The 57,671-nt window shown below is 35.8% G+C and carries 57 protein-coding genes (1 of these 57 running past the window's edge); 41 read left to right on the forward strand and 16 right to left on the reverse strand.

Annotated features, from left to right (window positions below; translation table 11 throughout):
• The 3 genes from PKC55_RS12075 to PKC55_RS12085 form a co-directional block, all read left to right on the forward strand.
• Positions 1–1,202 (forward strand): phage integrase SAM-like domain-containing protein (locus PKC55_RS12075; protein WP_324373188.1); only part of this gene is annotated, 1,202 nt, incomplete at its 5' end.
• A gap of 220 nt (positions 1,203–1,422) precedes the next feature.
• Positions 1,423–2,247, forward strand: coding sequence for a helix-turn-helix domain-containing protein (locus PKC55_RS12080; protein ID WP_324373190.1), 825 nt, complete (start codon positions 1,423–1,425; stop codon positions 2,245–2,247).
• Positions 2,248–2,317: 70 nt separating this feature from the next.
• Entirely contained in the window at positions 2,318–2,665 is a 348-nt protein-coding gene (locus PKC55_RS12085) for a YciI family protein (RefSeq protein ID WP_291130180.1), read from the forward strand.
• Between the two features lie 108 nt (positions 2,666–2,773).
• Here PKC55_RS12085 and PKC55_RS12090 read toward each other — a convergent pair whose 3' ends face one another.
• Positions 2,774–3,145: a winged helix-turn-helix transcriptional regulator gene (locus PKC55_RS12090; RefSeq protein WP_291130183.1), complete on the reverse strand. Its 372-nt coding sequence runs from the start codon at positions 3,143–3,145 to the stop codon at positions 2,774–2,776.
• 101 nt (positions 3,146–3,246) lie between these two features.
• On the opposite strand from PKC55_RS12090, the gene PKC55_RS12095 reads away from it, so the two are divergent.
• The 16 genes from PKC55_RS12095 to guaA all read left to right on the forward strand — a co-directional run bounded on the left by PKC55_RS12095 (position 3,247) and on the right by guaA (position 22,015).
• Complete coding sequence (locus PKC55_RS12095; protein WP_291130185.1) at positions 3,247–4,059, forward strand: alpha/beta hydrolase; 813 nt, start codon at positions 3,247–3,249, stop codon at positions 4,057–4,059.
• An 8-nt stretch (positions 4,060–4,067) separates the two neighbouring features.
• On the forward strand, positions 4,068–4,598 hold the full coding sequence (locus PKC55_RS12100) for an NAD(P)H-dependent oxidoreductase (protein WP_291130188.1): 531 nt from the start codon (positions 4,068–4,070) through the stop codon (positions 4,596–4,598).
• A gap of 87 nt (positions 4,599–4,685) precedes the next feature.
• On the forward strand, positions 4,686–4,913 hold the full coding sequence (locus PKC55_RS12105; protein ID WP_291130191.1) for a hypothetical protein: 228 nt from the start codon (positions 4,686–4,688) through the stop codon (positions 4,911–4,913).
• 58 nt (positions 4,914–4,971) lie between these two features.
• Positions 4,972–5,340, forward strand: a complete 369-nt coding sequence (locus PKC55_RS12110; protein WP_291130192.1) for a hypothetical protein — start codon at positions 4,972–4,974, stop codon at positions 5,338–5,340.
• A 132-nt stretch (positions 5,341–5,472) separates the two neighbouring features.
• A complete protein-coding gene (locus tag PKC55_RS12115; RefSeq protein ID WP_291130193.1) occupies positions 5,473–5,808 on the forward strand; it encodes a helix-turn-helix domain-containing protein in 336 nt (111 codons plus the stop codon).
• A gap of 304 nt (positions 5,809–6,112) precedes the next feature.
• Positions 6,113–6,700, forward strand: a complete 588-nt coding sequence (locus PKC55_RS12120; protein WP_291127417.1) for a BfmA/BtgA family mobilization protein — start codon at positions 6,113–6,115, stop codon at positions 6,698–6,700.
• An 11-nt stretch (positions 6,701–6,711) separates the two neighbouring features.
• Positions 6,712–7,614, forward strand: a complete 903-nt coding sequence (locus PKC55_RS12125; RefSeq protein WP_291127414.1) for a DUF5712 family protein — start codon at positions 6,712–6,714, stop codon at positions 7,612–7,614.
• Positions 7,615–7,784: 170 nt separating this feature from the next.
• A complete protein-coding gene (locus PKC55_RS12130) occupies positions 7,785–7,991 on the forward strand; it encodes a helix-turn-helix transcriptional regulator (protein WP_291127411.1) in 207 nt (68 codons plus the stop codon).
• 8 nt (positions 7,992–7,999) lie between these two features.
• The gene (locus PKC55_RS12135) at positions 8,000–9,271 is read left to right on the forward strand and encodes a DNA methyltransferase (protein ID WP_291127408.1); all 1,272 of its coding nucleotides are present in this window, start codon (positions 8,000–8,002) and stop codon (positions 9,269–9,271) included.
• Between the two features lies 1 nt (position 9,272).
• The gene (locus PKC55_RS12140; RefSeq protein WP_291127405.1) at positions 9,273–11,495 is read left to right on the forward strand and encodes an ATP-binding protein; all 2,223 of its coding nucleotides are present in this window, start codon (positions 9,273–9,275) and stop codon (positions 11,493–11,495) included.
• A gap of 1 nt (position 11,496) precedes the next feature.
• The gene (locus tag PKC55_RS12145) at positions 11,497–12,726 is read left to right on the forward strand and encodes a hypothetical protein (RefSeq protein WP_291127402.1); all 1,230 of its coding nucleotides are present in this window, start codon (positions 11,497–11,499) and stop codon (positions 12,724–12,726) included.
• Positions 12,727–13,622: 896 nt separating this feature from the next.
• A complete protein-coding gene (locus PKC55_RS12150; RefSeq protein WP_291127399.1) occupies positions 13,623–15,506 on the forward strand; it encodes a fibronectin type III domain-containing protein in 1,884 nt (627 codons plus the stop codon).
• Positions 15,507–15,519: 13 nt separating this feature from the next.
• Positions 15,520–17,358, forward strand: coding sequence for a hypothetical protein (locus PKC55_RS12155; RefSeq protein WP_291127396.1), 1,839 nt, complete (start codon positions 15,520–15,522; stop codon positions 17,356–17,358).
• Between the two features lies 1 nt (position 17,359).
• Positions 17,360–19,261 carry a hypothetical protein gene (locus tag PKC55_RS12160; RefSeq protein WP_291127393.1) on the forward strand — a complete coding sequence of 634 codons (1,902 nt, stop codon included), beginning with the start codon at positions 17,360–17,362 and terminating at the stop codon, positions 19,259–19,261.
• On the forward strand, positions 19,258–19,956 hold the full coding sequence (locus PKC55_RS12165; RefSeq protein WP_291127390.1) for a hypothetical protein: 699 nt from the start codon (positions 19,258–19,260) through the stop codon (positions 19,954–19,956). The genes PKC55_RS12160 and PKC55_RS12165 overlap by 4 nt, the downstream gene beginning before the upstream one ends.
• Positions 19,957–20,494: 538 nt before the next feature.
• Complete coding sequence (guaA, locus tag PKC55_RS12170; RefSeq protein ID WP_283685455.1) at positions 20,495–22,015, forward strand: glutamine-hydrolyzing GMP synthase; 1,521 nt, start codon at positions 20,495–20,497, stop codon at positions 22,013–22,015.
• Between the two features lie 68 nt (positions 22,016–22,083).
• On the opposite strand, the gene trxA is transcribed toward guaA, so the two are convergent.
• Together trxA and PKC55_RS12180 are read right to left on the reverse strand one after the other, a co-directional pair.
• Complete coding sequence (gene trxA / locus PKC55_RS12175; protein WP_291127381.1) at positions 22,084–22,551, reverse strand: thioredoxin; 468 nt, start codon at positions 22,549–22,551, stop codon at positions 22,084–22,086.
• A 10-nt stretch (positions 22,552–22,561) separates the two neighbouring features.
• On the reverse strand, positions 22,562–22,726 hold the full coding sequence (locus PKC55_RS12180; RefSeq protein WP_291127377.1) for a hypothetical protein: 165 nt from the start codon (positions 22,724–22,726) through the stop codon (positions 22,562–22,564).
• Between the two features lie 291 nt (positions 22,727–23,017).
• Between PKC55_RS12180 and mutS the strand changes: the two genes are divergently transcribed.
• From mutS to PKC55_RS12195, 3 genes are all read left to right on the forward strand, one after another.
• A complete protein-coding gene (gene mutS / locus PKC55_RS12185; protein WP_291127374.1) occupies positions 23,018–25,600 on the forward strand; it encodes a DNA mismatch repair protein MutS in 2,583 nt (860 codons plus the stop codon).
• Positions 25,601–25,806: 206 nt separating this feature from the next.
• Positions 25,807–26,748, forward strand: coding sequence for a UDP-glucuronic acid decarboxylase family protein (locus PKC55_RS12190; RefSeq protein ID WP_291127371.1), 942 nt, complete (start codon positions 25,807–25,809; stop codon positions 26,746–26,748).
• A 12-nt stretch (positions 26,749–26,760) separates the two neighbouring features.
• On the forward strand, positions 26,761–27,420 hold the full coding sequence (locus PKC55_RS12195) for a porin family protein (protein ID WP_291127368.1): 660 nt from the start codon (positions 26,761–26,763) through the stop codon (positions 27,418–27,420).
• Positions 27,421–27,516: 96 nt separating this feature from the next.
• On the opposite strand, the gene PKC55_RS12200 is transcribed toward PKC55_RS12195, so the two are convergent.
• The 5 genes from PKC55_RS12200 to PKC55_RS12220 all read right to left on the reverse strand — a co-directional run bounded on the left by PKC55_RS12200 (position 27,517) and on the right by PKC55_RS12220 (position 33,105).
• Positions 27,517–28,635: a glycosyltransferase gene (locus PKC55_RS12200; protein ID WP_291127365.1), complete on the reverse strand. Its 1,119-nt coding sequence runs from the start codon at positions 28,633–28,635 to the stop codon at positions 27,517–27,519.
• Positions 28,632–29,669, reverse strand: coding sequence for a glycosyltransferase family 9 protein (locus PKC55_RS12205; protein WP_291127363.1), 1,038 nt, complete (start codon positions 29,667–29,669; stop codon positions 28,632–28,634). Before PKC55_RS12205 ends, PKC55_RS12200 begins: the two co-directional genes overlap by 4 nt.
• A 21-nt stretch (positions 29,670–29,690) precedes the next feature.
• Positions 29,691–30,302, reverse strand: coding sequence for a DUF4254 domain-containing protein (locus PKC55_RS12210; RefSeq protein WP_291127361.1), 612 nt, complete (start codon positions 30,300–30,302; stop codon positions 29,691–29,693).
• Between the two features lie 33 nt (positions 30,303–30,335).
• Positions 30,336–31,880, reverse strand: a complete 1,545-nt coding sequence (locus tag PKC55_RS12215) for a YifB family Mg chelatase-like AAA ATPase (RefSeq protein WP_291127360.1) — start codon at positions 31,878–31,880, stop codon at positions 30,336–30,338.
• Positions 31,881–31,968: 88 nt separating this feature from the next.
• Positions 31,969–33,105: a redoxin domain-containing protein gene (locus PKC55_RS12220; protein ID WP_324373198.1), complete on the reverse strand. Its 1,137-nt coding sequence runs from the start codon at positions 33,103–33,105 to the stop codon at positions 31,969–31,971.
• Positions 33,106–33,433: 328 nt separating this feature from the next.
• On the opposite strand from PKC55_RS12220, the gene PKC55_RS12225 reads away from it, so the two are divergent.
• The 6 genes from PKC55_RS12225 to PKC55_RS12250 all read left to right on the forward strand — a co-directional run bounded on the left by PKC55_RS12225 (position 33,434) and on the right by PKC55_RS12250 (position 38,503).
• Complete coding sequence (locus PKC55_RS12225) at positions 33,434–35,596, forward strand: S9 family peptidase (protein WP_414647303.1); 2,163 nt, start codon at positions 33,434–33,436, stop codon at positions 35,594–35,596.
• 11 nt (positions 35,597–35,607) lie between these two features.
• On the forward strand, positions 35,608–36,057 hold the full coding sequence (locus tag PKC55_RS12230) for a GNAT family N-acetyltransferase (RefSeq protein WP_324373201.1): 450 nt from the start codon (positions 35,608–35,610) through the stop codon (positions 36,055–36,057).
• 193 nt (positions 36,058–36,250) lie between these two features.
• On the forward strand, positions 36,251–36,613 hold the full coding sequence (gene queD / locus PKC55_RS12235) for a 6-carboxytetrahydropterin synthase QueD (protein ID WP_291124336.1): 363 nt from the start codon (positions 36,251–36,253) through the stop codon (positions 36,611–36,613).
• Positions 36,594–37,175, forward strand: a complete 582-nt coding sequence (locus PKC55_RS12240) for a 7-carboxy-7-deazaguanine synthase QueE (RefSeq protein ID WP_135105478.1) — start codon at positions 36,594–36,596, stop codon at positions 37,173–37,175. Before queD ends, PKC55_RS12240 begins: the two co-directional genes overlap by 20 nt.
• Entirely contained in the window at positions 37,175–38,089 is a 915-nt protein-coding gene (locus PKC55_RS12245) for a ribonuclease Z (RefSeq protein WP_283685443.1), read from the forward strand. Before PKC55_RS12240 ends, PKC55_RS12245 begins: the two co-directional genes overlap by 1 nt.
• A 78-nt stretch (positions 38,090–38,167) precedes the next feature.
• Positions 38,168–38,503: a T9SS type A sorting domain-containing protein gene (locus PKC55_RS12250; RefSeq protein WP_135105480.1), complete on the forward strand. Its 336-nt coding sequence runs from the start codon at positions 38,168–38,170 to the stop codon at positions 38,501–38,503.
• A gap of 60 nt (positions 38,504–38,563) precedes the next feature.
• Here the strand turns inward: PKC55_RS12250 and PKC55_RS12255 are convergent, their stop codons facing one another.
• Both PKC55_RS12255 and PKC55_RS12260 read right to left on the reverse strand, forming a co-directional pair.
• A complete protein-coding gene (locus PKC55_RS12255) occupies positions 38,564–39,238 on the reverse strand; it encodes a ComEA family DNA-binding protein (RefSeq protein WP_291124338.1) in 675 nt (224 codons plus the stop codon).
• Between the two features lie 3 nt (positions 39,239–39,241).
• Positions 39,242–39,841, reverse strand: coding sequence for a MarC family protein (locus PKC55_RS12260; protein WP_252638010.1), 600 nt, complete (start codon positions 39,839–39,841; stop codon positions 39,242–39,244).
• Between the two features lie 147 nt (positions 39,842–39,988).
• Here PKC55_RS12260 and PKC55_RS12265 point away from each other — a divergent pair, with 147 nt between their 5' ends.
• From PKC55_RS12265 to ubiE, 5 genes are all read left to right on the forward strand, one after another.
• Positions 39,989–41,977: an NAD(+) synthase gene (locus tag PKC55_RS12265; RefSeq protein WP_324373208.1), complete on the forward strand. Its 1,989-nt coding sequence runs from the start codon at positions 39,989–39,991 to the stop codon at positions 41,975–41,977.
• 227 nt (positions 41,978–42,204) lie between these two features.
• On the forward strand, positions 42,205–42,888 hold the full coding sequence (locus PKC55_RS12270; protein WP_291130828.1) for a porin family protein: 684 nt from the start codon (positions 42,205–42,207) through the stop codon (positions 42,886–42,888).
• 282 nt (positions 42,889–43,170) lie between these two features.
• Positions 43,171–44,121 carry a phosphoribosylaminoimidazolesuccinocarboxamide synthase gene (locus PKC55_RS12275; RefSeq protein WP_291130825.1) on the forward strand — a complete coding sequence of 317 codons (951 nt, stop codon included), beginning with the start codon at positions 43,171–43,173 and terminating at the stop codon, positions 44,119–44,121.
• Between the two features lie 6 nt (positions 44,122–44,127).
• Positions 44,128–44,694: an ATPase gene (locus PKC55_RS12280; RefSeq protein ID WP_006841758.1), complete on the forward strand. Its 567-nt coding sequence runs from the start codon at positions 44,128–44,130 to the stop codon at positions 44,692–44,694.
• Positions 44,695–44,736: 42 nt separating this feature from the next.
• Positions 44,737–45,474 (forward strand): bifunctional demethylmenaquinone methyltransferase/2-methoxy-6-polyprenyl-1,4-benzoquinol methylase UbiE, encoded by a 738-nt coding sequence (gene ubiE / locus PKC55_RS12285; RefSeq protein WP_006841759.1) that lies wholly within the window; start codon positions 44,737–44,739, stop codon positions 45,472–45,474.
• 8 nt (positions 45,475–45,482) lie between these two features.
• On the opposite strand, the gene PKC55_RS12290 is transcribed toward ubiE, so the two are convergent.
• Positions 45,483–46,019 carry an HD domain-containing protein gene (locus tag PKC55_RS12290; RefSeq protein ID WP_291130823.1) on the reverse strand — a complete coding sequence of 179 codons (537 nt, stop codon included), beginning with the start codon at positions 46,017–46,019 and terminating at the stop codon, positions 45,483–45,485.
• 213 nt (positions 46,020–46,232) lie between these two features.
• On the opposite strand from PKC55_RS12290, the gene PKC55_RS12295 reads away from it, so the two are divergent.
• Positions 46,233–47,381: a hypothetical protein gene (locus PKC55_RS12295; protein ID WP_291130821.1), complete on the forward strand. Its 1,149-nt coding sequence runs from the start codon at positions 46,233–46,235 to the stop codon at positions 47,379–47,381.
• 27 nt (positions 47,382–47,408) lie between these two features.
• Here the strand turns inward: PKC55_RS12295 and PKC55_RS12300 are convergent, their stop codons facing one another.
• Positions 47,409–48,302 carry a 3-keto-disaccharide hydrolase gene (locus PKC55_RS12300; protein WP_291130818.1) on the reverse strand — a complete coding sequence of 298 codons (894 nt, stop codon included), beginning with the start codon at positions 48,300–48,302 and terminating at the stop codon, positions 47,409–47,411.
• 357 nt (positions 48,303–48,659) lie between these two features.
• On the opposite strand from PKC55_RS12300, the gene PKC55_RS12305 reads away from it, so the two are divergent.
• On the forward strand, positions 48,660–49,613 hold the full coding sequence (locus PKC55_RS12305) for an NAD(P)H-dependent flavin oxidoreductase (RefSeq protein WP_291130815.1): 954 nt from the start codon (positions 48,660–48,662) through the stop codon (positions 49,611–49,613).
• 173 nt (positions 49,614–49,786) lie between these two features.
• The gene (locus PKC55_RS12310; RefSeq protein WP_291130812.1) at positions 49,787–51,172 is read left to right on the forward strand and encodes an MltF family protein; all 1,386 of its coding nucleotides are present in this window, start codon (positions 49,787–49,789) and stop codon (positions 51,170–51,172) included.
• A gap of 22 nt (positions 51,173–51,194) precedes the next feature.
• On the opposite strand, the gene folP is transcribed toward PKC55_RS12310, so the two are convergent.
• From folP to PKC55_RS12325, 3 genes are all read right to left on the reverse strand, one after another.
• Positions 51,195–52,034: a dihydropteroate synthase gene (folP, locus tag PKC55_RS12315; RefSeq protein ID WP_291130809.1), complete on the reverse strand. Its 840-nt coding sequence runs from the start codon at positions 52,032–52,034 to the stop codon at positions 51,195–51,197.
• Between the two features lie 146 nt (positions 52,035–52,180).
• Positions 52,181–53,005: an MBL fold metallo-hydrolase gene (locus PKC55_RS12320; RefSeq protein WP_283685430.1), complete on the reverse strand. Its 825-nt coding sequence runs from the start codon at positions 53,003–53,005 to the stop codon at positions 52,181–52,183.
• 117 nt (positions 53,006–53,122) lie between these two features.
• Entirely contained in the window at positions 53,123–53,452 is a 330-nt protein-coding gene (locus PKC55_RS12325; RefSeq protein ID WP_135105494.1) for a zinc ribbon domain-containing protein YjdM, read from the reverse strand.
• A 355-nt stretch (positions 53,453–53,807) separates the two neighbouring features.
• On the opposite strand from PKC55_RS12325, the gene PKC55_RS12330 reads away from it, so the two are divergent.
• From PKC55_RS12330 to bla, 5 genes are read left to right on the forward strand one after another with little or no spacing between them, the layout of a single operon-like run.
• Positions 53,808–54,383: a DUF5063 domain-containing protein gene (locus PKC55_RS12330; RefSeq protein WP_291130804.1), complete on the forward strand. Its 576-nt coding sequence runs from the start codon at positions 53,808–53,810 to the stop codon at positions 54,381–54,383.
• Positions 54,377–54,970 (forward strand): 3'-5' exonuclease, encoded by a 594-nt coding sequence (locus PKC55_RS12335; protein ID WP_135105496.1) that lies wholly within the window; start codon positions 54,377–54,379, stop codon positions 54,968–54,970. The genes PKC55_RS12330 and PKC55_RS12335 overlap by 7 nt, the downstream gene beginning before the upstream one ends.
• A 35-nt stretch (positions 54,971–55,005) precedes the next feature.
• The gene (locus PKC55_RS12340) at positions 55,006–55,926 is read left to right on the forward strand and encodes a DnaJ C-terminal domain-containing protein (protein ID WP_291130800.1); all 921 of its coding nucleotides are present in this window, start codon (positions 55,006–55,008) and stop codon (positions 55,924–55,926) included.
• Between the two features lie 17 nt (positions 55,927–55,943).
• Entirely contained in the window at positions 55,944–56,231 is a 288-nt protein-coding gene (locus PKC55_RS12345; RefSeq protein WP_291027903.1) for a chaperone modulator CbpM, read from the forward strand.
• 5 nt (positions 56,232–56,236) lie between these two features.
• Entirely contained in the window at positions 56,237–57,118 is an 882-nt protein-coding gene (gene bla / locus PKC55_RS12350) for a class A beta-lactamase, subclass A2 (RefSeq protein ID WP_291130797.1), read from the forward strand.
• A gap of 13 nt (positions 57,119–57,131) precedes the next feature.
• On the opposite strand, the gene PKC55_RS12355 is transcribed toward bla, so the two are convergent.
• Positions 57,132–57,671, reverse strand: the 3' portion of a protein-coding gene (locus PKC55_RS12355; protein ID WP_291130836.1) for a glycoside hydrolase family 32 protein. Its footprint extends 1,098 nt past the window's final position; only the last 540 of its 1,638 coding nucleotides appear in the window; its start codon lies off the right edge, out of view; it ends in the stop codon at positions 57,132–57,134.

The raw sequence follows: 57,671 nt of genomic DNA on the forward strand, positions 1-57,671 counted from the left end.
TCCATGTTTTATTCTTTCTCAAAAAGAATAAAATCAAAGCAAACGGAGAAGCCCCTATTGCAATGAGAATCACTGTAGATAAGCGATTCCGTGAAATGTTTGTCCGAAGAAGTGCATTAGTAGAGAATTGGGATCAGACCAAAGGAAAGCTAAAAACCAAAGACAAGCTATCAACTGAGATCAATATGTATATTGATACGGTCAGGGCTAAAATCCAGAATATCCACAGGCAACTCGAAGCCGACAATCTCGAAATATCCGCAAAAGAAATTTGTAACCGCTTTTGTGGTGTTGAAGAAAAGCACAAAACCTTACTTGACGTTTTCGAGGAGCATAATAAAGAGATCAAACAACTGCAAGGTAAAGGGTATGCTCAAAAGACAATTATTCGCTTTGAGGGTACAGTAAGATATTTGAAAGAGTTCTTAAAGAAAGAGTATAAGAAGTCCGATATTAATCTAAAGGATATTGATCTGCCCTTCATTCAAAAATTTGATACCTTTCTAAAGACTGAGAAGAATTGCGCACAAAATACAGCTATTACTCGATTGAAACAGGTAAAGAAGATTATGCGTATCGCTTATGCTAATGATTGGATTCAGAAAGACCCTTTTATGACTTACCGATTCAAGTTTGAGGAAACCAATATCGAGTTCCTGACACAAGAGGAATTGAACTCTATTATTCAGAAGGATTTTTCTATTGAAAGACTTAGCACGGTCAAAGATATTTTTCTCTTCCAATGTTTCACGGGCTTGGCATTTTCGGATATTGAGCAACTAAAGTCTGAACATTTGGTAAAGGATAATAACGGCTCATTGTGGATTCGCAAGAATAGACAGAAAACAAATAACATGTGTAACATTCCTTTGATAACAGCAGCAAAGATGCTTATAGATAAATATGCAAACCATCCTGACTGTATTGAAAAGAATGTATTGTTTCCTGTACCTACTAATCAACGTATGAATTCTTATTTGAAGGAAATTGCTGATTCGTGCGGAATTACAAAGAAGCTTAGCACGCACGTAGCCCGACATACAGCGGCAACAATTGTATTTTTAGCCAATAAAGTATCATTGGAAAATGTAGCTAAGATACTCGGGCATTCGAATGTCCGCACGACCCAGCATTATGCAAAAGTGTTGGATAGTTCTATTATGAGAGATATTCAAGAGGTAGAAAAGAAATTTTCATTGTAGTTTCTTTTCTTTCATCTGAACACGAATGTATTATAAGAGAATAATTTAATCAAGGTCAAGCTCTCCGAGTTTGAATAAATAATCTTCCTTTCTACGAAAGAGTATTATTTATCAAAACCTTGCTTTTATTATTCTCTTTTTAATTAGAGTGTTTATCAGTTGAAATGAAAAAATAATATTCAATTAATAGAGACATGTCATTTTTAATTACATTTGAGATATGATAAAAGAATACTCCATGGCGGAAGTTTTACCTGATGATGCCTCATCAAAATCATTTTTCATAAGGCATTTTGAATCAGAAGAAGATGTAGGAATAGAATGGCCTCATAGTCACTCTTTCTTTTCTTTTGTTTGGTTTACTCATGGAAGCGGATTCTACGTTATTGACTCGGAAGAATATATAATAAAACCGCAAAGGGTATTCTACGTTGCTCCAAAACAAATCCATAATTGGAGTTTCTATGATGATGCTCAGGGATATATTATTTTTATCGATCAACTAGCTGGATTGGATATAAATTTGAGCTATAGTTTTCCCTATATTGATATTGATGACATTGATGTATCCCCTCATTTGTCTATCCTTGAAAACGTTAATAAGGAACTGTTATATAAGGATGATGCCTCAGAGGAAAATGTAAAAGCAGGACTCTTATATTATTCCCGCTTATTATCCCGAATAGCACAAAAGAAACAGATAAAAACACATCAAAATAATGCATTAATAGAGCAACTGAAAGGTTTGATCTTATCTGACTATTCGAAATTATATACAATAGCCTATTACGCAGATAGACTAAATGTTCGAGAAGAAAAATTAAATGAAACATGTAAAAAGATACTAGGAATCTCAGCCAAGCAATATTTACTTAATCTTAAGATAACAGAAGCTAAACGCTTATTGATATACTCCGATCACAATATAAATGAAATTACTTTTCAGATCGGATTCGAAGATTCTTCATATTTCGCGCGAATTTTCAAGAAAAAGACAGGTTTTTCACCTAGCTTTTTTATAAAAAAGTACCGAAAACAACCCTAAAAGTCCTGATACATTTCATATTGACACCTTTATATTTGTATTAGTTTTTAATATTAATAAAATATATGATATGAAAGATTTTCTATTGATATTCAGGTTAGATAAAGATTCTGAGATAAAACCATCTCCCGAACAAGTGAAGGAAAGAACCGAGTGGTTCAGCAATCTAATGAAACAGAATAAAGTATCAGATAAAGGGAATACCTTATCTCCCGCAGGTGCAAAGACAATCCATTCTGATGAAAGTGTTACAGACTGTCCTTACTCAGAAGGAAAGGAGATCGTAACAGGATATGTGGTCATAAACACCGAAACGATTGACGAGGCTGTAGAAATAGCTAAAGCTAATCCTATTTTCAAAATTGGAGGCAGTGTGGAAGTTCGAGAAATTGCCAAATTCATAAAAGGAAACGATTAATCTTGAGATAAAAGATTATAGGGGTGTCATGTCTATGATACCCCTCCTCTTTGATTAAGGGGAGAGAAGATCAACAAAGGTTTAAAACAAGCAAAGACCCTAAATTTATTATCTTTCTCTATTTCTAATATATTCTTTATGTCTATCACCCCACTGTCCAAGCAGTTCCAAAATTGGAATAAGTTCTTTTCCAATAGATGTGAGTTCATATTCGACTCGGGGAGGTACTTCTGCATAGACAGTTCGTATAACAAGTCCATTTTCTTCCATTTTGCGTAGTTGTAAAGTCAGCATTCGTTCTGTAATATTAGGAATACTCTTTTTTAATTCACCAAAACGCATTTTACCATAAGCTAATTGACAGCAGATTATAAGAGTCCATTGACCTCCAATCAAACTTGCAGCATAGATTTGATTACATTCCTCTGATAGAATAGTTTTATTCTCAAAATTAGTTGATGTTTCCTTTATTTTACCCATTACTTACAAAAATGTTAGTACCATACAATTAGTCGTAAATATACAAATAATGATGTATAGTATATACTTTTGTTATAGTATAAATAAAATATGTATCTGTTATGAAAAGAAGAGCCGTGTTTGGCCTAATATTAAGCCTGTATTTATCAGTGTTTTCACAAGATAAATTGACAATAAAATCGATTTATTACAAAAATGAAGTTCCTACATTAATCTTTAAGCCGAATGGTTATGATGCACAACAAAAATATCCCTTAGTGTATTTACTTCATGGTTATTCGGCAGATTACACGCAATGGAGTATGACTATTGATTGCCAGAGTATTGCTAATAAATATAATATGATTCTTGTATGTCCCGAAGGCTTTACCTCATATTATATAGACAGCCCTTACAATACGGATCTGGGATATGAAAGCTTTTTCTTCAATGACCTTGTACCAAAGATTCATGAGCAGTTCAATGTTGATGAAAAGAATGTCTTCATTACAGGACTAAGTATGGGTGGATATGGAGCATTGCGATATTTTATTCTTCATCCACAATATTTTAATACAGCAGGTTCAACAAGTGGTGCAATAGATATAGATTATTCGCTTTTCAAAAAAGTTAGCTTAGACTTCTGGAATAGTACCAGAATGACGGATGATTTGGAAAAGATAATTGGCAATAGAACTGATTGGGCAGACTATAGTATTATAGCCCTCATGGAAAAATACGACTTCAGAAAACCTTTCATCTTTGATTGTGGAACAGAAGATATACTCTATCAGAGTTCTGCCAAATTAAAAGATTATATCAAGAAAGAAGATATTCCGGCAACATTCATTAGTCAGCCCGGCAATCATAACACTGATTATTGGCATTCCTCTATTGAGTATCATTTCGTTTATTTTCAACAACATTTAAAATAAGATATAAAATGAAAACATTGATAATTATTATTCATCCGAATTTGAAGCAATCAATTATAAATAAAAGATGGATTGAAGAACTCGAAAAATATCCGCAAGATTATGTCTTACATGACATACATCAATTATATAGAGATGAAAAAATAGATGTTGAAGCAGAGCAACAATTGATAGAGCAACACGATAAAATAATATTTCAATTTCCTTTCTATTGGTTTAATTGTCCACCTTTTTTCAAAAAATGGCTAGACGAAGTTTTGACTCATGGATGGGCATATGGGAGAAATAGTGAATATAAGATGGCAGGAAAGAGAGTTGCCTTAGCTATAACTGCTGGAATTGATAAAGTAGATTATAAAACTGATGGACGGTATAAATACTCTTTAGATGTATTAACTGCTCCTTTTGAGATTACGTTCAACTATATACGGGCAGATTATAAACCCCTTTTTGCTTTTTATGGTGCTGAACACCATGCGACGAAAGAAAGAATAGAGAAAAGTGCTCAGGAATATGTCTCTTTTATAGAGAGTATCTAATAACAAAAATGAAGGATTAAAATTATTCTGCATAAGAGGATTTCCAACATAAGAATCCAATTTATTAACAAACTAAAATTTATGCGAATGAATAATCTTTTACAATCAGAATTGTGTATTTTATTAAATGCAACTTCATTAGAGCTAACTGATAAATATCAAAATGCCTATGTCAAATTTGTAGAACAATTAAAATCTGTAAATCAACCCGATAAAACTTATACTACAATTTATCGGATGTTGAGTCTGACTCGTATAGAGCTCCAATCATTGCAAATTCAGCCTTTATACGAGCAGGGGGAAAAATGCCCTTAAAAATCAATATTTACAAAAAACGATTTTACTCCTTGATGCTGAAATAGAGCTTTTAAAATTGGAAGTTAGGCAACCGCAGAGATCACTATTCAATATACTTCAATCTGAAAAACCAAGAATCTATTTTATCCCTAAGTCAAAAGGCTTAGGGATTATTGGTTTAGCAGAAATAGCTCTCTATCTTAAATTATCTGGAGAATTTATAAACGAGCAGGGAAAGACTGCTTCTTTAAAGTCCATAAAGGAAGCCTTAGAAACTATCTTCAATTTTGAGTTTAAAGATTTTGACAGGAAGATTCATGAGGTATTCAAACGCAAACCTTTCAACCTAACCAAAGCTCTAGACTATCTACGAAATTTACTGATTCATGAGAAAAGGAGCAGAGAAGAACAAAAGATTAAAAATAATGCGTTTATAGATCGCTGATTCTGTATATGTTGCGATTATTCTTTAGGGGAGTATATCGGAACTTCCCTATTTTATTTGCTTCGTTCTGCTGTTCTTTGCCTTACCAATCGATTGGAATTAATCAATTATTAATTTCAAAAACAAAGAATTATGTATTTAGATAATGAAGACTTCCTATCATGGATGGAGAAACTCAACAAAAAGCTCACAACTATAGGCAGTGATTTGAAAGCAGTAATAGCAACAGGAGAAGCATTTACCAATGATGATAAATTACTTGACAATCAAGATTTAGCTTTTCTTCTCAAAGTGAGTTATCGAACTCTTCAACGTTATCGGGATAGTGGTCAACTCCGCTATTTTCTAGTCAGGCGAAAAACCTTTTATCGTATGGCTGATGTAAAAGAGTTTATCCAATCCTATGCTTCAAAAAATGAAGTTGTGATGTTCAACAAAGGCATAGAAGATGGTAAAACCTTGAAATGATTCTGCATTTACTTATCTGAGCAGAATAGTGCAAAAGGGTAAGGGTTGTGTTTAGTGCATCACCCTCCCTAAAGGCTCCGCATTTAGCAGAAACACCCTCGCTCAACCGCTTCGGATTGTTTAGCTAAATTGAGCAAGAGGGAACTGGACTATCGTCCTGTTCTCCTCTTGCCCTTCGGGGCAAAGCCTTCGGCTTTAGTGCTTTATTAAAAAGCACTATTATAACACTTGTTATAACTGGAATTGATAGACGATTCTGTTTAAGCAAGTTAGATATATGGATAACTATAAAATAGTTATAACAATGGAAAAACAGAATAGAAAAACCATATTTACTACTATAGCAATAGATAGGGAAACAGATAGAATTATAGAAAAACTCTGTAAACGCTATTCACTGAAAAAAGGAGAAATTACAAAATTGGCTTTTCAGTATTTAGATAAAGCAAATATCGATCCGAGTGAAGCTCCCGAATCGACAAAAGCAGAACTAAGGAAGATCAACAAACGGCAGGATGATATTATTCGTTTTATCCGACACTATGAAGAAGAACAACTTAACCCCATGATACGCACAAGTAATTTGATTGCCACAAGATTTGACAGTATTGTCAAGTCAATGGAAGATATTATTCTCTCTCATCTCAAAGCGAATCAGGAAGGACAGAGTAATCTGCTAAAGATATTGAGTGAGAAGTTTACAGGGCATGCAGATGCGATTAACAATCAGGCGAAGCAGCTATCTGCAATCTATAAGACACAACAGAAGGATAATAAGAAACTACTGCAATTAATCACTCTGTATTCAGAACTAGCCACAGTCGGACTGATGGATGGAAAACGGAAAGAGAATCTGAAGGCAGAGATTGCCAACCTTATTAATGATCAATAATTCAGTAAAAAATGAATATAGATTTTCCACCGCCATCGAAAGGAGTATATAACAATGCAGGCAGTTGTAGACGGCTAGGTAATTACCTCGAGCATGAAGATTTGGAGCGAATAGAGAAAGGTGTTTATACCGAAGGCTTTTTCAATCTCACAGAAGAAAATTTATATAAATCACAAGTCATAAAAGATATAGATAAGAATATAGGACAACTAATGAAGACAGATGCTAAGTTCTATGTTATCCATATAAGTCCATCAGCAACAGAGCTACAAGTAATGGGAAGTACAGAGCAAGAACAATCAGAAGCTATGAGAAGCTATATTCGAGAAGTGTTTATTCCTGAATATGTCAAAAACTTCAATAAAGGATTGTCAGCAGAAGATATCAAATTCTATGGAAAGATACATTTTGATAGGGATAGATCGGAAAACAACGAAAATAATATGCATTGTCATATTGTTGTCAGCAGAAAAGACCAAAGTAATAAGATCAAACTCTCGCCATTGACTAACCATCGCAACACTAAGAAAGGAACGATTAAGGGTGGTTTCGACCGCTCCAACCTATTCCAAAAAGTGGAACAAGGATTTGATAAGCTATTCGGCTACAGCAGGCAACTATCCGAAACTTTCGAATATCACAACACCATGAAGAACGGAAATATAACCGATCAAATCAAGATGCAGGACAGGCAAATGGTGAGTGAAAGAAAAAATACAAATGGTCAAATGGGTTTAGGTGCAGATATGAATATTAGCCCATCGGTAGATATAACCCAATCGAACGATAACCCTCATTTAGGATTGTCTCCGGTGTTGGGTATTTTCTCCCCCGGAGTACATGAGGAAGATGTGCAGGAATTAAAAAAACAGAAGGAAATAAAGAAAAAAAAGAATAAGGGACTGAGGTGGTAGCTTATCAATCTAATGGGTCAAAGTTATTTACGGGGACTATTCTTATGATAACTAAACGTTATTGATGGCAGAGGAATAGAATCAAATATTTATCTAATTAAAATTATTTTATCTATAATATGATATTTATTGATTTATAGTCGATATATTTGCAACAAACGCTAATTTCTATGAATAAAAAAGCAATTAATAGATTGAAGATTGTTTTAGCAGAACAAGAAAAGACGAATAAATGGCTTGCCGAAATGTTAAGCAAAAATGAAACTACTATCTCCAGATGGTGCACGAATGAGCGTCAGCCATCAATAGAAACATTTATTGAAATAGCAAAGTTATTTAATATTGATGTTAAAGAGCTCATAAATTCAACAAAATAAATAATAGGATGGAACAACTCTCACAAAATATAATCTTTGATAATATACCTGTTAATCCTGATTGGTGTTTTAAGAATGCACGTTCTACAGAACAATGGACACATGGATACCATAGATATCCTGCTAAATTTCTACCTAATTTAGTGAAAAAGTTGATAGAAGAATATACCCTAAAAGAGGATTTAGTTGCAGATATGTTTGCAGGATGTGGAACTACCCTTGTCGAAGCAAAAATACATGGACGAAAATCCGTTGGTGTTGATATTAATCCTGTAGCAGAGTTAATAACAAAAGCTAAAATAAATCCAATAAATCCAGAAAGATTACTAAAAAGGTATAATGCAATAATAAAGGAATTAGATCAATATAGGCCGACAGACTATATACATCTATCTATTCATGAAAAAATAGATTATTGGTTTTTTCCTGAAAACAAAGCAAAAATAGCATTTTTATATAAAAAAATTCTTCAAATAAAGAACAGAAAAGAACAGGAGTTTTTTTTAGTTTCTCTCTCTCATATTTTAAAGAATTGTTCAAAATGGCTACAATCAAGTACTAAGCCTCAGATTGACCCTAAGAAGAAACCCTCCGACCCATTCGATGCATTTCAATTACACTCAAAGCAAATGCTGAAAAAAAATTCAGACTTTTATTCACAATTGCTAGATAATAACTTTTTAAACATTCGATGTGATATTAGATTAGAAGATGCTAGAAAAACATCAATACACTCTAATTCGGTTGCAGCTATTATAACATCACCGCCATATGTAACTTCGTATGAATATGCAGATATTCACCAATTAACAGGTTATTGGTATGAATATATAGAGAACTTAGCGAATTTTAGAAGAGATTTTATTGGTACATTCTATTCTTTAAATCAGAATATAGAATGCAAATCGCATTTAGGGCAGCTGATTGTCAATCAGTTATTAGAGAAAGATCCTCGGACAGCAAAAGAGGTGGCAAATTACTTTAAAGACATGTATGATGTTGGACGAGAAATGCAGAGAATACTAAAGAAAGGAGGACATGCATGTCTTGTAATAGGTAATACAACATTCAAAAACGTAAAAATAAAGTCTGCTGAGGTAATTTCTGATTTACTTATTTCGTTAGGATTTGAAATTATTGAAGTAATTAAAAGAAGTATTCCTAATAAATTAATACCTACAATAAGAGATGAAGTTACTGGAAAATTTTCCAAACTAGAAAATGAAAATAGTAAGCTTGTTTATCCCGAGGAGTACATATTAATAGCAAAGAAAGTATAGTATGGCAGTTATAAAAAAAGACAGTCAACCATTTCAGCCATATGCTCGTCTGATGAATATTCTCGGAGATCAACTTATTACAGATAAAAAAGTGGCTGTAATTGAAGTTGTGAAGAATAGTTATGATGCAGATGCAGACAATGTTAAGGTTCGCTTTTTTAATATGAAAAATTATGGCAAAAAGTATATAGATGAGAATGAGTTGCCATATATTGAAATAGAAGATGACGGAGATGGAATGACTCTAGAAACCATCCAAAAAATATGGCTTAGACCTGCTACTCCTAATAAATTAGATAAGAAAAAAAGGAAAGAGAATCACACAGAAAAAGGTCGAATTATTCAAGGAGAGAAAGGTGTTGGTCGATTTGCTATACACAAGTTGGGTGAAAGAATAGACCTATACACTAAAACATCTGGAGGAGAGGAGGTTCGGCTAGAAATGGATTTTACTGAGTATAATCCAGAAGATATCGATTTATTCAATCAACCTACTTCTAACTATAAATTACTAAATGATGTTCACAATACATGGTATGTGAATGATCCTGCTATAGAAATTAAAAAAGAAAAGGGCACTCTAATTAGAATTCAGAATCTTAGAGAAAGGTGGACTTCAAAAGACTTTGAGGATTTGTATAAATCAATTTTGCGTCTTATCCCCCCCGTAGATGAGAATGCAATAAAATTGGGGGTCAATTTTGTACAAGATTTCACGATAGAATTATTTTTGGATAATGAATTATATACTTCTAGTGAAGCTACGACTTTTAAAGATGTCGTAGAAAGAGCTCAATATTCAATGATCGGTGAAGTTTCTAACGACGGCACATTATATTTTGAGTATAATTCGGTATCTCCCAAAAGAAATTTCCAAAGAAGTATTAATCTTTTAAATAAAGAAGATTTATCGCAATTTCAATATCCAACTAAAACAATAGAAGATTGGTTTATTAAATTCGGAAGATTACCGAATTGTGGTAGTTTCAAATTTACATTCTACGCATTTAATCTTAAAAAAAGAGATAAGACTATTATTACAACTGAAATAGATCAATTCATTAAGCAGAATTTTGTTTATTTATTAAGAGATGGCGTTCGTGTGTATCCTTATGGAGAAAAGGGTTACGACTGGCTAGAGCTGGATAAATTAAGATCAACAGTTAAAGCTGGTGATTTTATTAGCTATAACGATTTGATCGGCTTTGTCTATATAACTCAAGAAAATAATACCAGATTAAAAGATTCAACCAATAGGCAAGGTATTATGGATGTTGATGGTGCTTTTGAAGATTTTAAGCGATTGTTAACAGAAACCACTCAAATACTAAATACAGAAAAGAAAATTGATGAAAACAAACTAGAAATAAGTAAAAATCAGACTTACAAAGACTCTAATAATTTAGTATTAAATTCATTCAATTCACTTAAATCTAGCCTTAAAAATGTAGATAATAGAGATGTATTAGAAAAAGCAAATAAGTTTCTTGCTGCTGTTCATAATCATACTGATATAATGAGAGAGCGTATGGAAACTGTTGAAGATCTAGCGGGTCTTGGAATGGCTGTAGAAAGATCTTCACACGATTCTCTAACATTGTTAGCTAAAATGAGAGTTAATGTTAAGGACTTTAAAAAAAAGATAGAAAAAAAAGATTGTACAAATAACGATATTTTAGCATTGCTTGATGAATTGGATGAGAATTTGAATTTTGTTTATGATGAAATGCAAGTAATTCAGCCTCTATTTAAAAATCAACGTAAAGCAATAAAAGATATTAGTATTCATGAGATAGCTAATAAGGTAGTAAGGTATTTTAGAAGAGATATAGAAGGAAAGATTAATGTTTCAATACAAAATGATGGTGATATCATAGTAAAAACTAATACAGGACTAATCCTACAGATACTAATCAATTTGCTAGATAATGCAATTTATTGGGTGAATAAGAATGAAACCTCTCCAAAGGAGATAACTATCAAAATAAACTCGAGAAACGATACTCTTATTATAGCTGATAATGGACCAGGTATACGTGAAGATACCGTACCTCTTATATATAATGAATTTTTTTCACTAAAATCAGATGGACGTGGGTTGGGACTTTATATCGTTAAAGAAATTCTTCTCAGAATTAATGGGGAAATTTCAATTATTCAAGATGAAGATCGTAAACTTCTTTCTGGGGCAAACTTTATCATTAAATTTAACCAAGAACAATAATATGGAGGGTATTATCTTATTTGCAGATGACAATGTATTTGATTCTGATAGACTTGAGAACAAGCTATTTCGTAAATTTAATTCAGATGGTAGTTTTTCCATATTACCAATAAATAATCTCGCGGTCTTAGAAAGAACAGTTTCTTCTATATCCACCTATAAAGCTCTAATTTTAGATTGGAATTTTAAAAGAATTATTGAAGATGGGTTTGATGATTTAGATGGTGTGAAAGTGGAAGATGAGACTCCATTAGATTTTTTGAGAAAGAATAAATTATATTCTTTAATCTACATATATTCTCAAGATCTAATGCCTCAGAATATAAAGGATGAATTGAATGCTTTATATCCCAATAAAATATTTTTTGAGACAAAGAATGCAACTAATGAAACAGAGGTTGAATATAGCAAGATTGTGACAGGCATTACTAAGTTTCAAGAAGATAATACACACTTAGAAGTGCCCTTCATTTGGAGTCAAGCTATAAATCAATCAGCTCAAGTTATTTTTACGGAATTGGAAAAAGCAGATCCGAACTGGGTTAGAGAAATATATCATACAGCAGAAGGGGATGGAGCTGAACCTAATATCGAAGTAATAAATGTATTTCATAATTTACTAAATGAATCGATTATTCAAAATGAGATTTTATCAAAAAGCTTAACGGAATATGGGGAGTCACCTAATACGGGAAATGTAAGTAGTGAACTCTCCATCGCAAAGCTATACAATAGAATTTATTATACAAAGATATCCTCAACAGCATCCCTTATGACAGGAGATATTTTTAGATTTGATGAAGATGAATATGGTATTTTATTTACACCGGAATGTGATGTGAATGGCAAGAAAGACGACTCATTAGAGTTTATAATCTTTTCTAAATCAGAAAGTATCAAAAATCAACAAGGCTATATAAAAGACCATAGAAAAAACATTGAAAAAGATTCAAATAATCAGGGGAAACTCAATGTTTTCAACAATGGAGTACAGAGTAGACATATACTACCATCTTTCCCTTTTAATGAAGATGAGTTTAATCTATTGGCCTATATTGATTTTAACAAGTGCCTCAAAATAAAATCAAAAGAAGAGTTTTTAGAGAAGCGATCAAGTTTTAAATTAAATTCGCCATACATATATCAACTTAGACAGCGATATTTAGCGCAGCTTGGTAGAGTAGGTGTACCAGCGATCCCTCTTAGTTTACGGCTTTATAATTTGAAATAAGAGACTTTGATATCTTGATTTCAGTTGTTGTGAAAATGTAACAGGGCGTAATTATTAAATGTTTTTCATCGTATAAATTTGATGTCATATTAGAATATATAGATTACTATCTAAGAACGTCAATAACGTCTTCTATATTTTCGAAAAAGAAAACTATATTCTATCTTTGTAAATACCGCCACAAGAAGTTGTGAAGTAAGCTGAAAAATAGTGAAATACAATCGTAGCCTGACTCAAGGACTACTTTTTAGACATCATGCAAACTGGCTTGTATAGCCGAGTTAAAGATATAGGGCCCGTCCCAGCGGGATCACTAACTAAAAAAGCCTTTCAGAAATGAAAGGCTTTTTTATTTTTGCTCTATTTCTTCTATTATTACTAAGAATTGTATTTACAAATTCATTGATTTTTGTGGTGTGATATTTACAAGGTCAAAAAAGTGAGAGTTTAATATTTTATATATACATTTTAGCCAATCTGAATAACAAAAAGCTTTTTTTCTTACCCCTCTGAATTGGCTTCTAAAAGCTTTAATGGGATCTATGAGGCAGTTTGATGATGAGTTTAGTAACTCCTATTATTACTAAGATTATAAATAAAGATTAATTTAAGAGGGGGTAGCCTAATCCAATATTAATTACAATTTCTCAAAAATAATTACTAACAGTCATACTTTTAGATAGTTATTCGATATAAATAATATTCTATTTACTGATTTAAGGGTGTCTTCTCCTTTGAGAATATTCGCTAAAGAAATACACAGGAAAATTGAGAAAAGATGAATAATTTAGAAGTAGAGCGATGTGGTGAAAAATTAAAAAATAAAAACTTAAATTATATTAATATATTGAAATAAATACTACATTTATGCCCGAATAAAATAACTAACTATTCCTATGAAAAACAATAACACTATATTTTATTTATTGACCTTTCTTGTAGTTTTCTTATATTCTTGCGAATATGATAAAGATATAGTTTATATAAAAGAATTAACACCTCCTAAAGATTCAGTAGAGCTAGATATTGAATTATCACATGTTCTTCCCAATAATACAATCTATATATATGAGTATACCAAGCTGACATACACGATAGATTCCAAAGGTAAAGATATACTTGATTTTAAGATATCTTTTGATGGTTCTGCAGAGATTCATGAAAATAGTATTTACCTGTATCCTTTAGCAGATAACTCGGTAAGAAAATTAACATTTGACGTACAACTTAAAACACATACAGGAAGTATGGCTGATATTTTGGGATATGAAAAATATGTGGGAAGGTATGAATACAATATAAAATTTGTGAAACTTGAAGAGAATTTTAAGACTAATCTACGTGGCAGTAAATCAGAAGAAGGATATTTACAGTTGAATTGGGATACGCCTGTATTTGACAATGCAGATCTTGTAAAATATGAACTAATTTATACGGACGACATTACAAAACAACAAGTAAAACATGAAATAACAGACCCCAAGCAGACTAGTTTTATTGACAAAAATTATATCTGGGGCTATAAGACCTATGAATTACTGACCTATTATAAAAACAAGGATGTGAATTACGAGTCTCTAAAGTCTGATTACTTTAGTCCGGAATATTATGGATTTAAAAGTAACCCTAAATTCACCTATGAATACCTAGACAGTGAATTCATGAATGTATCGTGGGCAGATACAGGGTACAAGTGCAAATATTTGATTATCGATGCAGATGGAACGAAAACAGAATGTGAACAGAAGCAACGGAAAGTCAAGATGCAGCGTTTCCGGTTTCCTTCTGATGGAAATCGCTTCAAGCTTTACATACTACCCTTTGATATGCCATATAGTGAATATGATAAAGGTATATTTATTGATTGCGATTCTTATTGGTATAATATAGGAGAATATTCAGCGATTCCTCATGCTTGGAATATTGCAAAAAATGAATATTATAATCTCAACAATGGAGAGTTAAATGTGTTTTCAATTTCTAATTCCACAAAGAAGAATAATCTTTTCCTTCGTGAGTTGGACGGTGCTGATTTCTTTAATATTTCTGTGTCAGACAAAACCTCGCAAGTTGCAATTTATAAATGGACTCTCCCGATGCCAATAAGCACTTCAGATCTATTTATATATGAGAATAATAACTTCACGAATCCGTTGCGGATAGAAAATGTAACTCGAAACGCTACTCCATTATTTTTATGTGATAACTATACTCTTTTTTATAGTGATCTATTTTGGCTGGGGGATACTAACTACGAAAGATCTTGTATAGTATTGAACAGTAAAACAGGAAATGAAATCTTTAGACAAGTATTACAAAATAGAGAATCTCAGTTTACCGTATCTCCTGACGGAAAATATTTATGCGATTATTATAAAGCACATCTCATTATCTATGAAATAGAGAACAACAAAGCTGTACAAATATACTCTTATACAAATACCGAATATAGATACTTAACTTGTCAGTTTAACTATTCTAACCCGAAAGAGTTGATCTTAGGAGGAGATATCGAAACTGCAATTTTTGATGTTGAGTCACTTACCAATAAAAATTCAATAAAAGGTAAATTTTTATATCAAGATCCTATTACCGGCAACATCGCTTGTATGGACGAGCATTATAATCAAAATTTTCTTTTAAATATATACGATAAAACATTATCTCAAAAATTAATTAGAGTTCCATTTAACTATTATACATCTGGTAATAATTCATTCTTCAATAACAGGTTATTTTTCAATGATGTGCTGGCATATCGTTTAGATTTACCCTTATAGAAATTCTTAAAATATGAATAAATATAGCACTTTCTTAACTCTATTTGTGATTGTACTCTTTTTTGGCTGTGAATATGACAAGGATGAGATTTATCAGGAGGATATTACTCCGCCAGAAGAGATATCAATAGATATAAATTTGGATGGTTTAGAAAATGGAGAAACTCTATATATTTACCGAAAGACGAAGATCTCATACAATGCTGATTTCAAAGGTAAGGCTTTTCTTAAGTATGAAGTCAAATTAGGAGATAAAAACTTATATTTACCAGAAGATGGAATCCTTTATTTCGATCCATTCGATTACAGAGGAGTAGATGAATTAAGTTTAACTATAGATGTAGAGTTAAAGACAGGGACAAATAGTATAGCAGAGAATCTAGGTTTAGAAAAATATCTAGGGTCATTTAAGTACAAAATCAGATTTATTCATAATGCTGATTTATCCTTAAAGTTTGAAAACAGTATTACTCAAGATGGAAATCTGAAAATCAGTTGGAAACCTCTCGATTTGAAACAACTGAGAGTAAACAAATACGAAGTCTATAGCTACAATGGGTATGAACAAAAGTTGTTAACTACTATAACTGACACGGAGAATCCTTTTTTTGTTGACAAATCGCACGTATTAGGCAAACAGGATTATTTGATCTTTACATATTTTGAGGATGATAGAATAGAAAAACTATGGGACTATCATACAGTTCAGATCGAATATCCCTCAGAAAGCTTAGATTCTGAACCAATAGGGCTTGATAAAATGAAAGTGTGGTGGGATAAACATATTTATAATTGTTACTATGCATTGGAGCTAGAAGATGGAACCATAATTGATTGCAAAGGAAACACAGAAGTAGAAATAAGCCACACTTATAAATTTCCTATATACAAAGACATAAAATTACATATCTATCCGGTTGACCACACCGGAAATCTTTCTTCAACACCCTATTCTAGCCAAGTGTTACAATCTAACAGAGTTAAGGATGTTTATGTCTCAGGAGGAATAGCGTATGACATAAAACATAAAGAATTGTATATAAGAGATCAATATAAGCTTTTGGCACTTGATCTGTCAACAATGGATGCGATTCCAAATAGAGTTATTGATAGACCTTATGATTGGGATTGGTGGAGCCAATATATGTATTATTCCGAATTTCATGAAAAATTGTTTTATATTGCAAGTGACTACAAGATTAATATATATGACAGAAATCTTAAGATTCAATCTTATATAAACTGGGAGAAGACAGCATTGAGTAAATTTACAGTTTTGCATGCCAGAAAAGATGGAATATTAGTTTTTGGATATGTTGATCCTAATGGACATTGGACTAATGTATACAATCTTACAAACAACCGATTAATCTATCGTGAAGGTCCGGATGTCCTTCGTAACTATGCGAAAAGATCTATGTCAAAAGATGGCACTTATCTTTGTGTATCAGAAGATAACTACATTCAAATATTCGGTTTTAATAATATAGAAATGTTCAATATAAATTCAATATCTACTTATCCTATAAACTTTCAAGAATGTATTTTTAGTAAAATTGACGATGAGGAGCTTTATGTAATAGAAAAAGAACAATTTTATAGGATGAATGCTTTGACTAAAAACAGAACATCCTATATTGTCGGAAGATTTATAACTGAAGATCCCTTTACCGGGAATATAGCATATATAAAAGATTATAATACATTTGTTATTCTTAATCATGAAATGAATAAAGAAATATACTCGACCCCCGTAAGTAGGACATGGGATTTAGGGTTGTTTAACAATATACTTACTACAGATAAGAGTGGAAAATTCTATTACCTTGATCTAAATCCGTACATCAAATAATATGAAGAATATTAATATAATATCAATATTATTATTGATCTTTTCCGTTTTCACCGGGTGTGAATACGATAAAAATGATATATATATTGTTGATATCCAAAAACCGGTAGAGAAAAGAATAACATTCAATCTTGCAGATCTGCCTTCAGGAACAACGATTTATATTTATCAGAAAACAAATTTAATGTATGACCTGAATCTACCCGAAGGGGATATATTAAAACGAAAATTAACTTTAGGAGGTAGAGAACTTCTATCTACTGATGGTTATATTGTATTAGATCCGAAGGATTATAATAGTAGAACTGTGGAAAAGCTTACTCTTGATGTCGAAGTAAATTCCGGTTCAGAAAGTATTGCAGGAAAACTCGGTTTAGAAAATTATATTGGGACATTTGAATATGAAATTGTTTTTATTCCTGATGCCGTACTAGGTTTACAGAATATTGCTCATCACAAAAATAAAGATGATTATTTCGAACTAACATGGAGTAAGCCTCAATTGGAGCAGTATACGGTAGAGAAATACAGAATAACATATTATCATGACCGTACTGAATATATAGAAGAAATACTAAATCCGGATCAAACTGTTTTTGTTGATACACGGGCGGTATTTGGTTACTTACATTACAGGATAGAAACCTTTTTCAAAGAAAGTTATCGACAACCTTGGGTCGATAATTATACTACCTCTATTGAGTTTCCCAAATATTCCGTTAAGTTTGAATACACGGGCATAAATTCGGGGAGAATATCCTGGCCAAAGAATGAGTATAAGTCTAAATATGCATTTGCCAGAGGATATTATGGTGATATAATTTACGAAGGGACAAATAACTACTTTGAAATTGAAGATTTAGCTGATTTTTCAACAAAACATGGTGTTGGAATTTTTCCTATAAGTTACGCCGGAGAATGGGTGGAGCTTTATGTTCTGCCTATGAGTGCTAATACTGTTAATCGAAATATGCCCATACATTATGATGAACTACATAGCCAGAGCTTAATTACAAGGAGCAGCGATTATGAAAATTATATTGCGTTCATAGATACAACCAAAGATATTTTATTTATAAAAAATCAAGATGAATTATGGTCTTATAATAGTAATACTCTTGAGGCGATTGACAATCGATATTTACCAAATACAATGACTACAAACTGGAATGTCCATGGTTTTTGTTCTGAAAAATCGTCTACAATATTTATTCCGAATTATGATTGTATTGACTTGATCAGTTACGACCTAAAAAATCATGAAAAGATACAATTCGAGTCTACAGAAGCACTGAATTATCAGTATGCTTATCTTGGAACTAATGATATTGTATTTATATATTCGAAAGAATCTCCAAAGCTTTATGCATACGATTTAAATTCAAGAAAATTAATTTCTTCTTTATCTTTAGATAATATGTGGGGTAATGTTGTTGTCTCTCGAGACGGAAAATATGTGTGCTTATACAATGATATTAGAGCTCTAGTTTATAAGTTTTCGGACAATGTCTTTTCTCTACTCTATACAGAAGAGTTTCCTAGTTACGGATTGGGGAGTTACGATTCTAAAAGTATTTGTTTTAATGAAAAAATATCTAATCAGCTGATCGTAACATATTCTCCTGGGACATACAGTAATGAGATGTATACTGTAGATATAGAAAACAACTCGAAATCCGAGAAGAAAAGATATTCTTATAGATGCTCTGACCCTTATACTGGGAATATTGTAGCTACGTATGGTGCAACTTGTACTGTTTTTGACACAACATTAACCAAAGAGCGTTTATCTTTAAAGAATTCAGAAACAGACTACCTTATTAATAACTTATTCCTGAAATCAGGATGGGGCAATCAAAAAAATCTTTATTATCTAGACATAACTAATTATTTGAAAAAATGAAAAAATATATTTTCTTAATTATTACTATACTATGTAGTATATATGCTCAAGCACAGTTTACTGTAAGCTACTCTTTAGGTTACGCCACTCATGATTTGGATGGAATGAAAAGTTTACTGAAGGGTATACAACAAACACCTCCCGCATCTACTATCGGAGCAAAAAATGTCGATAATTTTTCCACGAATCAACTTATCCATATTGTAGATATAGGTTACAGACTTGATATGCATGAATTCGGACTAAAAGGAGGTGGATATAGTTCAACTGGAGGAAAATTGTCATTGAAGGATTATTCAGGCGAGTATTCCAATCGTTTTATAGTAAATGGCGTTCGCTTTGGAATATATTATAAAAATTATTTCTATACTTATAGAAATAAGAATGATAAGGCTGTTTTTTCTTTTTTTGGAGAGATTTCTCCAGGACTTTATTTCTCTGAAATTAAAAATAATGGCTTTTTTGTCGTTCAAGATAAAGAGTTAGACTCATTCGATGATAAATATTCCAAGACAAGTTTTGCATTTCTCTTCCAAGCCGGAGCGAAATATTACATAACTAAAAATATTAATTTACATGTTGCCTTAGGTTATGATTTTGTAGGTAAAGCAAAAGTTGAGGATTTTAAACCTAAGGAAGCAATGGTCAATTGGAGTGGAATAAGGTTTACAGGTGGTGTTGGCTTCTCTTTTTAATATAGATTACCATCCGAGAATGTAATACGAAGAATTGAGACTATGCTTGTTGATGCTTGATTATAATCGACTAATTTATGGATTGCCTCGCTCTAAATAGCCCTACAGATTTATAGACAAAAATACATTCTCTATCCTTGTACAGTCATCACAAGAAGTTGTGAAGGAATCAGAAAACAATAAAATTGAATTGTATCCTAAGTTACGGACGGATCACTTCTTAGACATAAATAAACCCTAAAAGTTTGTCTAACTATTAGGGTTTATTTTACTTTGATTTTAGAAAGTCACTCTTATTTTATTTCTATTATATACTATGCCAATTTATTAGCCCTTTTCAAATATCTCATTTGTCATTTAAAGGATAACCAACATACATATTTTCTCATCAGAAACTATAGCATCCTTCCCAAACATCAAAAGGTAATATGACACAGAAGTTTCAAGATCGTAAAAAAATAAAATAGCTCTTTAGTAAGAGCAAAAAATGATGTATCTTTGTGCGCATTAAATAAACATCCCTTACTTATCTATATTTATGCACGAAAAAATCATTATTCTTGATTTCGGGTCACAAACCACCCAACTTATTGGTCGCAGAGTAAGAGAACTCAATACATACTGCGAGATAGTGCCTTACAATAAATTTCCATTCGGAGACGAAACTGTAAAAGGAGTTATTCTTTCGGGAAGTCCATTTTCGGTAAACGACTCTGATGCGTTTAAACCTGAACTTAGTGAAATAAGAAAAAACTATCCTGTTCTGGGTATTTGTTACGGAGCACAATATTTGGCTTATACATCGGGCGGAAAAGTAGAGAAAAGCGACTCTCGCGAATACGGGAGAGCTCATCTTGCGAAAATAGACTCTTCGGAGCCTCTGTTTGATGGAATACAAGCAGGCACGCAGGTTTGGATGTCGCATGGAGATACTATAACATCTCTTCCTCACGATTTTAAAACTATAGCCAGTACAAGTGATGTAGAGGCTGCTGCATACAAAATAGATGGAGAACCGACATGGGCTGTACAATTTCATCCCGAAGTTTTTCATACAACAGATGGTACACGTTTGTTGAGTAATTTCTTGAATATATGTAAGATGAAGCGCGACTGGTCGCCTGCTTCTTTTATAGATACGACTGTCGCAGAACTCAAAGAGCAATTAGGAGACGACAAAGTGATACTTGCACTCTCGGGAGGAGTAGACTCGTCAGTAACGGCAGTCCTTTTGAATAAGGCAATCGGTAAAAACCTTACGTGTGTGTTTGTTGATCATGGCTTGCTTCGTAAGAATGAATTCGAAAATGTTTTGAAAGATTATGAGCATCTTGGTCTTAATGTGATAGGTGTTAATGCTAAAGATCGTTTCTATAAAGCTCTTGCAGGTGTTACTGATCCAGAGCAAAAGCGTAAGATAATAGGTAAAGGCTTTATTGATGTTTTTGATGAAGAAGCACATAAACTCACTGATATAAAATGGTTGGGACAGGGTACTATTTATCCTGATATTATAGAATCTTTGTCGATAACAGGAACGGTAATCAAATCGCATCATAATGTTGGTGGTTTACCTGAAAAGATGCACTTGAAGTTGGTAGAACCTCTTCGCCTGTTATTTAAAGATGAAGTACGTCGTGTCGGTCTTGAGCTGGGTATGAAGGAAAATCTTATCAAACGTCATCCATTCCCGGGTCCGGGTCTTGGAATTCGTATCCTCGGCGATATTACTCCTGAGAAGGTTGAGATTGCTCAGAATGCTGATGATATCTATATCTCTATGCTACGCGAATGGGGGTTGTACGATAAAGTATGGCAGGCAGGAGCAATATTGTTGCCAATCCGTTCGGTAGGAGTAATGGGCGATGAACGTACCTATGAGAATACAGTCGCTTTACGCGCCGTAACATCTACAGATGCTATGACTGCCGACTGGGCACACTTGCCTTATGAGTTTTTAGCTAAAGTCTCTAATGAGATTATCAATAAGGTGAAAGGTGTAAATCGTGTCGTTTATGATATATCTTCAAAACCACCGGCAACTATTGAGTGGGAATAAGATATTGACAAAATATAAAAAAGGACTTCAATTTGAAGTCCTTTTTTTATGTCATATACGAGAGTCTTTTATTCCTTTTCTAACAAAACTTTGTCTATAGCTTCTTTTAGGGCATTTTTAGGGAGGGCACCTTGTGCCATCTGTGGCGTTCCGTTCATCGGGATGAATAGTAGGCTTGGTATACTTCTGATTCCAAATAGAGCAGATAACTCAAGCTCTGCTTCGGTATCTATTTTGTAAATATATATTTCCCCATCATATTCTTTTGCTAATTCCTCCAAAACAGGAGCTACAGCCTTACATGGTCCACACCAGTCTGCGTAAAAGTCAATTAACGCGGGTTTGTCTCCCAAGTATTTCCATTCGTTCGGATTGGCTTCATAATTAGCCACTTTCTTTAAGAAATCTATTTTGTTTAAATGTATTGTTTTCACTTTGTTTTCTATTTTAGCAGGTTCTTCTGTCTTGCTACTGTTGGTTTGAGCATAAGTTGTAAGCGAGATTCCTGCGATCAATACTAGTAATAATAATCTCATTCTATTTATATTATTTTTCTTTGTTTATTTCTTTCGATCCGGCATATTGCTGATTCTCATCTATCTTGCAATATCCTGTTATGCAGCAGGAAGTATTCACTGCCACGATAAAGATACCTAAAATAAATTGCAAAGAATGAGTAGCTACCCACTTCTTTATATACCGTTTCATCATTTTTTCTTTTTCTAAAAACAGCTACAAATATAATATGTATTTTCCTTTAGAATATATTTCTATGGTTAAATAAAATGAATAATGATATGCAGAATCTGATAGCGATTAAATTGTAAGAGGATTTAAAAAAGATAAAAAACAAATAAGTTTTAACTCCGTTTTTCGAAGCCAAAATAAAGATTCATCACACTTTCATTTATTTTTTTCTATCTTTGTTTTCTTATAATTGATTCATAAAAACATCTAAACTATATAAATACTGTGTCAAAAAAGGTAGCTGAAACCCCACTGATGAAACAATATTTTGAGATCAAGAGCAAGCATCCTGATGCTATATTATTGTTCAGAGTAGGAGACTTTTACGAAACATTTTCGGATGACGCTATCGATGCTGCCGAGATATTGGGAATCACGCTTACGCGTAGAGGAAACGGTACTGCTCAGTTTGTAGAATTGGCAGGATTTCCACATCATGCATTGGATACATATTTGCCAAAGTTGGTACGTGCCGGAAGGCGTGTAGCTATTTGTGACCAACTGGAAGACCCTAAGCAAACGAAGACCCTTGTAAAGAGAGGCATTACCGAGCTTGTTACCCCCGGGGTCTCTATCAATGATAATATACTAAATCATAAAGAGAATAATTTCCTTTGTGCCATTCACTTTGCAAAGAATACTTGTGGAGTTTCTTTTTTGGATATTTCTACCGGAGAATTTCTCGTTGCAGAGGGCACAAAAGAATATATAGATAAACTACTTACAAACTTTTCTCCTAAAGAGGTGCTCTTAGAGAGAAGTAAGGAAAAAATGTTTGAAGAGTCGTTTGGCTCTCGTTTTTTTATTTTCGAGCTCGACGATTGGGTGTTTACCGAAGATACAGCAAAAGGTCGCCTTTTGAAGCATTTCGAAACTCGCAATCTGAAAGGGTTCGGTGTAGAGCATCTGACAAACGGAGTTATTGCTGCAGGGACAATTCTTCATTATCTGGATGTTACTCAACATACTCAGATAGGGCATATAACATCTCTCTCTCGTATAGAAGAGGATAAATATGTGCGTTTGGATAAGTTTACAGTGCGTAGCCTTGAAATTATCTCAACGATGAATGAAGGAGGCAAAAGCCTGTTAGATATCTTGGATAAGACAGTCTCTCCAATGGGTGCACGCATGCTTCGCCGTTGGCTTGTATTCCCGCTCAAAGATGTAAAACCTATCAATAGCCGCTTGTCGGTTGTGGAATACTTCTTTAAGGATATTGAGCTGAAAACTTTGCTCGAAGAACAACTTGCGTTGATCGGAGACTTGGAACGAATTATATCTAAGGTTGCCGTGAACAGAGTTTCTCCGCGCGAAATCGTTCAACTCAAGGTGGCATTGAAAGCGATAGAACCGATAAGAAATGCGTTTTTGGCTTCGGACGAACCAAGCCTAAGGGAAATAGGAGAAAGGCTAAATCCTTGTCCGGTGATACATGATCGTATCGAAAAAGAAGTGCAACCTGATCCCCCTTCTCTGATTAATAAAGGAAATATAATAAGAAAAGGAGTAAACCCGGAACTGGACGAACTTCGAGATATAGCCTACTCCGGAAAAGATTATTTATTAAAGATACAGCAACGGGAAACTGAAGTTACAGGCATATCATCCCTGAAGATTAGTTTTAATAACGTATTTGGCTACTATATCGAGGTCAGAAATACTCATAAAGATAAAGTCCCTGAAAGTTGGATACGCAAGCAAACGTTGGTAAATGCAGAGCGCTACATTACTCAGGAACTGAAAGAGTATGAAGAAAAGATACTGGGAGCCGAAGAGAAAATTCAGGCCTTGGAATCTAATCTATTCAATGAGCTTGTCCTTAGTATTGTAGAGTATATACCGGCAATACAGGCAAATGCAAGTCTTATTGCTCAGACCGATTGTTTACTTTCTTTCTCCAAAGTTGCAAAAGAGAATAAATATATCCGTCCCGAGATAAATGATACGGATGTTTTAAAGATAAAGAACGGTCGTCATCCTGTAATAGAGAAGCAGTTACCGCTTGGGGAAAGTTATATTGCCAATGATGTATCTCTGGATAGTAACAGGCAGCAGATAATAATTATTACCGGGCCTAATATGGCGGGTAAGTCGGCATTGCTTCGTCAAACTGCACTTATTACACTGATGGCACAGGCCGGAAGTTTTGTCCCTGCCGAATCGGCTCAAATAGGATTGGTGGATAAGATATTTACTCGTGTAGGAGCTTCTGACAACATCTCTGTAGGTGAGTCTACGTTTATGGTAGAGATGAACGAGGCTTCTGATATTTTGAATAACTTATCGCCTAAAAGTCTTGTTTTGTTTGATGAGTTAGGGCGTGGAACAAGTACCTATGACGGTATTTCTATTGCATGGGCTATTGTTGAGTACATTCACGAACATCCTAAAGCAAGAGCAAAAACCTTGTTCGCAACGCACTATCATGAGCTGAACGAGATGGAAAAATCTTTTAAGCGGATAAAGAACTTCAATGTTTCGGTTAAAGAAATAGACAATAAAGTTATATTCCTCCGTAAACTTGTTCCCGGAGGGAGTGAACATAGCTTTGGTATACATGTGGCTAAGATGGCGGGAATGCCTCAAAGCATTGTTAAAAGAGCCAATTCGATATTAAAGCAATTGGAATCGGATAATCGCAAACAAGGTATATCGAAACCGATTAAAGATATTAAAGAAAACAGAGAAGGGTATCAGCTAAGCTTTTTCCAACTTGATGACCCTGTTCTCAGCCAGGTAAGAGATGAAATTAAATCATTAGATGTAAACAATCTGACACCAATGGAGGCTCTAAATAAACTGAATGAGATAAAAAAAATAGTATCCGGTAAATAGGAGTAAATATACTCTAGATACGTATAACTTTATAAAATAATAAGAAAACTTGCTGATCAAATTCATAAATAGAATCTGATAAATTCAAACTATTGCAAAACTGTACTTTAGGTAGTTTTTCTTTCAATAAAAAAACTATATTCGTCAAGTTTTTTTGTTTCTTTGTGTTTTAGAATAAATTAAATAACAGCTATTTCTGTAAAATAATGAATCGCAAAAAGATATTGGTCACCGGTGGTGCGGGATTTATTGGTTCACATCTTTGTGAAAGACTTTTGAAAGATGGGAATGAAGTTTTATGCTTAGATAATTATTTTACAGGCTCAAAAGATAATATCATACACCTTTTAGATAATCCATATTTTGAATTAATCAGACATGATATAGTTCATCCTTTTCATGCAGATGTGGATGAGATATACAATTTGGCTTGTCCTGCTTCTCCTGTACATTATCAGTACAATGCGATAAAAACAATAAAAACGTCTGTAGTAGGCGCCATCAATATGCTTGGTTTGGCAAAACGGCTTAAAGCGAAAGTGCTGCAAGCTTCTACAAGTGAGGTGTATGGCGACCCCAATGTACACCCTCAGCCCGAATCTTATTGGGGGAATGTAAATCCGATAGGTATACGTTCTTGCTATGATGAAGGAAAGCGTTGTGCCGAGACCTTATTTATGGACTATCACCGTCAGAATGGAGTGAGAATAAAGATTGTACGCATATTTAATACTTACGGACCTCATATGAACCCCAATGATGGGAGGGTTGTATCTAATTTTATTGTGCAAGCACTCAAGGGAGAAGATATTACGATATATGGTGATGGCACTCAGACCAGAAGCTTTCAGTATGTAGATGACCTTGTTGAAGCGATGACCCGAATGATGGAGACCGACGACTCTTTTATTGGTCCTGTAAATACAGGAAATCCGGGAGAGTTTACAATGCTTGAACTTGCAACCCTCATTCTCGAACTTACAGGTTCAAAGTCGAAACTGATATTTATGCCTTTACCTAGTGATGATCCTAAACAGAGAAGACCCGATATAACTTTAGCAAAAGAAAAGCTAAACTGGGAACCTAAGGTGCAACTGAGGGATGGGTTGATTAAAACGATTGACTATTTTGACAAAATCTTAACATAATGTGTTATAATAATGAATGCAATTTACAAAACAACAAAATTATTAGCTGTAATGCTTCTGCTAGCAACAGCCGGAAATGCACAAGATAATGTAGCGATTGTAGGAGTAAGAGCCGGAATAAACCTTTCCGGACAAGATGGAGTGCCAAGAGGTGAGCTGGACAGTTATGCCAAAGTTGGCTTCAATATAGGCGTGACGGTAGATTTCAGATTATCAGATAAAATGTATTTGATAACGGGTATGGAATACACAGTAAAAGGTTCTAAAGGCAAAAAATATGTAGAGGCGACATCAGATGCTCCGGGTCACTATTTTATTAATAACGATAAGCCTGCTTATTTACAAATACCGCTTCATGTAGGTTACCTCTGGCCTATAAACAGGGATTTTCGTCTGATGTTTCATGCAGGACCTTTTATGGCATATGGCTTAGGCGGCAAAACGCATTGGACATATGTCTATGACGATAAAGAATTTAGAAAAAAAGAAGACTTCTTCGGTATTGGTGTCGGAAAATTTGACTGGGGATTAGGTGGCGGTGTTAATGCCGAATACGACAGATATGTTTTGGCTATAGGATACGATCGCGGATTGAGAAATTTTGCACCCGGATATAATGATGGAAAAGCCAGAACAAGAAATATGTATATTTCAGTAGGATACTTATTTTAAACGCAAACAGGATTATGAAACTCAATAATCATTCTTGCCTATAACGAGCCGAGGAAAATTCATTTGGATTTTTAGGAGTGCACTAGAAGGCAGATGTTACAAGCGGGATAAAGAAGATTCGGTAAATTGGATGAAGCTTTTCCAGGATAATCGTTTCTTTTCTTCTTTAATTTTTTCCCTATAAATAGAGATCTTCTTTTCATCCGAAAAGAATTCCAATACAGCTTCGGCAATGTCTGTATTGGTTGCAGTCGGTGCTACTACCCCAATTTGAGCATCTTTTACACTATTTCCTAGTTCTCCCACATTTGTCGCTATTATAGGGAGTTCCATCTGTATGGCAATCGCAGTAACCCCACTTTGTGTAGCAGACCGATAAGGTAATACTAAAACATCTGCTGCCGAGAAAAAAGTGGCGACCATATTATCCGGAATATATTGCTCGAATACTTTTATATTATCCTTTAATCGAGACTTCTCGATAAGTTTTTTATACTTTTCAAAATCGCCATAGCTTTCTCCTGATATGATAAGTTGGAAGCTATCGTCAAGATAGTCCATTGCTTCTATAAGTAAGTCGAGGCCTTTATATTCTCGGATGAGACCAAAAAATAAAAGATTCTTTTTGTCACTTCTTATTCCCAGTTTATCGCAAGCTCGCTCTTTTTCTATCGTTTCGCCATAATTATCATATATCGGATGCGGATGTAAAAATATATTTGCCCCTTTGCAAAGCGATAATACATCTTTCCTTACTGTTTCACTTAATACGATGAAAGCATCACATCTATTGAAAAATAGTTTTGTAAGAGGCTTATCTATAACTCGTTTTTCGTGAGGAATCGCATTATGTACAAGTGCCACTATTTTTATCTGCTTGTTTAGCATCAGGCAAACAGAGCTGTAGGCAGGCACCATAAATGACATCCAATAGGAGATGATCAGTATGTCAGGCTTATATTTATTTATTTCCTTTGCTGTTTTTATATAGCTGAAAGGGTTTATGCTATTCAGCGTACGACAGCTTTCTATATCCGAATATTCATTGTCCGGAACATACTGGCTTTTTCCCGGGAATAGAAAATTAGGGTATAATGTTGTAAATGAAAATGCCTTCACCTCATTGTTTCCCGATAGCCCTCTGTAGAGCAATTCGCTAAATTGGGCAATTCCGCCTCTGTAGGGAAAAAATGGTGATAGGATAGCTATTTTCATGATTCTTTTTTATTCAGTTCTTTATGGATACGGGATACGACCATATCTTCCGAGATTCTTTCTAAGCAAGCGTAATCTTCTCGTTGGCAGGGTAGGTCTCCATATACCGAGCAGGGTCTACATTCAATATCTATTTGAATAGCATTGTCTAAGTCCTGATTGAAACCATAAAACCCTAACGACGGGTGTGTTGCACCCCAGATTGATATTACGGGAACCTGAACAAGAGAAGCCAGATGCATATTTGCAGAATCCATTGAGAGCATTACATCTAGATATGATATGAGCATAAGCTCTCTTTCCAGATTTAATTTTCCCATTGTATTTACTGTATTTGGATACATTTTAGCCCATTTAGACAGAACTCTATCTTCCTCTTTCCCTGCACCGAACAGAAATATAGTAATATTCCCTTCTTTGGATAGTTTATCAATCACTTTTTCCATTTTTTCCAGAGGGTATATTTTGCCCTTATGCTTAGAAAAAGGAGCAATTCCAACCCATTTCCCGGTTTTTTCGGTAGCTATAGCCCTTAAGCTAGAAAAGTCTTTGGGTATAAACTGTAATACATTCGTAAAAATCATGGGAGCAGGAAATCCCAAATCGTCAAATACTTTTTGATATCGTTCGATAGTACTTTTTAAAGGGGGCTGTAAGTTCTTATTAGCAATCATTTCTCTTTTTTCTTTACGCCCTTTGTCTATATAAGCCACTTTACGTCCTGTCATTTTCATAAAAAAACGGATGGCTTTAGATCTCAGGACATCATGTTCGTCGGCGACATGAGAAAAACCAAGAGTTGCAACCCTCCTGATTATTCTGAACATTCCTACTATGCCCTTGTGTCTGCCGGTAACGTCTACCGGAATAACATTAATGTTGAAGCCTAAGTTTTCGAATAGAGGGGCAAAAGCTTTACGCGTCATTACCGAAAAACGGTCTTGAGGGTACTTTGCTGCAACAGAAAAAATGACAGGTACAAGAATTGCAACATCCCCAAACGAGGAAGTGCGGATTACTAATACTTTAGCCATAATTGCAAAATTAGTGTTAGGTTATTTTGATTCTTTTCCATATAAAACAGGATTAAGAGCAGGGTCGTTATACATTTTCATTTGCTTGTATACCTTCATATACTTGTTTCCTGCTTCTATGTCCTCTAATAATTCTTCAATAGCTGTGGATAAATCTTCACGCTGGGCTAACAGTATATCTAATTTTTTAGAAACCTGTTCGTGATGACTTGCATCCGAATCTTTTCTGTCTACCTCTTGCTGCATGTGATATATTTTGAGAGCAAGTATCGATAAACGGTCGATAGCCCATGCCGGGCTTTCTGTATTGATACGGGCATTTGGTTGTATCTTTATGTCTTTATATTTATCAAGGAAATAGCTGTCGATTAATTCAACCAAGTCAGTTCTGTCCTGATTCGACGTATCTATTCTTCTCTTTATTTTTAGAGCTTCTGTTGGGTTTATTTCAGGGTCGCGAATAATGTCTTCCAGATGCCATTGAACTGTATCAATCCAATTTTTGAGGTACAGAAAATACTCGATAGTTTTTTCTTCAAACGGGTTGTTTATTGGAGTATCAACATGATCTGCCTTATGGTAATCATTTATTACTTGCACAAAAATGGAATTACTTAATTCGGTAAAAGTCATGATCTAGATTTTTAGTATTACTTATTTATTAATTTATTTTTTACTCGCCCACGTTTCCCTATCCAAATTTCGGTAATTTATTGCTTCTGCCAAATGTTTTGAATGAATTTTTTCAGAATTATCTAGATCCGCAATGGTTCGAGACACTTTTAGTATGCGATCGTATGCTCTTGCTGATAAATTGAATCGATCCATTGCTGTTTTTAATAATTGCAATCCCTCGTTATCGGGTGAAGCATATTTAGCGAGCATTTTGGGTGTCATCTGAGCATTGCAGTAGATGCCTTCTTCATTCTCGAAGCGTTTACTTTGTTGTTCTCTAGCAACAATTACCCGCTCTCGAATAAGGTTGCTTGCTTCAGCAGGTGTTTTATCCGATATCTTTTCAAATGGAACTGGTACTATTTCTATATGAATATCTACCCGGTCGAGTAATGGCCCCGATATCTTATTCAGATATTTTTGTACTGCTCCATTGGGGCAAACACATTCTTTTTCGGGATGATTGTAGTACCCGCATGGGCACGGATTCATCGAAGAAATCAGCATAAAGCTTGCAGGATACTCCACTGTAAACTTTGAGCGTGATATGGTTATTCTCCTATCTTCGAGCGGCTGTCTCATTACTTCGAGCACACTCCGGCTGAACTCGGGCAATTCGTCAAGAAATAATACTCCGTTGTGAGCCAAACTTATTTCTCCCGGCTGAGGATATGCCCCGCCTCCAACCAGTGCTACATCAGAAATTGTATGATGTGGACTGCGGAACGGACGTTGAGCCATCAGTGCTGTTTCTGTGCCTATTTTTCCGGCTACGCTGTGTATCTTTGTTGTTTCAAGGGCTTCATACAGGGTGAATGGAGGTAGGATGGAAGGCATTCGTTTAGCCATCATCGATTTCCCTGCACCGGGAGGGCCGATCATAATGAGGTTGTGACCTCCTGCTGCGGCAACTTCCAGTGCTCGCTTTACGTTTTCTTGTCCTTTTACGTCCGAGAAGTCGAAATCGAATAATTGTTGGGCATTATAGAACTCGGTACGAGTATCTACGATTGTTTTTTCCAGATCGTAATCTCCATTAAAGAAGTTTACTACCTCTTTGATGTTGTCTACACCATATACCTCGAGGTTATTTACAACTGCTGCCTCCCGTGCATTCTTATTCGGCAATATAATCCCTTTAAATCCCATTGTTCGAGCCATTATGGCTATCGGTAAAACACCTTTAATGGGGAGTATGCTACCATCGAGAGAAAGTTCTCCCATTATTATGTATTCTTCAAGTTTGTCCGGCTTCACACTGTCTGATGCCGCTAATATGCCGATAGCTAAAGGCAGATCGTAAGCTGTGCCTTCCTTGCGTATGTCGGCAGGAGACATGTTTATGACAACTTGTTGTCTTGGGAATTTGTATCCGTTTACTTGCAATGCCGAAATAATACGTTCATGGCTCTCCTTCACTGATGCATCAGGTAGCCCAACCAGCATGAACTTAATTCCCTTCGAGCAGTTAACTTCTATGGTGATAAGTGTAGCCTCTATTCCTTGAACAGCAGCTCCAAAAATTTTGACCAACATCTATTGTATTGTATATAGTAGTAAAGTTGTACTTTTATTAGTACTACACAAATATAAGGAAAAAAAAGGAATCCTTAAGTGTTAACGACTATTTGCCGGAATCAACCAGCTCATTCATCTTTTTTATTAAAGCGGTAACGGGGAAATCTCTGTCGGTTATATTACCCGAAGGCGATATAAGTACATTGTATGGTATTTCGCGTATATAATAAGTATCGAATTCCTTTGCAGACCATCCGCCTTTTACGGGTATGATAGTCCATTTTACAGAATCTGTGAAACTCTTTGATATAGGTTCGTCTTCTATATCTTTGATTATTGATATGAATTCGATATTCTTTTTCTGCTTCTTCAATTCGTTATAAACCTTTACGGCATCCTTTTTTTCTAACTTGCACACTTCACAAGTTGTAGAGGCAAATGTTAATAGCACATATTTCCCTTTAAAGTCGGACAGCTGTACATTTTTTCCATTTGCATCTTTCAGGTTGAAAACGGGAGCTATTACTCCTACCGATGATCTTTTTACTTTATCTCTAAATTGCTTTAGGTCGGCTGTCAGTTGGAAGTCAACTGCTTTTCCTTTTAGTAAAGCGAGGTTTTCATCGAGGCGGGGAATAGATGATTCGTCTTTGAAAAACGTGTTAATTAACATCACGCTTGCTATCTTTTCCGGATTTGTTTTTATATAGTTAGCCGCAATGTTAGATAATTCGAAGTTTATATTCTTTAATTCTACTACGTAGTCTTTAACTTTGAGGGTATCATTGTTGTCTGAGTTTTTTCTGTCGGCAGCAATCAAGATATCCGCCCGATTCTTTAGCAACTCTTTGTTTTGATTCTTAAATGTTGTGAGGTCATCATTCACATCACCGCCCTTCACGTTTATCAAGTCGGGGTATAATGCATCTCCTTTGAGCTCTACATCCCATCCTTTGTTTACAAGTATGTAGGTGCTTTTTGTATTCTGATTGAAATAAAGGGACATTTCTGTAAGGGTGTCAACTGCTCCTTTGAACGAAAATTCTCCTTTTGCATTTATCGGAATTGTATCTATAACAACGGAGTCGCCGACTTCATGAGACATTAGGAAATAATTCCCTGTAAGATTCTCCAGTTTTCCGGATATCTCATATTTCGATGTCGCTTTTTTGTCACAGGATATCATTACTGTAGCGCAAAGTGTAACGATTCCTATGTAGCGTAATGCATTATAGATAGACATTCTTCCTGATTTTGTTAAGTTATATATCTTCCCCTTGATATTTTGAACGTGTAAAGATACTATTTATTATTTAAACGTTTAAAAAAATAAAATTGTTCTAAAAAAAACTAATTTAAGCAAGGCTGATGAACTTGTTTCTTTCTGTTAAAATAGATTAGGACTGAAAAAGAGCCGTTTATATTCAGAATATTTGATCTTTAACCCTTGATCTTTTTCTTGTTATTGTCTTTTCTTTCCCTTATCTGGTATACTATTATATGCTCTTTGTAAGAAACGAAAACATTTAAAATCATTATCTTTGCTCGTAAAAAAAACAAATTGATATTGTATGAAATCATTCGGTTCTCTTTTTTTCCTTCTTATAAGCATATTGTTTCCTATGAAATCTTATAGTCAAGAAATTCCTTTATCTCTCGAAGACCTTATTCCGGGAGGTAAAACGTACAGCAAGTATCGTGCCGAAATGCCTCGCCGGGTAAGTTGGGCTGGTGATAAACTTACCTACGTTAAGGGGGATTCTATTATGATAGCACCTAATACGGAAAAGGAAGCAGCTCAGGTCTTACTTACAGTTAAGGATATTAATGCCAATAGTGGTTTGGGCGAAGGAGAGAGCGTTAAGAGTTTAACTTACGTTCAGTTTGTTTCTGCAACGTCAAATAATTTGATGATCGTTTCTCCCGAAAAGATCTATTTGTACGATTTTGTAAATAAGAAGTTGGCAGGAACTTTTTCTTCTACAGAAAAAATGGAGAATCACGACCTGTCAGATAAAAGTAACAATTTGGCATACACGATAGAGAATAATCTTTTTGTACAAACTCCTGACGGGAAAAAGTATGATGTCACAACCGATACTGACAAGGGTATTGTAAACGGACAATCTGTCCATAGAAATGAGTTCGGAATAAATAAAGGCACTTTTTGGTCTCCTAAAGGGAACCTTCTGGCTTTTTACCGTATGGACGAAACAATGGTGACAGATTATCCTTTGGTCGATGTTTCGACTCGTATTGCTCAACTGAAAAATATAAAATATCCGATGGCAGGAATGAAAAGCCATCATGTCACAGTTGGCGTTTTTAACCCTGCAACTCAGGAAACAGTATTCCTTAAAACAGGTACACCGAAAGAAAAATATCTGACAAATATATCTTGGAGTCCCGATGAAAAGAGTGTTTATATCGCAGAAGTAAACAGAGGTCAGGATACATGTGTGCTAAGAAGCTACGACGCTTTGACCGGAAAACTGCAGACGACATTATTTACAGAGACTCATCCGAAATATGTAGAACCAGAAAATCCTGTTCTGTTTTTGAAAAATGATCCGAATAAATTTATTTGGCAAAGTGAACGTGATGGGCACAATCATTTATATCTGTACGATACTAGCGGTAAGTTGCTAAAACAAATCACTATGGGAAATTGGGATGTCACTTCTGTACTCGGATTTGACGAAAAAGGAGAGGCTCTATTTTTCGTATCAACGGAAGAAAGCCCGATAGAAAGGCATATTTATAAGCTCAATCTGAAAACAGGGAAGAGAGAAAAACTGTCGAAAGAAGAAGGTGTGCACAATGCCATGCTGAGTGCTTCGGGAAAATACGTATGTGATATTTATACTTCACAAAACAATCCGGGTAAAGCTGGCGTTACGGAGATTAAAACAAATAAAACCTATATCTTTCATACAGCTAAGAATCCTTACAAGAATGTGGAGTTGCCTGAAATTACGTTAGGTTCGTTGAAGGCCAATGATAATAGTACTGATTTGTATTATCGCATTGTTAAGCCTCTGAACTTTGATCCGAACAAAAAATACCCTGTAATAGTTTATGTCTATGGAGGTCCGCATTCGCAATTGGTAGATAACTCATGGCTGGGTCAGGCGAGGGGTTGGGATGTGTATATGGCCGGAAAGGGATATATTGTTTTTACAATCGATAACAGAGGTACAAGCTATAGAGGGATAGATTTTGAGAATATCACACATCGCAGACTTGGTGTTATAGAGACTCAGGATCAGATGACAGGTGTTGAATACTTGAAATCTTTGCCTTATGTAGATACTGACAGGATAGGCGTTCATGGATGGAGTTTCGGTGGTTTTATGACTCTCAATCTGATGCTTCGTCATCCCGAGACTTTCAAGGTAGGTGTAGCCGGAGGCCCTGTTACCGACTGGAAATATTACGAAGTGATGTACGGCGAACGATATATGGATAGTCCACAGGAAAATCCTGAAGGATATAAAGAAACAAGTATGGTAGCACGTGCGGGAGATCTGAAAGGACGCTTGATGCTTATACATGGAGACGAAGACCCGACAGTAGTGATGCAGCAAAGTCTGCAATTCCTAAATTCTGCAATAAAGAAAGGAACACATCCCGACTTCTTCATCTATCCGGGGCATGGTCACAATATGATAGGGCGTGATAGAGTGCATCTGCATGAGCATATAACTCGCTATTTTGATGATTTCTTGAAATAACTGATAAGTAAATGACAATAACCAGAACTGATTCGTCCAATAAAGATTTTATCGAGCTTATACCATGTCTCGATGCGGAACTAGACGTAATGGATAGGGAGGCTCATACGATATGCAGTCAGTATAACGGTGTGGAAGCTATAAAGAATGTCGTTCTTGCTTATTCGGAAGGAATAGTTGTCGGGTGCGGAGCAATTAAAAAGTACTCGGAAGATACGATGGAAGTAAAACGAATGTTTGTAAGACCGGAATATCGCGGCAAAAGGATTGCTTCAAATGTATTGAAGGAATTGGAAGTTTGGGCTTTAGAGTTGGGGTATTCAGTCTGCATTCTCGAAACCAGTTGTAAACTCTCCGATGCGATAAGGCTTTATGAGAAAAGCGGCTATGTGCAAATACCTAATTATGATCAATATGAAAATGTTGATACTAGTCGATGTTTTTGCAAAAAGCTGAAATAAATACCTCGAATAGAAATTGACTCGAACAGATACATTTCTTTCTAATAATTATCTATTAATAGAAATGTGGATATGAGGGGAGTCTCTTGAAAGGTTATTTGTAATTTTGATAAAAAAAGGTAACAAATGAAATCAACGAAAAAGGTGTTACTTTTGTCACTTTTTAGTATTTAATAAATTTAGAATAAGGTACATGTACAAAATAAGCAAACAGTTCTCTTTTTCGGCCTCACATATTCTTGAGGGACTCCCTCAGGAGCATCCTTGTTCCCGATTACACGGGCATAACTATGTTATTACCGTGCATTTGAAATCAAAGGAATTGAATCAAGTAGGCTTTATAAAAGATTATAGAGAACTAGACAGTGTAAAGAAATATATTGACGAGAAACTCGACCATAGGCACTTAAATGATGTTTTGTCCTTTAATCCTACGGCAGAAAATATTGCCCGATATATGTATGATACATTTGTGGCGGATATTCCTGAGTTGTACGCTGTAGAAGTTTCTGAAACACCAAAAACAACCGCAATATATGAAGCTGATAGTAAATGAGATATTCTACTCCTTGCAGGGAGAAGGTGGGCGTAGCGGAGAGGCTTCTATATTTATAAGGCTTACAAAGTGTAATCTTGCTTGCAGCTTTTGTGATACCGACTTTGCCGACGGCGATGTGATGACTATAGATGAAATACTGGAAGAAATAAAACAGTATCCTTGTAAGTGGATTATATGGACAGGCGGAGAACCGACGATCCAACTTAAGGATGAATATCTTGCTGTTTTCAGGAAGCACGGCTATAAACAAGCAATAGAGACAAATGGTACGCGCCTTGTGCCATCCTTGATAGATTATATTACATGTAGTCCCAAGCAAGATTACGAAACGATAAAAAGCAGGATTCCTGTAGTAAACGAAATAAGAATTCCTGTTAAAGTAGGTGATACAATTCCAGATGCTTCCATCTTTCCAAAGGCGGACAATTATTTTTTAAGTCCGATTTTTGATGGAGACAAAATCAACTTGGAGAATGTAGACTATTGCGTAGAACAAATAAAATTGAACTCACAGTGGAAGCTGAGCTTACAAGTTCATAAGCTTATACATATCGAATAATGGAGAAGTTTGAACTCGATATACTAGGCTGTGGCTCGGCTACTCCAACTACTCTGCATAATCCTTCATCCCAAGTGTTGAATATAAGGGATAAGCTCTTTATGATAGACTGCGGGGAGGGTACGCAGTTGCAGTTTAGGAGGAGCAAACTGCGTTTTGGGAGGCTTAATAGTATTTTTATATCCCATCTGCATGGCGACCATTGCTTTGGTCTTATCGGGCTGATCTCTACATTAGGGCTGCTTGGGCGTACGGGTGATATTACGATATATTCCGTTGCGGGACTGGAAGAAATATTGCGACCCGAAATTGACTTTTTCTGTAAGGATAATCCTTTCCAGGTGAAGATAGAAACTTTCGACCCTAAAAAGAGTGAGCTAATATATGATGATCGTTCTGTTTCGGTGACTACAATTCCTTTGAAGCATCGTGTCCCATGTGCCGGATTTCTTTTTCGGGAGAAGCAAAAGGAAGCGCACTTGATTCCCGAGATGATAAAGTTTCATAATATCCCCATTCGGGAATTGGCTAATATAAAGAAGGGTGCTGATTTTATAACAGAAGAGGGTAAGGTTATTCCTAACTCGCATCTGACAATTCCTTCCGAGCCTGCACGTTCTTATGCTTATTGTTCAGATACAGCTTACAATGAAAAGATAGTGCCTATTATAGAGGGGGTTGACTTGCTTTATCATGAGGCTACCTTTGTAGACGAAGATGCTGCAAGAGCGAAGGCTACAGGGCACTCTACTGCTTCTCAGGCTGCACAGATAGCAAAGTTAGCAAATGTAAAAAAAATGATGATTGGTCATTTCTCGGCACGATATCCTGATAATCAGATTTTGCTGGATGAAGCAAGGAAAGTTTTTCCGAATACAATTCTTGCTAACGAAGGGTTACGTGAAAAATTGTAAAAACAAGGTTTTTTTTATTCTATTTTATTCTTTTATAAGCTTTAATATCTATATTTGCGTTTATTAGGAGTATGATTAATGGCAGGAATTAGAAAAATATTATTCATTGCGTTGTTTGCAGGGCTCTCTTTATCAGCCAATTCGGCTAGGGTAGGGTTTCCTTCAGACCCATTTCGTACTGCCGGTGAACAGCAAGATAATACGATGACTTTGGAGGTTGTGATCAATGGTATCTCTAAAGTTACAATGGAAAATATTCCAACGACCGGCTATCTTGAAGTTTATAGTATATTGGGTGTAAAGGTAAGAAGCATAAACCTAAGAACATATCTGGGTGTGTGCAATATTGAACTTCCTAAAGGCATATATATATTGAAAGCCGGAAAGGTTGCCCAAAAGGTAATAGTGAAATAAGTTTTGGCTTATTATATTTATTTAGTGAAGGCAGTAAGATTTCTTACTGTTTTTTTTATTTTAATCAAAAGACAAATAGGGTGTTAGCCTTTTTATATCAGCATCTGTAAACTCTTCGAGTAAAGACAATCTGTCTATAGACTCTATTTTGCCTTTTCGCTCCCGTATATCTATGATGATTTTGGCCCGTTTGTATTTGATATATGGGTGTTTATTCAACTCTTCAAAAGAGGCTGTGTTGACTTGTATCTTTTTAGTATTGTGCGTGATTTTCAGATATGGTATGATTTTGTTGAATAGATCATCGTCCATCCCCCATACTTCCTTCAACTGATTCAGATTGTTGTATCCACCCAGTAGATTGCGGTATTTTACTATCCTGTTGGAAAAAGCACTCCCTATGCCGGGTATCTTCTTTAGATCAGTCGTGTCGGAACTATTTATCTCTATTGTTTCACCGGTTTTTAACTTCTCCTGATGAGCGTATTCAGTGTACTGTGTGCTGTCTTTCTGTATATGATTTTCTTGTGGATAGGATTTTGTTGAATCCGTGTCTTTTAGTTTTTCTATAAATGCTTCAAATTCTCTTTCTGATTCGGGACAGATGGTTTTATCATTCTCTTTCTGAATGGAAACGAGGATGTATATTCCACCCGAGATAACGATAAGGATTAGTAATAATATGATTGCTATCCTATCTCCCTTATGGATATATAGATAATCCTTCCAGCTCATGTATTATTTACCGCTGAGGCTTTCTATCAGGGTGTTTATGTTTGAGGTAAACAGGCTTACTGATATTGCCATTACGATAACTCCAAAGAATTTACGCAAAACATATACACCTCCTAATCCCAGCAGCTTTTCTACTACCTTCAGATACCTGAGTACAAGAAATACGATTATCATGTTAAGAAATAAGGCAATAATTATATTCGATACATCATAATCTGCACGCATGGATAACAGTACTGTAAATGTTCCCGGACCGGCTATTAAAGGGAATACAATCGGAACAAGAGTCTTTGATCCTCCCGGTGCATCATTCTTAAATATTTCGACTCCAAATATCATTTCTATCGAGATGATAAATATGACTAATGCTCCTGCAACGGCAAAAGATGATACTTCTACATTGAACATGTTAAGTACCCATTTGCCCACAAATAAGAAAGCTGTCATTATTATAAAAGAGTAGATTGCAGCTTGCAGCGGGTTTATATCTCTGCCCTCTCCTTTGAAACCAAGAAATATAGGAATTGATCCGGATACATCGATTAGTACGAAAAGCACAACGAATGCGCTCAGTATTTGTGTTATGTCAATATTAAAGTCCATAGTATTTGCTTTTTTAGGATTGCACAAAGGTAAATAATTTTTGATGCATCAAAAAAGTTAAAGAGAAAATAGTATGCAGGCTAAATATGTTTTATAATAAGTGATTAATAAAAAACTTTTGTAAGTTTGTAAAAATATAATATTTGTATGAATAACCACGGATTTGTAAGGGTGGCAGCAGCTTCTCCTGCTTTGAAAGTTGCAGACTGCGATTACAACACTGACGAAATCATAAAACTCATAAATAAGGCTGAAGAAGATAACATTGCGGCAATAGTTTTTCCTGAACTATCCATTACAGCATATACTTGCGGAGACCTCTTTCTGCAAAGTTTGTTGCTTGAAGAAGCCTTGAAATCGCTCAACCGTATCTGTGATGCTACGGGCAATCTGTCTATTGTGGCGTTGGTAGGTCTGCCTATAGCCGTATCTAATCGACTTTATAATATGGCGGTAGTAGTTAGTGGCGGGCGAGTTATGGGTGCTGTTCCTAAAACGTTCTTGCCGAACTATAATGAGTTTTACGAAAAACGATGGTTTTCATCATCCGAAGAATTAAAAGAAAAAACAATTACCTTATTTAACCGTTCTGTTCCTGTGGGAGTTGATCTTATCTTTAAAACGGAATTGTTTAATTTCTCGATTGATGTTTGTGAAGATTTATGGACTCCGATACCGCCATCAAATATTTCTTGTCTCAATGGCGCAGAGGTCATTTTTAATCTTTCGGCGAGTAACGAAACTACAGGTAAACATCTTTATCGAAAATCTCTCGTTAGCCAACAATCGGCACGTTGTATTTCCGGATATGTATATGCTGCCTCGGGTAACGGGGAGTCTACTACCGATATAATTTTTGCCGGGAGTAGTATGATTGCAGAGAATGGTTCGATTTTGGCTGAAGGGGAACGTTTTTCCTTTGATAGTAAAGTTACTGTTGCAGATATAGATATTGATCGGTTACGCGTTGATCGGTTGAAGAATAAATCATTTTCCTTGTCTGAATATACAGCTATAAAAGGTATTGAGTTTAGAGACGTTTTTGTGTCTAAAAACCTTATATCAAAATCTATTTCAGATAAATTAGGTAAGGATAAAAAAGCGGACATAAAAAAACACGGACTCAGGCGATTTGTATCTCCTACACCTTTTGTCCCAACAAATGATGGGACATTGAATGAACGCTGCGACGAAATATTCTCAATACAAGTTAGCGGCCTAGCCAAAAGGATGCTGCATACCTCTATTCAAAAGGCAGTAATTGGTGTTTCGGGTGGTCTTGATTCTACATTGGCATTGCTTGTTTTAGCTAAAACATTTGACAAACTGAATATACCTCGAGAGAATATAATCGGTATCACAATGCCGGGCTTTGGGACTACCGATCGTACTTATACGAATGCAATTAAGTTGATGCAGTCGTTAGGAACAACGATTAAAGAAATATCTATAAAAGATGCCGTAATTCAGCATTTCAAAGATATTGAACATGATGTAAATACCCATGACATAACTTACGAAAACTCTCAGGCTCGCGAGCGAACCCAAATTCTGATGGATTATGCGAATAAAGTAAATGGGCTTGTGATCGGAACGGGAGACCTCTCGGAATTGGCATTAGGATGGTGCACCTATAACGGAGATCATATGTCTATGTACGCAGTGAATACCGGCATTCCGAAGACACTTGTTCGCACCCTAGTAGGATGGATTGCTGATACACATATGGATGAGTGGTCTAAAGCTATACTTCTTGATGTAATGGATACACCTGTTAGTCCCGAACTGCTTCCTATGGATGAAAACGGAGAGATCTTGCAAAAGACAGAAGATGTGGTAGGGCCATATATCTTGCATGACTTCTTCTTATATTACGTGTTGAGATTTGGGTTTCCTCCTTCAAAAATATATTTTCTAGCTAAGCATGCCTTTGTAGAGCAATATACTAATCAGGAGATATTGAAATGGCTTAGAACCTTCTTTTGGCGGTTTTTCTCTCAGCAGTTTAAGCGTTCGTGTCTGCCTGATGGGCCGAAGGTAGGGTCAGTAAACTTGTCCCCACGTGGTGACTGGCGGATGCCAAGTGATGCTTCTGTGGCTTTGTGGATGAAAGAATTGGAAACGTTACAACCATAATATCCCTTATGTTTAAAGATGAGTTTTTATTTTATAAATAAAAATTATATGATTGAAGTATTGAAAAGACTAATATGAACTTTTTATATAATGGAAGATTCATAATTATACAATACATAGATTAGGTAAAGCTGAGAATGTAGATATAAAATTATAGTATATTTAATCCTTAGTACCTAAACACGTCTCGATCTTTCAGAACGAAACTTTATAATCAGAAAAACTATATGACCACAACAAGACTTTTTTCAACGATTTTTCTATTGTTTTATTTTACTTCTTTGTTTGCTCAGGATGAACCCCCTTTCCGATTTGGGATAAGAGGTGGAGGTAATTTATATAGTGGAGTACTAAGTGTAGCCCCGGAAATCAGCAAAAAATTACATGCTGGCTATCAGATTGGATTGACCGCTGAATATGAGTTTAGAGACAACGTTTATCTGCAAACAGAAGTTGGCCTTACAACAAAGGGCGCAGTATATAAAGGTTCCGAAGTTTTGGAAGGGGGAGTAAGGCAGTGGACGCAAAACTTCACACTCAGATATGTACAGGTGCCTTTTTTAATTGCTTATAAACCTGAAATAGAGGAAAGCATTAGTTTATATTTTCATGGCGGACCTTATTTCGCCTACGGCATAGGAGGTAAAACAAGACTAAAGATAACTCATAAGCAAGCCGAAGGTGAAGATGTTGATACTACCCAAGATTCATTTGGAGAAAATGGATTTAAAAAATTAGATATTGGCATAAGGTTTGGTTCAGGACTTGAATTTGAGAAATATACTATAGGATTTGATTTTGAATATGGTCTCACAAATATTAGTCGTAAAGACACTAAATTGAGTTCTCTTCTCAATGATAGAGGATTTAAAAATAAGGGAGTATGTTTATCGTTAGGGTATAAATTCTAAAAAAGAATCGTAAAGAATATAAATTTGAAAGAAGAAAAAACGATAAATTGAAATTATATTAATTCTTACAAAAAGTCTCTTATTCTTTCTTTTGCCATTGTTTTTTTAACATAGTTCTATTACCTTTGGAGAGAGTAATCCGGATTTTGTTTATCGTTGATAAACAAATGGATAAAGATATTCTAATGAAAAGATAAGAATATAAAGAAATAAATATACTTAGGAAAATGAACGGCTTTGGCGTTTATATGTTATAAACATGGAAATTAAAAATTAAATCAAATGAAGAGTACTCTAGTTAATACCAATTTCCATTTTAATGGGCAAACAAATGTCTATCATGGAAAAGTAAGGGATGTATATTCTGTAGGTAATGACCTATTAGTGATGATTGCAACAGACCGTATTTCGGCTTTTGATGTTGTGTTACCAAAAGGTATCCCATACAAAGGACAAGTGCTGAATCAGATTGCTGCGAAATTTCTGGATGCTACAGCCGATATTGTTCCTAACTGGAAATTGGCAACACCTGACCCTATGGTAACAACAGGGTTGCGTTGCGAGCCGTATAAAGTAGAAATGGTAATTCGTGGCTATCTGACTGGTAGTGCTTGGCGTGAATATAAAGCAGGAGCAAGAACTCTTTGTGGAGTGTCACTTCCTGAGGGGATGAAAGAGAATCAAAAATTTCCTACCCCGATCATTACTCCTACAACAAAGGCAGATGAAGGCCATGATGAAAATATATCTAAAGAAGAGATAATTGCACAAGGATTAGTAAGTAGAGAAGAATACGAGCAACTTGAAAAATATACTTACGCACTCTTCCAACGCGGTACAGAAATGGCTGCGCAAAAAAAACTGATTCTTGTAGATACAAAATATGAATTCGGTAAAAAAGATGGAAAGATTTTCTTAATAGATGAAATTCATACACCAGACTCTTCTCGCTATTTTTACGCTGATACTTATCAAGATCTGTTTGAAAAGGGAGAAGAACAACGACAACTATCTAAAGAATTTGTTCGCAAATGGTTAATGGATAACGGATTCCAAGGTAAAGAAGGACAGACTGTTCCGGAGATGACAGAGGAATATTGCAATAGTGTATCGGAACGTTATATCGAACTATACGAGAAGATAGTTGGAGAACCGTTTATAAAAGCCGATGTAAGCAATGTTTCAGAACGTATCGAAGAAAACATTAGCAGATATCTAAAAAAGAGAGGATAGAAACGGATGCCAAATCTCTATATTATAGCTGGCTGTAATGGTGCGGGAAAAACAACCGCATCATACGCCATGTTTCCTGAAATGCTCGATTGTAAAGAATTTATCAACGCCGATGAAATAGCCAAAGGATTGTCTCCATTTCAGCCGGAGAAAGTCGCTATTGAAGCCGGTCGTATCATGCTTATGCGCATGAACGAAATGATGCGTCTTCAGGAAGACTTTGCTATAGAGACAACATTGGCGACCAAGTCCTACGTCAACTTTATCAGACGGGCGCAAGCCGAGGGTTATTTTGTAACACTTATATACTTTTGGCTCGAATCGCCAGAATTGGCAATAAAAAGGGTAGAGCAGCGCGTGCGTTTTGGAGGGCATCATGTTCCTGATGATGTTGTGGTAAGACGTTACTTTGCAGGAATGCGAAACTTATTTTCGCTATTTATTCCTATCTCTGATTATTGGCTTTTGGTTGATAACTCAACCGATCCATTCAGAATTATTGCAGAGGGGAACAGAACTAAAATACAGGAAATTCAAGATGAAGATACTTTCTTCTATCTCAAGAATGCTTGATCTTCAACTGAAGTCTACTTCAATTATATTCCATAAAAGATAATGAGCTATAAAGCCGAAAAAGTAGTGCCTTATTCCTCTACTGAGAATAAGGGAGCACAGGTAGAACGGATGTTCGATTCCATCGCCGAAAACTATGATACCCTAAACCATACAATGTCGATGGGTATAGATATAGGCTGGCGTAAGAAGGGCTTGTCTATGCTTAAAAAGAATAACCCTCAACATATACTGGATATTGCTACCGGTACAGGAGACCTCGCTATACAGGCTTATGATATATTATCTCCTCAGCATATACTGGGAATCGACATATCTGAAGGCATGATGAATGTTGGGCGTCAAAAAGTAGCAAAGGCGGGGTTATCTGATAAAATAAGTTTCGAGAAGCAAGATTGTATGGCTTTGAGTATTGAAGATAATTCGTTTGATGCCGCAATTGTAGCTTTTGGTGTTCGTAACTTCGAAGATTTAGACAAGGGATTAAAAGAAATACTGCGAGTTCTTAAGCCGGGAGGGCAGTTGATGATTCTAGAACTTAGTACTCCCCAACATTTTCCCATGAAGCAAGCATATTGGTTGTATTCTAGATTATTTATACCTACAGTTGGGCGATTGATCTCAAAAGATAAAACAGCCTACTCTTATTTACCAAAATCAATAGAGGCTTTTATTCAAGGAAAAGATATGACAGAGACCCTATTGAAAAATGGTTTCCGAAAAGCAATATACAAGACTTATACGCTTGGTGTTTGCTCTATGTATCTGGCTGAAAAATGATTTCTCTTTTATAAAAAAGCAAGACTCCATTCATCAAATATTTTAACGGAGTTTATCCCGTGCTTTTCTAGGCCTTTTCTTATTTTGTCTATTGACTTTTCTACTCCCAGATTTGTCTTTGAATAAAAACAATCGGCAAAACAAATAATCTTTTCCTCAATGCTCATTGGTTGCATATTGCGGTGCGGTAAAGGCAGGTTCTCTGCTTTTATTTCTTCGAGAGAAATACCCACGCCTGTATGTCTTTCACAAACCAGTGCATGACGATGATATCCTTGGGCATCTAATAACTCACGTCCCAAGTATCCATGACACACATACGGAGCTATTCCATTACACTCGATAGAAGGAGCGTTGGTAAGGAAAATACCTATATCATGAAGCATGGCGGCTTCCTTTATAAACTCAATATCAGCATTTAGTTCTGGGTGTTTCTTTGCGATCTCCAGGGCTTTGTTCATTACCTCTTTGCTGTGTCTGATCAGTATCTTATATAAATCAGAATCTTTCTTATAATATTTTTCTATAATAGCGATCACGTCCATGACATATAAATATTTATTGAGTACGAATTGTGTAAATTTGTAACATGTCTTATATTCAATATTAGAAACAGTCAATATCAAAAAAAGTTTTGTAATTTAGTAACAATAAAAATAGCCTCATGTCAATTGAGGATATATGGAAAATGAGATTAGTAAACAAACCTCGAATAGGATTGTTTACATGCTGAGAATAAACAATAAAACAACATAGTTATGTCAGATAGTGGCAATAATGAATGTCCTCTTTGTGGTAAAGATACACAAGATGGTGAAATATTCTGTCGTGACTGTCAGGAAATTGCACAAAATTCTTACCCCTCAGGTTTGCTGTCGGCAGATGAAGAAGCAGTAATATCCCCTGAGCTTCATGAAGAAGCCAATCAAGGCGAAGTAAATAATTTAGACAATGCTTTAGATAAAGATGAAACTTCACCTTCGACAGAGACGGAAGATAAGAATACATTTTTCCGTAAAAATAAGAAGCTGTTAATATTCTTCTTTGCGGGGCTCATTATTTTCATGATAGTTGGGGTGATAGGTGGCTACTTGCGTCAACAGAATTTGAATACGTTGGCAACTGAAACTGCATATTGGAACAAGTGTATCGAAGAAAATACGCCTTTGGGATATTCTAAATACTTGGTGAAATACCCCGAAGGGAAATACAGTGAAGAGGCCTATCAAAAGATTGTAGAACTACGTGACAATGAACGAAAAGCTTGGGAAAAGCTCAGGAGTTCGAATGATATAGATGCCCTGTTTGCTTTTCTCAAAGATCATCCTGAAACGCCTTATCTAAAAGATATTCGGCATGTGATAGATTCGTTAAGTTGGATTGCAGCTCAAGCTCAAAATTCAGCAGATGTCTATTTGGCTTATCTGGAGAATTCAAAACTTGGACGGATTGATGGAGAGTACATTGCATTGGCTCAGGAACGTTACGACTATCTTAGCCAGCTGAAAACGCTCGAAGGAAAAGATCTGGATGAAGTGAAGAAAACCTTGACAGATTTCTTTAGTGCCATGTCTACTGTTAGCAGTAAGGGAATGCAAAAGTTATCAGTAGATACCTTAAGCCAATTCTATACCTCTAAAAACCTATTGAGCAAGCATATCGCAGATTCATTGACTGTAGGGCGTAAAGCAGATAAAATACGCAGCGTGCTTTACACTCCTGTTACAGACTCCATAGAAGCTATTCTTGACAACAAAGGCGTTTGTTTTATTACATTGCCTGTGAAGAAGGAAGTGACTTATTCAGATAGGAAAAAGAAGAAAGATCTTAGTCAGTCTACTCTCAGCATAGAGCTTAATAATAAGAAATTACAGGCTATCTATAAAAAGTCTAAAGCTGTAAAATAGAGATAGCATTCCATTTCTTCTTAATTATCAATTGAAATACTGCTGATATTCTGTCGGGAGTTCTTTTATCTTTTTGATCTCAATCTCTTTATAGAATACTTCTCCGGCTTCGCTCTGTAATTGTATTTTGCCTTCTACCAATGGCTTTGTTTCTCCATTGTTCAGGTAGCGAAGGTTGGATAATGCCATTACTACATTGCCGTTTACAATATGTAAGCTTTTGCCTTCGTAGCATATAAGCTCGATATCGTTCCAATCTCCTTTAGGTTTCTCTATTGTGCCTTTTGCTGCGCAGTAGTAGCCGTTAGGAGAGTTAACCCCGATTGGGATCAAAGAGGCTGCATTGTCGAATACGACTCTCGATGAATCTTTTCGGGCACGGACATCCATTTGGGTTTGACCTATGCACCAGTAGTCTCCACTACTGCCCTCAGTTCCGGTTTCTATTAATTGAAATTCATGACTTGTCATCCATGTTCTCCAATAGTCGGCACCACACTCTCCGATGGAATGGTATAATATTCCCGAGTCTAAAGACTTATTGAGTCTTGGCTCCCACTTCTGACTTCCCCATTTCATCTTTAGGCGGAGATGATAATTTCTATAACTTTCCTTTGTGAAAACACATCCGTAAACTTCCCCGCTAACCTTTAATATTGGTTCGTCACCGTCCTGTATTACCGTAAATACATTTTTATAATTGTTGTTATATCCTATAGGTTTGATTGTGTCTCCGTTTGCATCTAAAGGAACACTGCCGTTGTAGTTGTCTTTCATCTCATAACTCAGATACATATCCCACTTCGACAAATCTTTATCAAGCAAAGATGTCCATCCGGTCTCTTTTTGTTCTTTAGATCCGCATGAGATAAATAGAGCGACTAACAATAAATAGCTTAATTTTGATAATATGTTTTTCATAAATAAAAATGATAATGTATTGAATGATTGACTGTTCAAATATATGGAATTAATTCGTTTGTTTTTTGAAAGTCCTATATATTCTGCTAAACAGATTCTAACAATAAAGCAAAAGGTGACAAAAGTGACACTTTTTAGACCCTTTATCTATTGTCACTTTCTGGATATACTCTGCTCTTTATCCTTGCTTGTCATATATAGGAACGAAACACTTCTTCTATTATAAGATAATTTATTTACATAAAAGTACGTTGTAATCTTATATTGAACAAAAAGAGTGAGCTTTAGTCTTTTTATTATACTTCCATTTTCAATATTTTCCTAAATTTGCAATACGTAACAAATTGAATGAAAAGAATGAATAATAGAATTACATCTTTATTTGGTATAAAATATCCGATTATATCAGGAGGTATGGTTTGGTGTAGTGGTTGGCGTTTGGCTTCGGCAGTCAGTAATGCCGGAGGACTTGGGCTTATAGGAGCCGGGTCTATGCATCCCGAAACATTGCGCGAGCATATACAAAAATGTAAGGCAGCTACAGATAAACCTTTTGGTGTGAATGTGCCATTAATGTATCCTGAGATAGAAGCGATTATGGATATTATTATATCCGAAGGGGTGAAGATTGTATTTACATCGGCAGGTAATCCTAAGCTTTGGACTAAAAAGCTTCAAGATAATGGAATAAAAGTGGCACATGTTATTTCCAGTTCTAAATTCGCATTAAAATGTGAAGAGGCAGGAGTGGATGTTGTAGTAGCCGAAGGGTTCGAAGCCGGAGGGCATAATGGACGTGAAGAGACTACCACAATGGTGCTGATTCCGCAAGTAAGGAAAAGTATATCGATACCTCTTATTGCAGCCGGAGGGATAGGTACGGGCAGTGCTATGTTAGCTACTTTCGCATTAGGGGCGGAAGGTATCCAGATGGGTACTCGATTTGCTCTTACACAGGAAAGTTCGGCTTCTAAGGAATTTAAGGAATTGTGTATAAATCTTAAAGAAGGGGATACTATTCTCTCATTGAAAAAACTTAGTCCTACCCGACTAATAAAGAACGATTTTTATACTACAGTTCAGGAAGCAGAAGATAGGGGGGCAACAGCAGAAGAAATGCGTGGAATTTTAGGACGTGGACGTGCTAAGAAAGGAATTTTTGAAGGAGACCTTTTGGAAGGCGAACTCGAGATAGGACAAGTCAGCTCACTGATTGAAGACCTTCCTACAGCCGGAGATGTAGTAAATAGTGTAATTGAAGAATATAATGCGAAAGTTGAAAGTATGATTTCGCAATACATGAAATTTTGATAATAAAAAATAGGAATTGATACGGAGGTTTTCATAAAATTGGAAGCCTTCGGTTCGTTCAGTACTTCTTAAACAGGAGAGCTACAGAATATAAACAGATACGAAGATAGCCTGATCTTATTTTTATAATAAGATTAATTATATATAATACCTAAATCTCAACTGATAAAAACATGAGAAAATTCTGTTGTATATATGTACTGATAGTTCTTTGTCTCTTTTCGGCCTGTAAAAAGAAAGAACAGAAGACTCCCTATGATTTTGAGCAGATCAAACAAAAGAAGGAACTAACCATTATTACGCTCAACACCTCTACATCTTACTTTATATACAAAGAAGAGCCTATGGGGTATGATTATGACCTCGCTCAGGATTTCTGCGACCATTATGGGCTGACATTGAAAGTAAAGGTAGCGGAGAATACCAACAAGCTTGTGGAGATGCTGAATAATGGTGAAGGCGACCTCATCGCCTATGCTGTACCTATACAGACAGGGCTTAAAGATTCTATCCTATATTGCGGACTGCAACAAATAACCCATCAGGTATTAATCCAACAGGCAAACAAGGGAGATACTATAATAAAAGATGTAACAGGCTTGATCGGCAAAGAGGTCTATGTGGAAGACAACACAAAATATTATCAACGCTTGCTGAATCTGAATTCCGAACTGGGAGGAGGTATCAACATTCATCCTGTAAATGAGGATACGATTACTAGTGAAGACCTCATCGAAATGGTTTCGCAAGGAAAGATAAAATATACAATCTGTGATGAATATATTGCCAAGTTGAACAAAACATATTATCGCAATATAGATATATCGCTTCAGATCAGTTTCGACCAACGCTCATCATGGGCTGTGCGGAAAGATTCTCCCCAGTTGGCAAAAGCATTAAATGAATGGTTCCAGGAGAATGGGAATACTCCTGTTTATAAAGGAATTACTAAAAAGTATTTCGAGCTGAGTAAGCAGACTTTCGAGGGTGAGTATGAAATCCCGAAGAATTTACCTAAGGGCGCAATTTCCATTTACGACGAACTGTTTAAAAAGCATGCTAAAGGAACAAAGTACGATTGGCGTTTTTTGGCAGCGATATGCTATCATGAGTCTCGTTTTCAAAATAATCTTACTTCATGGGCGGGAGCTGCCGGAATAATGGGATTGATGCCACGCACAGCAGCGTCTCTTGGTCTGAAAAGTCAAGACCGGATGAATCCCGATTTAAGTATAGGTGCTGCCGTAGAGCTACTCGACAGGCTAGACAAGATATTTGGTAAAGTAAGTAGCATAGAGGAGCGGGAAAAGTTCTTGCTTGCAGCTTATAATGGAGGAAATGGGCATATAAATGATGCGCAGGCTCTGGCTCAAAAATATGGCGCTAACCCTTATATATGGGAAGGGAATGTGAAGAAATATTTGGAGTTGAAAGGAAATCCCGAATATTATAATGACCCTGTATGTAAAAGTGGATACTTCAGAGCGGGACAAACGACACGCTATGTAAATGATGTATTGAGAACAATGGAACGCTTCAAAAGGATAAGTCCAAAATAATAAAATCAGAAAAGGGTATTTGCTATAAGCTGTACCCTTTTAGTTTTTCAGTGATTTTTACTGCTTCTACAGCTTCTTTTACATCGTGCACACGTAAGATGTCAGCCCCGTTCTGTAGGGCGAAAGTGTTTAGTATGGATGTGCCATTAAGGCTTTCTTCGGCTGTTGAGTCTATTAAATTGTAGATCATTTTCTTTCTTGAAATACCAACAAGTAAAGGAAGCTCAAAAATAGAGAAGCCTTTCAATGAAGCCATCAACTCATAATTCTGGTCGATGGTTTTACTGAATCCAAAACCCGGATCTATTATAATATCGTTTACGCCTTTGAGGTGTAGCTCGGCTATTTTTTTAGAGAAGTAGTAAAAAATATCTTGAATCAGATTGTCGTAATCTGTCAATTGGCTCATTGTTTGAGGTGTGCCTCGCATGTGCATAAGTATATAAGGGACATTGAGCGAAGCAACGGTGTCGAACATATTTTTGTCCATTTCACCTCCCGATATATCATTTATAATATCAACGCCATGTTCTTCTACACAAAAACGAGCGACGTCGCTATAGAATGTGTCAACCGAGAGAATAGCGTCGGGGAATTCCTTATTTATAATATTCAGTGCCGGTTTTAGGCGTTCTATCTCCTCTTTTGATGACAATAATGTAGACGAAGGGCGTGTAGACTGTGCTCCTATATCCACAATTTTGCCTCCTTGTGTTAATATTTCTGCTACACGGGCAACAATTTCTTGTTCACCCTGCTTGCGGCTCTCTGCAAAAAATGAATCAGGAGTAATATTCAATATCCCCATCACAAAAGGTTGCGACAGTTCTAGCAATTCTCCTTTTATATTAATTGTTTTCATGCAATTCTCCCTTTTACTAAGAAGTAACAAAAGTAAGAGATTTTCTGCGATTATTGCTATCTTACTTTTTCGATATTTGAAGCCGAGTCTTCAATAAAATAAAGAGGTTATATTTCTTGTGATGTTCAACGTGAGCGAGATGTCTCTTAAAACTCTCTCAATCCCGACACTTTATAGCGGCTCAGTGTTTCTAATTTTACGTTCTTGCCTACTACCACTCCATTGTCATAGAGGGCTTGTTCCACGGCTTTAAAAGCTATTTCGGGGTGATTATTATCTTGGCTGAGGTGGCAAAGCCAGATATTTTGAAGATTTTCGCTGTATATACTTGCAATAAACTGGGCAGATAAACGGTTGCTAAGATGCCCCATTCCATTGCCTATACGTTGTTTCAGATAGTAAGGATATTTACCCGCCTGAAGCATATATTCGTCGTAGTTGGCCTCAATTACCAGGTGATTTGCCTTCGCGGCATATTCTTTTATTGTATCGGTAATCCGTCCGATATCTGTTACTAATACAAACGTCTGCTCGTCGAACTCAATGTGATAACCTACGTTTTCTATACTGTCGTGAGGAACGTCAAAGGCGGTTATCTGAAATTCCCTGATAGAAAATGCTTGTTCTTTTTCTATAATCTTTCTTGAGTGCACTAAGCTTGCTCGTACAGCTCTGTTTCTTAATATACCGTTATGTACGGTTTCCGTTGCATAAACAGGGATATTGTATTTGTCACCCAGGCATCCCACTGTTTTGATGTGATCAGCATGATCATGGGTTACCAATACGGCTATAATTTTATCGAATGAGACACCGTATTCGCGCAGGGCTTTTTGTATAGAACGTATCCCTATGCCGGCATCGATGAGTACACCATATTCATTCGTTCCCAGATAGTAGCAATTACCACTGCTACCACTACCCAGGCTGAAAAATTTATATTTATATTGAGGGAATAGGCTGTACTGCATAATGAATGCAAAGTTATATAGTCCTCCCTATAAAAAAGACTTATATTAGGTTAAAAAATAGACGCAAAGAAAAAAATATCTTTTATTTATTTTAATACCCGAAGGGCTAGCAGGCTCTTATTTCTTCAGGAAGCATGTTTTAAGTACGATGCTCGATCCGTCTATCTTACAATCCACTTCAGTGGGTTCTTCTGTAAGGCGGATACTTTTTACCTTCGTACCTCTTTTTATTACCATCGATGATCCTTTTACTTTCAGATCTTTGATTACTGTAACCGCATCTCCGTCTTGTAGCTCTGCGCCGTTGCTGTCTCGTGGTGTCATATCGTCTGATTCTGCTTTCGCTTCGCCTGTCCATTCATGAAAACAGTCGGGACAAATAAACATAGTACCATCAAAATATGTATTTTCCATGCTGCATGCAGGGCAATTTGGAGTATCTCCCATTTCGTGCTAATTTTTATAGTGTTAAAAAATGAATTATACTCTTTTTCGGTAAGAAATTTAGAATATAATATATTTACTAATTATTTGAAATAAGGTGCAAAGATAAGGCAAATAGCAAGTGCATCCAAATAAGGAGTAGAAACAGGGAATGATTGGCAAGGATAAGGGATTTATTGATATTGCTTAATGAATGTTTAGTGATAATAAAATATATTATCCGAACAATACAGTTAACAAAATAATAGGTTAAATTTGTTACTTAAAGAAAAATCAACGATCTGTTTTGTGTAGATCAGAATATAATTTAGATAATATATATTGAGCCGGTAAAACGGCAGAAAAATTAAAATATACAATGGAGAACCAATTAAAAGAGATCGTTTATTCTCGTGATACAATTGAATTTGTAACAGTCGCAGTACAATATTGTGGCTATTTTGAAAGCTTTGAAGATGTAAGCGAGGCGGAGTTGATAGATAAGCTTACAAAGCTTCTTCCACTGCTTTACTTAAAAGCTTCTCTTGTGCCCGAGACAGATATCATAAATGAAGAGGAGGAACCAGAGATAACAGTAACAGAGGGAGATTATAGCTATATTTCTTCAAAGCTATATGATGTATTTCAGAATAATGATGCGTATCTTGAGGTTTTTCTTCAGGATATGAAATATAGCGACACTCCTATTACTGCCAGTATAAGCGAAGATCTCTCGGATATCTATCAGGATTTGAAGAACTTCATTACAGTTTTTGAAAGAGGTGTTACAGACAATATGAATGATGCATTATATTTCTGTATAGAGAATTTTAAGTCATATTGGGGGCAGAAGCTGGTAAATGTTTTGAGAGCTTTGCACTCACTCAAATATACGATAGTAAATGATAACCTTGATGAAGATCTCGAATCTGCTGATACAAATGAATTATGGTAAACACTATATCCAAAGCTGAATTGTCTACTTATGCACAGGAAGTTTTTCCGGGTAGAATAATCGTAATACAAGAAGAAACCGAGGCGAAGAAAGCATGTGACTATCTTAGCAAATGTGAGGCTATCGGATTTGATACAGAAACCCGCCCTGCTTTTCGTAAGGGAGTGACGCATCAGATAGCACTTATGCAGTTGTCTACAATCGATACCTGTTTCTTATTCCGGCTCAATCTGATCGGATTTCCGGCTTGTCTGGCCGAACTTCTTGTCAATCCTGTCGTTAAGAAGATCGGGCTGTCGCTGAAAGATGACTTTTCGGCTATACACAAGCGGATGAGTCTGGCTCCGGCTAACTTCGTCGAATTACAGTCTTTTGTTAAAGATTACGGTATAGAAGACAATGGCTTACAGCGTATTTATGGCATACTTTTTGAAAAGAGGATATCAAAAGGGCAACGCCTGTCAAACTGGGAAGTAGATGTACTTTCTGACTCACAGAAAATGTATGCTGCACTTGATGCATGGGCTTGTCTGAGGATATATAACGAACTTAAAAACAAAGAAAAAATAAATTCGGTCAGGAGTTGATATTCTGATGCTTCTGACTCATAATTGAAAAATATATGGCATTTATAGATTATTACAGCATTTTAGGTGTATCTAAAACTGCCAGTGGCGATGATATAAAAAAGGCTTACCGAAAGTTAGCCCGTAAATATCACCCTGACATAAATCCTAATGATGAGGAAGCAAAGAAGAAGTTTCAGCAGATAAACGAGGCGAATGAAGTTCTGTCCGACCCCGAAAAACGTAAAAAGTATGACGAGTACGGAGAGAACTGGAAGCATGCCGAAGAATTTGAAAAAGCACGTCAGCAACAAGCTCAGAATGGAGGTTTTGCTGATTATAGCAGCTTTGGTGGCGACTTTGGCGGAAGAACATATAGCTTTACCGGTGAAGACGAAGGAGGGTTTTCTGACTTTTTTGAGTCTCTGTTCGGTGGTAGGGGCGCATCCAGAGGTTCTCGGACAAGCGCATTTAGAGGGCAAGATTATACTACGGAGCTTCATTTAAGTTTGCGTGATGCCTCTGAAACCCATAAACAGACTTTGACTCTTAATGGAAAAAATTTACGGATAACAATTCCGGCAGGGGTAGCAGACGGACAAGTAATAAAGCTGGCAGGACAAGGAGCTCCCGGTAGAAATGGAGGTCCTAACGGCGATCTGTATATTACGTTCGTGATACAAGAAGATCCGAAATTCAAAAGAGTGGGGAATGACTTGTATACGAATGCAGATCTAAGCTTGTACACAGCTGTGCTTGGAGGAGAGGAAACGGTAGACACTTTTACTGGAAAAGTAAAATTGAAAGTTGCCACCGGAACTCAGAATGGGACAAAAGTTCGTCTAAAAGGGAAAGGTTTTCCTGTATATAAAAAGGATGGACATTTTGGAGATCTGATTATTACCTATACGGTGAAAATCCCGACCAATCTGAATGCAGAACAGAGGGAACTGTTCGAAAAGTTAGCAAAGTCTTAATTTAAAGCGCCACAGTTATGAATTCAGAACTGATTATTATACACGAATATTGTATTCAAAACCAAGTAGAGCCCGATTTTATTGTGCAGCTTGAAAATGAAGGACTGATACAGATAAGTATTGTTGATAACGAGCGGTATATACATATTTCGCAGTTGAGTCACTTGGATCAGTATGTACGTTGGTATTACGACCTGTCAATTAATGTGGCGGGGATTGATGTTATTCAAAACCTTTTGGATAAGATAGATACGATGCAGGATGAAATTTTACGATTAAAAGAACAATTACGTTTGATAGATTAATATTTATGAAGAAACTTTTATTTCTTTTTTCAGCCATAGTGGTTGCTTTTCCTATGTTTTCACAAAATGAGGTTTTGAGAAACAAGATTCAAAAAATGATTCAGGGTAAAGATGCTACAGTTGGTGTTGCTCTTATTGTAGATGGAAAAGACACGTTGACTATCAATAATAATTTTCGTTATCCAACCCAAAGTGTATACAAGTTTCATTTAGCATTGGCTGTATTAGATTATTTAAATAAGAATAATCTCACTCTGGATCATCAGTTGTATGTAAAGAAGGGAGACTTACTCCCCAATACTCACAGCCCGTTAAGGGACGATTATCCGCAGGGAGAGATGTATCTCTCTGTTGCTGATATTATCAGATATACAGTATCTAAGAGCGATAATAATGGATGCGATATCCTGTTTCGCTTGGTAGGAGGTACAGCTGTAGTGGATAGATATATAAGAGGTCTTGGCCTTTCTGAGTTTGCCATTGCTGCCACAGAAGAAGAAATGCACGGACCTTGGGAAGTACAGTATACTAACTGGTCTACCCCCTATACTGCTGCACAAGCTTTAGAAATATTTAGAATACAGGATATTTTACCCCAGCCTTTCCACGATTTTTTATGGGATACGTTGGCTGGGACTATTACAGGTGGAAATAAAATAAAAGCATTACTTCCCGAAGGGACATTCGTCGCACACAAAACGGGGAGTTCGTTTCGTAATGCCGAAGGGTTGAAGGCAGCGGAAAACGATATTGCAATCATACAATTGCCTGATGGTAGATATTATTCTTTGGTTGTATTTGTTGCCGACTCGATGGAAAGCAATGATGTGAATTGCGGTATAATTGCTCAAATCTCAAAAGTGGTGTATGATTCTCTTGTAGAATAGTAATAGCCGGATTTTACCAAATCGATTTTGCTGAATATACCTCCAGATTTTTGACCTCGATATTGTTTCCCCAGAAGTGGAACCCTTCTGTATTATTGCTATCGGGTTTGCGTTCCATCGAATATGAGAATATTCCTCCGTCGATAAATACTTCTACAGATGTGCGATCGATATAAATATCAGCTGAAAGTTCCATGCTCGTCATGTCTTGTGGCGAATAGAACATTCCGTTCAGCATGTTCCCATTCATATCATAATTTATCAGCCGTTGACCAAACAGGTTGAGCCCTGCATCTGCGGCGTGTGACAGCTTAATTGTTGTTTTGATGCGTAGGCAATCTGAGTTGTAGAACTCTTTCATTTTGTTGTTGGTATCATCCGATTTCAGGTTACTCCATTTTTGAATAGGGGTAAATAATTGTTCTGTCTCTTTTATCGGATTGTTTATCAACCTTACGCCGTCTTTCGTGGTTTTTAGAGTTAGCTCGGTAGGGAGTAGCATCATTCCATTGAATGGCATATCGGGTTGATTTATGCGTCCCCATCCTATTTG

The sequence above is a fragment of the Dysgonomonas sp. genome, from assembly GCF_035323175.1.
GTDB lineage: Bacteria > Bacteroidota > Bacteroidia > Bacteroidales > Dysgonomonadaceae > Dysgonomonas.

Bases quoted from the DNA above. Each gene is read 5' to 3' on its own strand.
- PKC55_RS12080 (WP_324373190.1), top strand. From the start codon at position 1,423: ATGATAAAAGAATACTCCATGGCGGAAGTTTTACCTGATGATGCCTCA.
- PKC55_RS12085 (WP_291130180.1), top strand. From the start codon at position 2,318: ATGAAAGATTTTCTATTGATATTCAGGTTAGATAAAGATTCTGAGATA.
- PKC55_RS12090 (WP_291130183.1), bottom strand. From the start codon at position 3,145: ATGGGTAAAATAAAGGAAACATCAACTAATTTTGAGAATAAAACTATT.
- PKC55_RS12095 (WP_291130185.1), top strand. From the start codon at position 3,247: ATGAAAAGAAGAGCCGTGTTTGGCCTAATATTAAGCCTGTATTTATCA.
- PKC55_RS12100 (WP_291130188.1), top strand. From the start codon at position 4,068: ATGAAAACATTGATAATTATTATTCATCCGAATTTGAAGCAATCAATT.
- PKC55_RS12105 (WP_291130191.1), top strand. From the start codon at position 4,686: ATGAATAATCTTTTACAATCAGAATTGTGTATTTTATTAAATGCAACT.
- PKC55_RS12115 (WP_291130193.1), top strand. From the start codon at position 5,473: ATGTATTTAGATAATGAAGACTTCCTATCATGGATGGAGAAACTCAAC.
- PKC55_RS12120 (WP_291127417.1), top strand. From the start codon at position 6,113: ATGGAAAAACAGAATAGAAAAACCATATTTACTACTATAGCAATAGAT.
- PKC55_RS12125 (WP_291127414.1), top strand. From the start codon at position 6,712: ATGAATATAGATTTTCCACCGCCATCGAAAGGAGTATATAACAATGCA.
- PKC55_RS12130 (WP_291127411.1), top strand. From the start codon at position 7,785: ATGAATAAAAAAGCAATTAATAGATTGAAGATTGTTTTAGCAGAACAA.
- PKC55_RS12135 (WP_291127408.1), top strand. From the start codon at position 8,000: ATGGAACAACTCTCACAAAATATAATCTTTGATAATATACCTGTTAAT.
- PKC55_RS12140 (WP_291127405.1), top strand. From the start codon at position 9,273: ATGGCAGTTATAAAAAAAGACAGTCAACCATTTCAGCCATATGCTCGT.
- PKC55_RS12145 (WP_291127402.1), top strand. From the start codon at position 11,497: ATGGAGGGTATTATCTTATTTGCAGATGACAATGTATTTGATTCTGAT.
- PKC55_RS12150 (WP_291127399.1), top strand. From the start codon at position 13,623: ATGAAAAACAATAACACTATATTTTATTTATTGACCTTTCTTGTAGTT.
- PKC55_RS12155 (WP_291127396.1), top strand. From the start codon at position 15,520: ATGAATAAATATAGCACTTTCTTAACTCTATTTGTGATTGTACTCTTT.
- PKC55_RS12160 (WP_291127393.1), top strand. From the start codon at position 17,360: ATGAAGAATATTAATATAATATCAATATTATTATTGATCTTTTCCGTT.
- PKC55_RS12165 (WP_291127390.1), top strand. From the start codon at position 19,258: ATGAAAAAATATATTTTCTTAATTATTACTATACTATGTAGTATATAT.
- guaA (WP_283685455.1), top strand. From the start codon at position 20,495: ATGCACGAAAAAATCATTATTCTTGATTTCGGGTCACAAACCACCCAA.
- trxA (WP_291127381.1), bottom strand. From the start codon at position 22,551: ATGAGATTATTATTACTAGTATTGATCGCAGGAATCTCGCTTACAACT.
- PKC55_RS12180 (WP_291127377.1), bottom strand. From the start codon at position 22,726: ATGATGAAACGGTATATAAAGAAGTGGGTAGCTACTCATTCTTTGCAA.
- mutS (WP_291127374.1), top strand. From the start codon at position 23,018: ATGAAACAATATTTTGAGATCAAGAGCAAGCATCCTGATGCTATATTA.
- PKC55_RS12190 (WP_291127371.1), top strand. From the start codon at position 25,807: ATGAATCGCAAAAAGATATTGGTCACCGGTGGTGCGGGATTTATTGGT.
- PKC55_RS12195 (WP_291127368.1), top strand. From the start codon at position 26,761: ATGAATGCAATTTACAAAACAACAAAATTATTAGCTGTAATGCTTCTG.
- PKC55_RS12200 (WP_291127365.1), bottom strand. From the start codon at position 28,635: ATGAAAATAGCTATCCTATCACCATTTTTTCCCTACAGAGGCGGAATT.
- PKC55_RS12205 (WP_291127363.1), bottom strand. From the start codon at position 29,669: ATGGCTAAAGTATTAGTAATCCGCACTTCCTCGTTTGGGGATGTTGCA.
- PKC55_RS12210 (WP_291127361.1), bottom strand. From the start codon at position 30,302: ATGACTTTTACCGAATTAAGTAATTCCATTTTTGTGCAAGTAATAAAT.
- PKC55_RS12215 (WP_291127360.1), bottom strand. From the start codon at position 31,880: ATGTTGGTCAAAATTTTTGGAGCTGCTGTTCAAGGAATAGAGGCTACA.
- PKC55_RS12220 (WP_324373198.1), bottom strand. From the start codon at position 33,105: ATGTCTATCTATAATGCATTACGCTACATAGGAATCGTTACACTTTGC.
- PKC55_RS12225 (WP_414647303.1), top strand. From the start codon at position 33,434: ATGAAATCATTCGGTTCTCTTTTTTTCCTTCTTATAAGCATATTGTTT.
- PKC55_RS12230 (WP_324373201.1), top strand. From the start codon at position 35,608: ATGACAATAACCAGAACTGATTCGTCCAATAAAGATTTTATCGAGCTT.
- queD (WP_291124336.1), top strand. From the start codon at position 36,251: ATGTACAAAATAAGCAAACAGTTCTCTTTTTCGGCCTCACATATTCTT.
- PKC55_RS12240 (WP_135105478.1), top strand. From the start codon at position 36,594: ATGAAGCTGATAGTAAATGAGATATTCTACTCCTTGCAGGGAGAAGGT.
- PKC55_RS12245 (WP_283685443.1), top strand. From the start codon at position 37,175: ATGGAGAAGTTTGAACTCGATATACTAGGCTGTGGCTCGGCTACTCCA.
- PKC55_RS12250 (WP_135105480.1), top strand. From the start codon at position 38,168: ATGGCAGGAATTAGAAAAATATTATTCATTGCGTTGTTTGCAGGGCTC.
- PKC55_RS12255 (WP_291124338.1), bottom strand. From the start codon at position 39,238: ATGAGCTGGAAGGATTATCTATATATCCATAAGGGAGATAGGATAGCA.
- PKC55_RS12260 (WP_252638010.1), bottom strand. From the start codon at position 39,841: ATGGACTTTAATATTGACATAACACAAATACTGAGCGCATTCGTTGTG.
- PKC55_RS12265 (WP_324373208.1), top strand. From the start codon at position 39,989: ATGAATAACCACGGATTTGTAAGGGTGGCAGCAGCTTCTCCTGCTTTG.
- PKC55_RS12270 (WP_291130828.1), top strand. From the start codon at position 42,205: ATGACCACAACAAGACTTTTTTCAACGATTTTTCTATTGTTTTATTTT.
- PKC55_RS12275 (WP_291130825.1), top strand. From the start codon at position 43,171: ATGAAGAGTACTCTAGTTAATACCAATTTCCATTTTAATGGGCAAACA.
- PKC55_RS12280 (WP_006841758.1), top strand. From the start codon at position 44,128: ATGCCAAATCTCTATATTATAGCTGGCTGTAATGGTGCGGGAAAAACA.
- ubiE (WP_006841759.1), top strand. From the start codon at position 44,737: ATGAGCTATAAAGCCGAAAAAGTAGTGCCTTATTCCTCTACTGAGAAT.
- PKC55_RS12290 (WP_291130823.1), bottom strand. From the start codon at position 46,019: ATGGACGTGATCGCTATTATAGAAAAATATTATAAGAAAGATTCTGAT.
- PKC55_RS12295 (WP_291130821.1), top strand. From the start codon at position 46,233: ATGTCAGATAGTGGCAATAATGAATGTCCTCTTTGTGGTAAAGATACA.
- PKC55_RS12300 (WP_291130818.1), bottom strand. From the start codon at position 48,302: ATGAAAAACATATTATCAAAATTAAGCTATTTATTGTTAGTCGCTCTA.
- PKC55_RS12305 (WP_291130815.1), top strand. From the start codon at position 48,660: ATGAATAATAGAATTACATCTTTATTTGGTATAAAATATCCGATTATA.
- PKC55_RS12310 (WP_291130812.1), top strand. From the start codon at position 49,787: ATGAGAAAATTCTGTTGTATATATGTACTGATAGTTCTTTGTCTCTTT.
- folP (WP_291130809.1), bottom strand. From the start codon at position 52,034: ATGAAAACAATTAATATAAAAGGAGAATTGCTAGAACTGTCGCAACCT.
- PKC55_RS12320 (WP_283685430.1), bottom strand. From the start codon at position 53,005: ATGCAGTACAGCCTATTCCCTCAATATAAATATAAATTTTTCAGCCTG.
- PKC55_RS12325 (WP_135105494.1), bottom strand. From the start codon at position 53,452: ATGGGAGATACTCCAAATTGCCCTGCATGCAGCATGGAAAATACATAT.
- PKC55_RS12330 (WP_291130804.1), top strand. From the start codon at position 53,808: ATGGAGAACCAATTAAAAGAGATCGTTTATTCTCGTGATACAATTGAA.
- PKC55_RS12335 (WP_135105496.1), top strand. From the start codon at position 54,377: ATGGTAAACACTATATCCAAAGCTGAATTGTCTACTTATGCACAGGAA.
- PKC55_RS12340 (WP_291130800.1), top strand. From the start codon at position 55,006: ATGGCATTTATAGATTATTACAGCATTTTAGGTGTATCTAAAACTGCC.
- PKC55_RS12345 (WP_291027903.1), top strand. From the start codon at position 55,944: ATGAATTCAGAACTGATTATTATACACGAATATTGTATTCAAAACCAA.
- bla (WP_291130797.1), top strand. From the start codon at position 56,237: ATGAAGAAACTTTTATTTCTTTTTTCAGCCATAGTGGTTGCTTTTCCT.